Origin of the sequence: Alkalitalea saponilacus, from assembly GCF_900168165.1 — a bacterium.
Taxonomy (GTDB): Bacteria; Bacteroidota; Bacteroidia; order Bacteroidales; family Marinilabiliaceae; genus Natronoflexus; species Natronoflexus saponilacus.
In genome coordinates this window covers 1-57,671 of the sequence record NZ_FUYV01000009.1, presented here as the reverse complement: position 1 = coordinate 57,671, position 57,671 = coordinate 1, and the positions used below count along the sequence as shown (strand labels likewise).

General features: G+C 39.6%; 51 protein-coding genes (1 of these 51 running past the window's edge). 15 read left to right on the top strand and 36 right to left on the bottom strand.

Features of this window, described 5'->3' with window-relative positions; all coding sequences use genetic code 11:
- From B5X70_RS08710 to B5X70_RS18575, 6 genes are all read right to left on the bottom strand, one after another.
- Positions 1 to 901 carry the 5' portion of an MlaD family protein gene (locus B5X70_RS08710; RefSeq protein ID WP_079557517.1) on the bottom strand. The gene continues 35 nt to the left of window position 1, outside the view, so only the first 901 of its 936 coding nucleotides appear in the window; it begins with the start codon at positions 899 to 901; its stop codon lies beyond the left edge, outside the window.
- A gap of 2 nt (positions 902 to 903) precedes the next feature.
- Positions 904 to 1,662 carry an ABC transporter ATP-binding protein gene (locus tag B5X70_RS08705; protein ID WP_079557516.1) on the bottom strand — a complete coding sequence of 253 codons (759 nt, stop codon included), beginning with the start codon at positions 1,660 to 1,662 and terminating at the stop codon, positions 904 to 906.
- A 36-nt stretch (positions 1,663 to 1,698) separates the two neighbouring features.
- Entirely contained in the window at positions 1,699 to 2,547 is an 849-nt protein-coding gene (locus B5X70_RS08700) for an MlaE family ABC transporter permease (RefSeq protein WP_232468368.1), read from the bottom strand.
- A gap of 208 nt (positions 2,548 to 2,755) precedes the next feature.
- Positions 2,756 to 2,908: a lmo0937 family membrane protein gene (locus tag B5X70_RS17900; RefSeq protein WP_143255050.1), complete on the bottom strand. Its 153-nt coding sequence runs from the start codon at positions 2,906 to 2,908 to the stop codon at positions 2,756 to 2,758.
- A 117-nt stretch (positions 2,909 to 3,025) separates the two neighbouring features.
- Positions 3,026 to 4,702 (bottom strand): PAS domain-containing hybrid sensor histidine kinase/response regulator, encoded by a 1,677-nt coding sequence (locus B5X70_RS08695; protein WP_079557515.1) that lies wholly within the window; start codon positions 4,700 to 4,702, stop codon positions 3,026 to 3,028.
- Between the two features lie 132 nt (positions 4,703 to 4,834).
- The gene (locus tag B5X70_RS18575; protein ID WP_079557514.1) at positions 4,835 to 5,020 is read right to left on the bottom strand and encodes a Thivi_2564 family membrane protein; all 186 of its coding nucleotides are present in this window, start codon (positions 5,018 to 5,020) and stop codon (positions 4,835 to 4,837) included.
- Between the two features lie 578 nt (positions 5,021 to 5,598).
- Here B5X70_RS18575 and B5X70_RS08685 point away from each other — a divergent pair.
- Genes B5X70_RS08685 through B5X70_RS08680 form a run of 3 tightly spaced genes read left to right on the top strand, consistent with a single transcriptional unit; the run spans position 5,599 to position 9,599 of the window.
- A complete protein-coding gene (locus B5X70_RS08685; protein ID WP_079557513.1) occupies positions 5,599 to 7,095 on the top strand; it encodes a B12-binding domain-containing radical SAM protein in 1,497 nt (498 codons plus the stop codon).
- Positions 7,096 to 7,127: 32 nt separating this feature from the next.
- Positions 7,128 to 7,253 carry a hypothetical protein gene (locus B5X70_RS18505; RefSeq protein WP_262481302.1) on the top strand — a complete coding sequence of 42 codons (126 nt, stop codon included), beginning with the start codon at positions 7,128 to 7,130 and terminating at the stop codon, positions 7,251 to 7,253.
- A 54-nt stretch (positions 7,254 to 7,307) separates the two neighbouring features.
- Positions 7,308 to 9,599, top strand: coding sequence for a glycosyltransferase family 4 protein (locus B5X70_RS08680; RefSeq protein ID WP_079557512.1), 2,292 nt, complete (start codon positions 7,308 to 7,310; stop codon positions 9,597 to 9,599).
- Here the strand turns inward: B5X70_RS08680 and B5X70_RS08675 are convergent.
- The 19 genes from B5X70_RS08675 to uxaC form a co-directional block, all read right to left on the bottom strand.
- On the bottom strand, positions 9,586 to 10,749 hold the full coding sequence (locus B5X70_RS08675; RefSeq protein WP_079557511.1) for a glycoside hydrolase 100 family protein: 1,164 nt from the start codon (positions 10,747 to 10,749) through the stop codon (positions 9,586 to 9,588). The two genes, B5X70_RS08680 and B5X70_RS08675, sit on opposite strands and share 14 nt — an antisense overlap.
- Positions 10,750 to 10,855: 106 nt before the next feature.
- Complete coding sequence (locus tag B5X70_RS08670) at positions 10,856 to 11,998, bottom strand: glycosyltransferase family 4 protein (protein ID WP_079557510.1); 1,143 nt, start codon at positions 11,996 to 11,998, stop codon at positions 10,856 to 10,858.
- A gap of 262 nt (positions 11,999 to 12,260) precedes the next feature.
- On the bottom strand, positions 12,261 to 12,896 hold the full coding sequence (locus B5X70_RS08665) for a PIG-L family deacetylase (protein WP_079557596.1): 636 nt from the start codon (positions 12,894 to 12,896) through the stop codon (positions 12,261 to 12,263).
- Positions 12,897 to 13,170: 274 nt separating this feature from the next.
- Complete coding sequence (locus B5X70_RS08660; RefSeq protein WP_079557509.1) at positions 13,171 to 13,620, bottom strand: sll1863 family stress response protein; 450 nt, start codon at positions 13,618 to 13,620, stop codon at positions 13,171 to 13,173.
- Positions 13,621 to 14,016: 396 nt separating this feature from the next.
- The gene (locus B5X70_RS08655) at positions 14,017 to 15,486 is read right to left on the bottom strand and encodes a glycoside hydrolase family 130 protein (RefSeq protein ID WP_079557508.1); all 1,470 of its coding nucleotides are present in this window, start codon (positions 15,484 to 15,486) and stop codon (positions 14,017 to 14,019) included.
- A 355-nt stretch (positions 15,487 to 15,841) separates the two neighbouring features.
- Entirely contained in the window at positions 15,842 to 16,213 is a 372-nt protein-coding gene (locus B5X70_RS08650; protein WP_079557507.1) for a hypothetical protein, read from the bottom strand.
- Positions 16,214 to 16,322: 109 nt separating this feature from the next.
- Positions 16,323 to 17,273: an SLAC1 anion channel family protein gene (locus B5X70_RS08645; protein ID WP_157666444.1), complete on the bottom strand. Its 951-nt coding sequence runs from the start codon at positions 17,271 to 17,273 to the stop codon at positions 16,323 to 16,325.
- Between the two features lie 474 nt (positions 17,274 to 17,747).
- Entirely contained in the window at positions 17,748 to 18,998 is a 1,251-nt protein-coding gene (locus B5X70_RS08640) for a tagaturonate epimerase family protein (protein ID WP_079557505.1), read from the bottom strand.
- Positions 18,999 to 19,039: 41 nt separating this feature from the next.
- Entirely contained in the window at positions 19,040 to 20,089 is a 1,050-nt protein-coding gene (locus B5X70_RS08635; RefSeq protein ID WP_079557504.1) for a LacI family DNA-binding transcriptional regulator, read from the bottom strand.
- A 252-nt stretch (positions 20,090 to 20,341) separates the two neighbouring features.
- Positions 20,342 to 21,649 carry a TRAP transporter large permease gene (locus tag B5X70_RS08630; RefSeq protein WP_079557503.1) on the bottom strand — a complete coding sequence of 436 codons (1,308 nt, stop codon included), beginning with the start codon at positions 21,647 to 21,649 and terminating at the stop codon, positions 20,342 to 20,344.
- 7 nt (positions 21,650 to 21,656) lie between these two features.
- The gene (locus B5X70_RS08625) at positions 21,657 to 22,139 is read right to left on the bottom strand and encodes a TRAP transporter small permease (RefSeq protein WP_079557502.1); all 483 of its coding nucleotides are present in this window, start codon (positions 22,137 to 22,139) and stop codon (positions 21,657 to 21,659) included.
- A gap of 41 nt (positions 22,140 to 22,180) precedes the next feature.
- Positions 22,181 to 23,212: a TRAP transporter substrate-binding protein gene (locus B5X70_RS08620; protein WP_079557501.1), complete on the bottom strand. Its 1,032-nt coding sequence runs from the start codon at positions 23,210 to 23,212 to the stop codon at positions 22,181 to 22,183.
- A 203-nt stretch (positions 23,213 to 23,415) separates the two neighbouring features.
- On the bottom strand, positions 23,416 to 24,870 hold the full coding sequence (gnd, locus tag B5X70_RS08615; protein ID WP_079557500.1) for a decarboxylating NADP(+)-dependent phosphogluconate dehydrogenase: 1,455 nt from the start codon (positions 24,868 to 24,870) through the stop codon (positions 23,416 to 23,418).
- A 249-nt stretch (positions 24,871 to 25,119) separates the two neighbouring features.
- Positions 25,120 to 26,394, bottom strand: coding sequence for a nickel-dependent putative hexonate epimerase (locus B5X70_RS08610; protein ID WP_079557499.1), 1,275 nt, complete (start codon positions 26,392 to 26,394; stop codon positions 25,120 to 25,122).
- 55 nt (positions 26,395 to 26,449) lie between these two features.
- A complete protein-coding gene (locus B5X70_RS08605) occupies positions 26,450 to 27,529 on the bottom strand; it encodes a PfkB family carbohydrate kinase (protein ID WP_079557498.1) in 1,080 nt (359 codons plus the stop codon).
- Positions 27,530 to 27,614: 85 nt separating this feature from the next.
- Positions 27,615 to 28,463: an SDR family oxidoreductase gene (locus tag B5X70_RS08600; protein WP_079557497.1), complete on the bottom strand. Its 849-nt coding sequence runs from the start codon at positions 28,461 to 28,463 to the stop codon at positions 27,615 to 27,617.
- 6 nt (positions 28,464 to 28,469) lie between these two features.
- On the bottom strand, positions 28,470 to 29,141 hold the full coding sequence (locus B5X70_RS08595) for a bifunctional 4-hydroxy-2-oxoglutarate aldolase/2-dehydro-3-deoxy-phosphogluconate aldolase (protein ID WP_079557496.1): 672 nt from the start codon (positions 29,139 to 29,141) through the stop codon (positions 28,470 to 28,472).
- 136 nt (positions 29,142 to 29,277) lie between these two features.
- Positions 29,278 to 30,315, bottom strand: a complete 1,038-nt coding sequence (locus B5X70_RS08590) for a sugar kinase (protein ID WP_079557495.1) — start codon at positions 30,313 to 30,315, stop codon at positions 29,278 to 29,280.
- A 57-nt stretch (positions 30,316 to 30,372) separates the two neighbouring features.
- Positions 30,373 to 31,767: a glucuronate isomerase gene (uxaC, locus tag B5X70_RS08585; protein WP_079557494.1), complete on the bottom strand. Its 1,395-nt coding sequence runs from the start codon at positions 31,765 to 31,767 to the stop codon at positions 30,373 to 30,375.
- A gap of 289 nt (positions 31,768 to 32,056) precedes the next feature.
- On the opposite strand from uxaC, the gene B5X70_RS08580 reads away from it, so the two are divergent.
- The 8 genes from B5X70_RS08580 (at position 32,057) to B5X70_RS08545 (ending at position 39,346) form a co-directional block, all read left to right on the top strand.
- Positions 32,057 to 33,064, top strand: coding sequence for a LacI family DNA-binding transcriptional regulator (locus B5X70_RS08580; RefSeq protein ID WP_079557493.1), 1,008 nt, complete (start codon positions 32,057 to 32,059; stop codon positions 33,062 to 33,064).
- Positions 33,065 to 33,128: 64 nt separating this feature from the next.
- Positions 33,129 to 34,454, top strand: a complete 1,326-nt coding sequence (locus tag B5X70_RS08575) for a BNR repeat-containing protein (RefSeq protein ID WP_079557492.1) — start codon at positions 33,129 to 33,131, stop codon at positions 34,452 to 34,454.
- A gap of 30 nt (positions 34,455 to 34,484) precedes the next feature.
- Positions 34,485 to 35,321 carry a 5-dehydro-4-deoxy-D-glucuronate isomerase gene (gene kduI, locus B5X70_RS08570; protein ID WP_079557491.1) on the top strand — a complete coding sequence of 279 codons (837 nt, stop codon included), beginning with the start codon at positions 34,485 to 34,487 and terminating at the stop codon, positions 35,319 to 35,321.
- Between the two features lie 2 nt (positions 35,322 to 35,323).
- Complete coding sequence (locus B5X70_RS08565) at positions 35,324 to 35,674, top strand: cupin domain-containing protein (protein WP_079557490.1); 351 nt, start codon at positions 35,324 to 35,326, stop codon at positions 35,672 to 35,674.
- Between the two features lie 10 nt (positions 35,675 to 35,684).
- On the top strand, positions 35,685 to 36,482 hold the full coding sequence (locus B5X70_RS08560; RefSeq protein ID WP_079557489.1) for a gluconate 5-dehydrogenase: 798 nt from the start codon (positions 35,685 to 35,687) through the stop codon (positions 36,480 to 36,482).
- 31 nt (positions 36,483 to 36,513) lie between these two features.
- A complete protein-coding gene (locus B5X70_RS08555; RefSeq protein WP_088328512.1) occupies positions 36,514 to 37,749 on the top strand; it encodes a DUF4861 domain-containing protein in 1,236 nt (411 codons plus the stop codon).
- 242 nt (positions 37,750 to 37,991) lie between these two features.
- Positions 37,992 to 38,438, top strand: a complete 447-nt coding sequence (locus tag B5X70_RS08550) for a copper resistance protein NlpE (protein WP_088328510.1) — start codon at positions 37,992 to 37,994, stop codon at positions 38,436 to 38,438.
- A gap of 11 nt (positions 38,439 to 38,449) precedes the next feature.
- Complete coding sequence (locus B5X70_RS08545) at positions 38,450 to 39,346, top strand: cation diffusion facilitator family transporter (RefSeq protein ID WP_079557488.1); 897 nt, start codon at positions 38,450 to 38,452, stop codon at positions 39,344 to 39,346.
- Between the two features lie 72 nt (positions 39,347 to 39,418).
- Here the strand turns inward: B5X70_RS08545 and B5X70_RS08540 are convergent, their stop codons facing one another.
- Both B5X70_RS08540 and B5X70_RS08535 read right to left on the bottom strand, forming a co-directional pair.
- A complete protein-coding gene (locus tag B5X70_RS08540) occupies positions 39,419 to 39,775 on the bottom strand; it encodes an RNA recognition motif domain-containing protein (RefSeq protein ID WP_079557487.1) in 357 nt (118 codons plus the stop codon).
- 74 nt (positions 39,776 to 39,849) lie between these two features.
- Positions 39,850 to 41,403, bottom strand: coding sequence for a PepSY domain-containing protein (locus B5X70_RS08535; RefSeq protein WP_079557486.1), 1,554 nt, complete (start codon positions 41,401 to 41,403; stop codon positions 39,850 to 39,852).
- Positions 41,404 to 41,627: 224 nt separating this feature from the next.
- On the opposite strand from B5X70_RS08535, the gene B5X70_RS08530 reads away from it, so the two are divergent.
- Positions 41,628 to 42,218: a plasmid pRiA4b ORF-3 family protein gene (locus B5X70_RS08530; protein ID WP_079557485.1), complete on the top strand. Its 591-nt coding sequence runs from the start codon at positions 41,628 to 41,630 to the stop codon at positions 42,216 to 42,218.
- 73 nt (positions 42,219 to 42,291) lie between these two features.
- On the opposite strand, the gene B5X70_RS18500 is transcribed toward B5X70_RS08530, so the two are convergent.
- The 5 genes from B5X70_RS18500 to B5X70_RS08505 form a co-directional block, all read right to left on the bottom strand.
- The gene (locus B5X70_RS18500) at positions 42,292 to 43,116 is read right to left on the bottom strand and encodes an FKBP-type peptidyl-prolyl cis-trans isomerase (protein ID WP_159450001.1); all 825 of its coding nucleotides are present in this window, start codon (positions 43,114 to 43,116) and stop codon (positions 42,292 to 42,294) included.
- Between the two features lie 28 nt (positions 43,117 to 43,144).
- The gene (locus B5X70_RS08520) at positions 43,145 to 43,732 is read right to left on the bottom strand and encodes a BamJ family beta-barrel-assembly machinery protein (protein WP_079557484.1); all 588 of its coding nucleotides are present in this window, start codon (positions 43,730 to 43,732) and stop codon (positions 43,145 to 43,147) included.
- 64 nt (positions 43,733 to 43,796) lie between these two features.
- A complete protein-coding gene (gene mnmD / locus B5X70_RS08515; protein ID WP_079557483.1) occupies positions 43,797 to 44,453 on the bottom strand; it encodes a tRNA (5-methylaminomethyl-2-thiouridine)(34)-methyltransferase MnmC2 in 657 nt (218 codons plus the stop codon).
- Between the two features lie 25 nt (positions 44,454 to 44,478).
- Complete coding sequence (locus tag B5X70_RS08510; protein WP_079557482.1) at positions 44,479 to 45,924, bottom strand: MATE family efflux transporter; 1,446 nt, start codon at positions 45,922 to 45,924, stop codon at positions 44,479 to 44,481.
- 63 nt (positions 45,925 to 45,987) lie between these two features.
- On the bottom strand, positions 45,988 to 46,653 hold the full coding sequence (locus tag B5X70_RS08505; RefSeq protein ID WP_079557481.1) for a transaldolase family protein: 666 nt from the start codon (positions 46,651 to 46,653) through the stop codon (positions 45,988 to 45,990).
- A gap of 309 nt (positions 46,654 to 46,962) precedes the next feature.
- Here B5X70_RS08505 and B5X70_RS08500 point away from each other — a divergent pair, with 309 nt between their 5' ends.
- Complete coding sequence (locus tag B5X70_RS08500; RefSeq protein ID WP_079557480.1) at positions 46,963 to 47,679, top strand: GntR family transcriptional regulator; 717 nt, start codon at positions 46,963 to 46,965, stop codon at positions 47,677 to 47,679.
- On the opposite strand, the gene B5X70_RS08495 is transcribed toward B5X70_RS08500, so the two are convergent.
- Positions 47,676 to 48,236 carry a hypothetical protein gene (locus B5X70_RS08495; RefSeq protein WP_079557479.1) on the bottom strand — a complete coding sequence of 187 codons (561 nt, stop codon included), beginning with the start codon at positions 48,234 to 48,236 and terminating at the stop codon, positions 47,676 to 47,678. The genes B5X70_RS08500 and B5X70_RS08495 overlap by 4 nt on opposite strands.
- Before the next feature lie 1,087 nt (positions 48,237 to 49,323).
- On the opposite strand from B5X70_RS08495, the gene B5X70_RS08490 reads away from it, so the two are divergent.
- A complete protein-coding gene (locus tag B5X70_RS08490) occupies positions 49,324 to 49,782 on the top strand; it encodes a peptidylprolyl isomerase (RefSeq protein WP_079557478.1) in 459 nt (152 codons plus the stop codon).
- 11 nt (positions 49,783 to 49,793) lie between these two features.
- Positions 49,794 to 50,171, top strand: coding sequence for a DUF3127 domain-containing protein (locus B5X70_RS08485; protein WP_079557477.1), 378 nt, complete (start codon positions 49,794 to 49,796; stop codon positions 50,169 to 50,171).
- 37 nt (positions 50,172 to 50,208) lie between these two features.
- Here the strand turns inward: B5X70_RS08485 and B5X70_RS08480 are convergent, their stop codons facing one another.
- The 3 genes from B5X70_RS08480 to B5X70_RS08470 form a co-directional block, all read right to left on the bottom strand.
- Positions 50,209 to 51,732 carry a PD40 domain-containing protein gene (locus B5X70_RS08480; RefSeq protein WP_079557476.1) on the bottom strand — a complete coding sequence of 508 codons (1,524 nt, stop codon included), beginning with the start codon at positions 51,730 to 51,732 and terminating at the stop codon, positions 50,209 to 50,211.
- Position 51,733: 1 nt separating this feature from the next.
- Positions 51,734 to 52,666 carry a PorP/SprF family type IX secretion system membrane protein gene (locus B5X70_RS08475; protein ID WP_079557475.1) on the bottom strand — a complete coding sequence of 311 codons (933 nt, stop codon included), beginning with the start codon at positions 52,664 to 52,666 and terminating at the stop codon, positions 51,734 to 51,736.
- Between the two features lie 6 nt (positions 52,667 to 52,672).
- Positions 52,673 to 57,671: Ig-like domain-containing protein (locus B5X70_RS08470; protein WP_143255049.1), on the bottom strand; the 4,999-nt coding region annotated here is incomplete at its 5' end.

The window sequence follows — 57,671 nt, the reverse complement described above, 5'->3', positions numbered from 1 at the left end:
ATCGTTCTTCTTCCCTTGCTTGTCGCCTGAAATATCTTCGAAAAAGAAAATTGTGTTTTAGAGCTTCCATGTTTTCGTTCAGGCCAATGCTGCTTTCTTTGATGTTTTCCATGGTTTCATGGATATTATTTACAATGGTTGTATCACGAATCAACATTCCAATGGCTCCTTCGCCGCTGTTAATTTTCGTCATAATTTCGCCTAGCTCATTGGAGGCAACTTCAGTTTTTGCAGCAGTATTAAGTAAGCTTTCCATAAAGGCAAACACATTCTCCTGTGTAAGTTCTATGGTTTGATCCAATCCTTCGGAGCTCTTTCTTAAGTTTTCGATGGTCATATTAACATTTTCTGCAATGACTGGATCCGATATTAATCTCCCCAACATTCCCTGCCCGTCATTAATATTTGTCATAATTTCGGCAAGCTGATGAGTAATAACCTCAGCATTTTCCGCTGTGGTTTTTAGGCTCTTCATAATGTCATCGGTTTCAATTGGTTCTTTGGATAAAATATGTTGTCCGTCAATTGCCATGGGAGAGGTATTACTTCCCTGAGAAATGATAATAATGCGGTCGCCAATAATTCCTTCGGAACCAATATTTGCCTGACTGTCAGCTTTTATAAATTCCTGAACGTTTTTTCTGATAAGCATTTCAACCTGTACGGTTGAATCGTTAATGATTTTAATATTATCCACAATACCAACATTTATGCCTGAGAAACGGATGTTATTTCCAACCTGCAACCCGCTTACATTATAGAAGTCAGTCGTAATTTTAAATACAGGATTAAATAGATTCTGTTGTTTGCCAATTATGAAAATGGCAATTACAAATATGGCTATTCCAACTGTTATAAATATGCCCAATAGCGCCTTGAAACGTGTTGTGTGATTTTCCATACTTATGTTTTTTCTTTGAAAAAAGATTGGATTAACTCATCTGTCGAATTCTCAAAATCATCAATGCTCCCTTCCATGTATACATCGCCGTCTTTTAACATGATTATTCTGTCGGCAGTTGCACGGGCACATTCAATATCGTGAGTTATGATGATGGATGATGTTTTGTATTTCTTTTGAACATCGTTAATAAGTGTGCTGATGCCATTTGAGGTTACCGGGTCGAGACCTGTGGTCGGCTCGTCGTAGAGCATAATCATTGGGTCAACAATAATGGTGCGTGCCAAACTGGCACGTTTTCGCATTCCGCCTGAAAGTTCAGATGGCATCTGATCCAACGTTTCGCCTAAACCTACATTCACTAAGACTTCTTCAATTTTTTCATCCCTTTCCTTTTTTGTTAGTTTCTTCTTTATTCTGATCAGAGGAAATTCAAGGTTTTGTTTAATGGTCATGGAATCATATAATGCGCCACTTTGGAAAAGAAATCCAATTTTTTCTCTAAGTTTTGCCAATTCTTTACTTCTTAATTCATTCACATTTTTGCCCAGAACGTGAATGCTTCCCTGGTCGGCGTTTAGCAAACGAACGATGCACTTAATGAGAACAGATTTTCCTGAGCCTGATTTTCCAAGCACTACCAGATTTTCACCATCCATCAGGTTTAGTGATAAATTTTTTAAAACCAGTTGGTTGTCAAATCCTTTGCTTAGGTTACAGATTTCTATAACCAGATTGTTTTTTTTTGTGCTCTCCTGCATAAAGCTTTTACTATTAGGTGTTTTTTGTTATCCAGACTATAAAAGCATATCGGTTATCTGAACTGCAATCAAATCAATAATTATCACAAGAAGTGAGGCAAGTACAACGGCTGAATTGGCTGCTTTACCTACGCTTTCAGTTCCACGACCCGCGGTGTAGCCCTTGTAGCATCCCACAAATCCGATGGCTGCTCCAAAAAAGAACGTTTTTATAACAGCAGGGAGGAAATCCATAAAATCAATTACCCTAAAAGCCTGATGGAAAAACAGAACAAAGGAGACACTGCCTTTGATGTTGATGGCTGCCCAGCTTCCCAGAATTCCGAGAGCATCGGCATACATAACCAAAATCGGAATCATCAATGTGGCAGCAAGAACTCTTGTAACCACCAAAAAGCGAATGGGATGAGTGGAAGATACTTCCATGGCATCAATTTGTTCTGAGACCTTCATAGAGCCTAATTCCGCTCCGATACCTGAACCAATTTTTCCTGCGCAAATTAGAGCGGTTATTACCGGGCCCATTTCCCGGATGATTGAAGCCGCCACCATTCCCGGAAGGAGGGACACAGCGCCAAAGTCGGCCAATACCGGTCGCGACTGGATGGTTAACACCATCCCCATAATAAGACCAGTTACCGAAATAAGGGGTAATGTTTTGTACCCAATTAGGTAACATTGCCTCAGGAATTCTTTAAATTCAAAACCCAGAGAAAATGTTTCTTTTACCGTTTCCCAAAAAAACAGAACGAAATCGCCTATTCCCAGAAAGAAAACATTAGCATCCTGCGTTTTTTTATACGTTTTCTCACCAAGCCGGATTACATGCTTTTTAACAATATGTGTGTTTATTGTTACTTTTTTAAATGAGGCAAATTTTTTCACTTTATATATGTCGAAGATTTCAAATCATAATCTCTTTTCTCTTACGGATTAGCTTATTCATGTATTTTGTAAAATGCTGTTTACCAAGACACTAAGGGTGAAAATGTGGGCATTCTGCCTGCCCACATTTTATCCCTAATCAAACCACTTATACCCATGAGCATAATCCAATGCTATAAGTTTCTGTCATCTTTGCTACACTTTTTTATTAAATCTTTTTCCCCTGTATTAGTCTTAAAACTATAGCTATAAGAGCTATTGCGAGCAGAACATGAATAATTCCGCCTGCGCTGTAACCAATAAATCCGATTGCCCATAAAACGATCAGGATGACAGCAATGATGTAAAGTAAATTTCCCATAATAATTGTTTTTGATGTTTGTTTATTACATTGTTAAACTTCCTGAATGTTACTTTTCAACCTCAAAATAGATTTATGTTTGAAGTTTTCAGTCACAAAAAGTACCTATTTGTTTTTTTAATTAGAAAATGAATTGATGATCATAGTCTTTAATTTTTCTTTGTCTATGGGTTTTGAGATATAGTTATTGCATCCCGCGTTAAGTGACTTTTCCTCGTCACCGGCTAATGCATAGGCCGTTTGTGCAATTATTATGACATCTTTATCAAACTCGCGGATTTTTCGAGTGGCTTCATAGCCATCCATTTCCGGCATGTTTATGTCCATTAAAACCAAGTCTATTTCCGAGTTTTTCTGGTAAAGGTCTATTGCTTCAACTCCATTTGTTGCTGTTAAAACCTTGTTGATTAATTCTTCCAGCATGGCGATAATAAGCATTCTGGATATCTCATCGTTTTCAACAACCAGAATATTTAGTTTTTTTGCTTCATTTTTTTTTGCTTCTTTGAGCTTCTTATTGTTTATGGCAGACTGGGCTTTTTTAACAGGAATAGCCGGGATGGTAAAAAAGAATGTTGCCCCCGATGATTCATTATTTTCGCCTGCATTATTCTCAACCCAAATTTTCCCTCCCAACATTTCAACATAAGCTTTTGTTATTGACAATCCCAAACCTGCACCTTCCAAATTGCGGATATATGCTTTGCTGCCTTGAATAAACCGACCAAAAATGGTGCTTTTCTCTTCTTCATGAATTCCGGGGCCACTATCTCTTACATAAAACTCTAAGAAATTATCTTTTTTTGTATACCCCAATTCAATGAAGCCGGTTTGGGTAAATTTTACTGCATTTTTAACAAGGTTTGTGAGTATGGCATATAGTTTTTCCCTGTCTGTACTGATAAATGCCTCACCTAAATTCAGCCCATTTTTAAATGAAATCTTCAACTTCTTTTGTTCTGCTTCCAGCTTAAAAAAGTGATAGATGTACTCTACCTGATCGTTAATATTTGTATCTGAGATTAAAACATCAATTTGCTTCGATTCTATTTTTGAGATGCTGATAATATCATTCAGGATGTTGAGCATTCGAGTACCGCTTTTTTCAATTATATTAATGCACTCTTTTTGATCTTTCCCATTTAGCTTCATGTCTTTAAGCAATTCTGTAAATCCAAGTATCCCATTCATTGGAGTCCTTATTTCGTGGCTCATGTTGGCCAAAAAAGACGACTTCAATCTTTCGCTTTCTTCAGCTTTCTCTTTGGCCATAATCAGTTCTTGTTCAGCTTGTATGCGCTTGGTGATGTCAATCATGTTCATCAGACATTTTTCGTCAATATTGCTAATAATACCGGTAATGAGAACATGTTTTGCTGATCCATCATGAGTTTCAAGTTTAGCTTCGCAGGTTGCTTTAACTTTTTCGGTAAATATACGTTGCAAAAAACGATTAAAGCTGTCTCTTGTTTCAAGTGATATATAAAAACCAAAACTACTCTCTACTAAATGCATACGATCTTTTCCCAACATATTTTCTGCGCTAAAATTCAGGTCTTTAATTTTGCCTTTCTTTGTCAGAGTCAAGTAGGCAGTTGGAGCAAAATCATATAACTCTCTATATTTTTTTTCTGCACGTTCTGCTTTTTCTTTGGTTTTTTTCAGCTCATCATTTTGCATTTCCAGTTCAATCTGATGCACTTCCAGTTCATGAATCAGGTTTAATTTGTCGGTTTTGTTCTCTGCTTGTTTTATTTTATTCACCTGTTTGTCTGTAGTTGCTGACTTTTTCATGGTGTTTTTGTGTTAATACCGGGTTAGTTTGTTGGGAGTTAGATTATTACTGTATAGTTTTAACGCTCGGATCTCAGTCCGATTTGATATTTAGAATTTTGAATTGTATTACAATTGGATAGCGATATACGATTATATTTTTATGGTTTGCAGACTATCCAGAACTCCAAAAACACTCAGTAACCATATTACCAGGATGATAACGACAACTGCGTTTAATATACCTTTAATTGTTCGTTGCATAGGTATATAACTGTTTACAAGCCAGAGCAACACTCCGACAACTAAAATGACAATAAGGATTGTTAGAATCGGCATAGCTAAATATTTAGTTTATTAATAATTTATAAGATACAAGGTAATGTACTGGATGCCATAAAGTTTTACATAATCTTTAAATAGAGTTACATAATTCCCACATTTGGCAGTTTGCAATACTTCGCATTCTTTTGTGTTCAGGCCGTATGTACCATGTAGCCAAATGATTGCGGTTGTTGGTTTCAGGTGCAACAAATGCCAAATAAAACCATAACTATAATCGGTAGATTTTCAGAAGTATATTGGGAAATTTGTGTCGGTTAGTCGCCTCAGTTCAGTGATATTGAAAACTGAAACAATTTACCGGTTATCTCGGCACCCGGGGTACGCGATGATGGCCATACACAGAAGAGGCTTGAAATTTCAATGTGTGAATGATGTAACCTTTTAATGGAATTATGTAATAATTCCATACCTCATGTTCACGAAATTTACATCAATAATTAAATGCCTGATTCTATTCGGACAACAACAAAATCTGGTCTTTTGTAACTGCTCTTTTTTACTCAAGAGCCTTTTGTTTAAACAGCCAATCGGTGTATTCATTAATTTACAAGAACTACAAATCAAAGGCAATTATGAAAATTTTACTAATATATCCGTTGTACCCCGATTCGTTTTGGAGTTTTAAGCATGCACTCAGGTTTATTTCAAAAAAAGCGGCTGTTCCGCCTCTTGGTCTGATTACCGTATCTACAATGCTTCCCATACATTGGCAAAAAAAACTGGTTGACTTAAATGTTTCCGATCTCGATTCTAAAGATATTATATGGGCCGATTATGTTTTTATCAGTGCCATGTATATTCAGAAGGAGTCGGTGAACAAGATTATATCAGAATGTTTGAAACTGGGAACAAAAATAGTGGCCGGAGGGCCACTATTTACACAGGAGTACAAAAACTACCCGCAAATTGATCATTTTGTTTTAAATGAAGCAGAAATCACCCTTCCAATGTTTCTATGTGATTTGGCAAGAAAGAAACCTGAAAGAGTATATAAAACAGACAAATTTGCAAATCTTTCACATACACCGATCCCAGACTACGGTTTACTGCAAATGAAGAAATATGTGTTCATGAGCATCCAGGTTTCGAGAGGTTGTCCGTTTTCCTGCGACTTTTGTGAAATCACCTCTCTTTTAGGACATAAGGTGAGGATGAAGGATACCAGTCAGATAATTCATGAACTGGATGAGTTATACCGGCTGAATTGGAGAGGGCCGGTTTCAATTGTTGATGATAATTTTATTGGCAACAAAAACCAAATTAAAACGAGCCTGCTTCCTTCTATGAATGAGTGGATGAAAAACCATAAGCACCCGTTTGTTTTTAATATTCAGAGTTCCATAAATCTGGCCGACGATAAAGAGTTAATGTCTCAAATGGTTGATACAGGTTTTACATCAACCTTTATTGGCATCGAGACACCTGATGAAACAACTCTCCGAACCTGCAATAAAGTACAAAACAAAAACAGAAACCTGTTGAAGAGCGTCAAGGAAATACAAAACACAGGTTTACAGGTTTCTGGTGGTTTTATTGTTGGATTTGACAGTGATACCCCAGGCGTGTTTCAGCGACAAATTGATTTCATACAAAAAAGCGGCATCGTGTCGGCAATGGTCGGGCTTTTGAATGCACCCAAAAACACCTTGTTATATAAAAGGTTAGAGCAGGAGAAGAGAATAACCGTTGAATGTACCGGAAATAATACCGATTCTTCAATCAATTTTATTCCTAAAATGGATTATAACGAGTTGCTGGAAGGCTACCGAAAAATTATTAACAACATTTATGCAACCAAGCCATACTACAGAAGAGTGCGTCAGATGTTTTTAAACTATAACCGAATCTACAAGAAGCAAAAAAGAATTAACCTTTCACTCATCGCCGCATTTTTAAAATCCATGTATGTGATCGGAATTATTGACAGGGGTAGAATTGAGTTCTGGAAATTACTCCTCTGGACACTTTTTAAAAGACCCGGTTTGTTTTCGGATGCCATAACTTTTGCCGTTTATGGATATCATTTCAGAACAATTTACGGACTTAGACAGAATCGCATAAATGTGTGAACCATAATACAAATTTTAAAAAAACAACTGTCATGACAAAAGAGAAAGTAACAAAAAAGGGTAGTAAGAAAGAACCTCAAAAATCCCTGAAGGAAAAACGTGCAGACAAGGCTACAAAAAAGGCTGAAAAGAACTCATCCGGCAGCTTATTGCCATAAATAAACGGATTCATCAACAATATTCATCACTATTTTTAACAGAGGGAGAAAGAAATGAAGATTGCATTTATAGGAACATACCCGCCAAGAGAATGTGGTATTGGTACATTCACGAAAAATCTTTTCAATTCAGTAATATCAGAAAATGCTGCGTCGGAGGGTAAACACGAGGGATTTGTGGTGGCCTTAAACGACAATAACGCACACTACGATTATCCTGTGGAGGTAAAAACCAGCATCAACCAGGAACAACTGGAAGATTATATTGAAGCTGCCAGGTTTATAAATTTAAGTGGTGCCGATGTATGTGTTTTGGAACATGAATTTGGCATTTTTGGGGGACAGGATGGAGTGAATATCCTGCCTTTGTTGCACCGGCTGGATATTCCATACATTGTAACGCTTCACACAATACTAAAAAAGCCATCTTATAATCAAAAAGCGGTATTACAGCAAATTTGCAGCATGGCACAAAAAATAGTCGTGATGAGCCACAAAGCCATCGATTTTTTGACAACTATTTACGATGTTCCGGCACAAAAAATAGCTTTTATAGAACATGGAGTACCCGATTTACAATACAACTCAGAAAAATCGAAAAAAGAGTTTAAACTTGATCATAAAAAGGTGCTTCTCACTTTTGGTTTTATTGGCCGGAATAAAGGGATTGAAACCGTAATCAACGCCTTGCCTGCGGTTGTTAAGTCGAATCCCGATGTCATTTATATCATTCTGGGTAAAACCCACCCGAATGTCCTCAGACATTCGGGTGAGGAGTACCGGATATATCTCATGCGTCTGGTTAAAAACCTGGGACTGGAAAAACATGTAGTTTTTCTAAACGAATTCATCAATGTTCAAGACCTTTTTAAATATTTGTCGGCTACTGATATTTACATTACACCTTATTTAAATGAGGCGCAAATTACCAGTGGAACTTTATCGTATGCGGTGGGTGTTGGTGCTGCAGCAATTTCAACACCCTATTGGCATGCTGAAGAGTTATTGGCCGATGGACGTGGCCGGTTTTTTGATTTCAAGGATGAGAAAGCCCTTGCAAAACTTCTAACTGAACTTCTTGATAACCCGAAAACCCTGGCAGAAATAAAAGAGAAAGCATATACCTATGGTCGTAATATCACCTGGCCAAAAACCGGGGAGAAATACTTCCAATTGGCTAAAACCATTTCAGAACAGGATGTTTTTGAAATCCCGAAAAAGGACTCTGTTTTCGATTTGTTGATTATGCCACCATTTTCGCTTACTCACATTAACCGGTTAACCGATGATACCGGAATAATTCAACATGCAAAATTTGGAATTCCCGATTTAAAACAAGGCTATTGCCTTGATGACAATGCGCGGGCTTTGCTGATGGTTCTTATGGCTTATAATCAGATGAAAGACACCCGTGCTCTTGAGCTATCGCCTATTTATTTAAGCTATATACACTACCTTCAAAACAGCGATGGTACATTCAGAAATTTTTTAAGTTTTAGCCGCCAGTTTTTAGATGAAGTGGGTTCTGAAGATTCGTTTGGCCGCACCATTTGGGCTTTAGGATATTTATTGGGTTTTGCACCTAATGATGCCTATTATCAAACAGGAAAGGAGATTTTTTATAAGGCTGCACCTAATTTCGAAAAACTCAAATCCATTAGGAGTATAGCCAATACCATGATTGGCGTTTGCCACTATCTTAAAAGTCATCCCGATGATGACTCCATGATGGAACGTTTGCGGAATATGGCAAAACAACTGTCAAGGCATTATAGAGAAAATGAATCGCCCGACTGGAAGTGGTTTGAACCGCTTCTGGCCTATGATAACGGAATACTGCCATTGGCGATGCTCCATTCAGCAGAGATTCTTAACGATAACGAAATTACAGGAATCGCCATCTCTTCAATGGATTTTCTTACAAATCACACTCTAAAAAACAATTATCTTAGTGTGATTGGGAATGAAAAGTGGTTTAAAAAAGGGAGTGAACGTTCGCTGTTTGCTCAACAACCCATAGATGCTATGGCATCAGTTTTAATGTACAATCAGGCATTTCACCTTACCAAAAACAAAGAGCACTTAAATAAACTTTACGCCTCCTTTTTGTGGTTTTTGGGTGAAAACGACTTACGTTTGAGTTTGTATGATTTTGAAACCCATGGCTGTTGTGATGGCTTTGAGCAGAATGGCGTGAACCGGAACCAGGGAGCAGAGAGTTCACTGGCCTATTTAATATCCTATTTAACGGTTCTTCAGGCCTATTCATCGTTCATAAAATCAGAAACTGTAATTTCTGAAAAGAAAGATTCGAAATCATCCACATTAAAAGTCAGGACGAACTAAAAAAAGGAGTTTCTCTGGTTTCAACACATTTAGCAGCATAAATATACATAGCGGCACTCCATGTTTGCCAGTCTTGTCCCATCGGCATTCCATCCTGAGCTTTTATCCATTCATTAAAGCCATATTTTAGGGATGTCTTTCTGGCAAGTTTAACGATCATGGTGAATTCAATCAGCTTTTTTTCTGCGAGTCTGTATCGCTTTGCGGCTACTAAAGCTGCAACATACAGTCCGCAGATAAATGGCCAAATACCACCATTATGATACTCCCCGGGATTGTTGTATTTTTTATATCGTTCATGCCAATCAGGATTTGTGGGTTTTATGTATGGAAAAAAATTTGGAGGAAGGTCGCTCTTCAGTTCTCCATTCTTACGCATATTGATGCACTCATTTTCTATCCAGGTAATTATTTCATTTGCTCTTGATGATGAGGCCAGACCTGAAAGAATTGCCAGGCTGTTTCCAAGCAAATCAAACCTTTCACTGCTAAATATTTTGTATGACCAGAATGCGTAATATGGTTTGTACATAACAACAAGTCCCTCGTGAACATGCTTATGCATTACGCCGCTTGTTATCGTAAATCTACCCATAGCATGCCTTAATTTATCTGCTCTTTCATATAAACCCAACAGTTTAAGATAGCTGTATGTGAGAGTATTCACAAAAAGCCCATAACCTGTCACCCACTGTTCATCGCGCCAGTCACTGGTTGGTTGTTGAGCCACAAGACTCCTGTCCGAAGGACTCTGATATTCCATCCATAACAGAGCTTTTTCCAGTGCACTTTTTAAAAAGTGCTTGTCTAATGTAACCCTCCTGTAAATACCAACTGCCAAAATAAACAGAGGGGTGGTGTCGCTGGCGCCACGATCTTCGGAATCATGAACTAAAGAAGGAATATGTCCAAGTTTGGTTTGGTTCAATGCCAGTGTTTCCAATACTTTGCGTATACTGTCCATTAATTGTTGATTCCCTGAAACAGCAATACCCAAAATTGACAGCATTAAGTCGCGCGTATATGGTTCCGGGTATCCCCAGCCTGCAGTGCGCGGCAAACCGTGGAATGGCCCATGCATATTGTGAACCAATACTTCAATTGCCGCTCTTTTGGCTTCTTCAATTTCAAGTAGGAGGGAAGAATGCATAGTTTTTTTGATTTTATAGTTATAGAACTTCCATCGGCCAGATCGATATTAAATTGCTTGAAAAACAATGCAATATGTTTTTGTGTAATCCTTCAATATTTGCCTCTCATTTAATATCCAATCTTTCACTAACGATTTGTACAAATCGTTTAGCAACTTCACGATAATCAAATTTTTCCACAACTCTTATTCTGCCGGCTTTTCCCATGCTATTCCGTAATGCACCATCATTCATTAGTCGCAGTAAATATTTTGCGATATCATGAACATTTGCCCGGTAGTCCACAATCCGTGGTGTTGAAAACTGCATTTTATGTTTACTCTCGAATCCTGATTCTTCACCAATAATGACTCCATTCACAACAATTTTACGGGCAATTTTAGCTAAAAGAGCAGTTTGATTGTGAACAAGCGTATCAAGCATGCCCATAGCTTTTAAACTAACAACTGGTTTTTCGCAAGCCCCGGCTTCTACTTGTGGCATTCCAAAGCCTTCCAACCTTGATGGTGCGGCATAAATATCGCATGCACCCATCAGGTATGGCATGAATGTACGGGAAATGGTGTTAGTTGCGTAGGTAACGTTTTTTTCTATACCTAAACGATTTGCCAGCTCTAAATCGTTAAGATTTTGAGCCTTAGTGCGAGGTTGTGGCCACACTTTGCAGACATATTTCCAATCGGGCGCATTAGTGTCAATTATGGCGAGAGCCTGCATTACTTCCTGAGCACCTTTTGAAGCTGCATCACCCCCAACTGTAAGTATCATTATCTGATCCGGTGAAATGCCCAAAGCTTCTCTAACTGCTATTATTTTCGGATCGTTCTTGTTGAATGGTATAAATGAATCGGTATCGCAGCCAACCGGCAAAACTTCAATGATATTTGAATCGATTCCATCTCGTACATACATTTCTTTCACCCATTTAGAGGTTACTAAAATCAGTGGTAAGGCGTTTAATACTTCCTGATAATTTGCTATATACCCGTCGGCCACTAGCCAGGGAACCGCTTTTACCCCGTATCTTTGCGGGTGAAGAATCAATTGAGGAGTATGCCCCCAATAGCCTATTCCAACGACAACATCTGGCTTGAACCAGCGATAATACCATTCTTTTTCCTGCGCTGATTCAAAATGAGCTGCATGGACATCCACCCCAAGCTTAAGGAGCCCTTTGTAAAGCAAGTCTCCCTGGGTTGCCAGTCCACCGGGAGATGGAGGGTAATCATAAAGAACAAGGACTTTCATGATAATTGGGTATTTATTTGAATCAGGTTAATTACAGTAGATTATTAGACTAATCCCGATATAACCGTGATTTGATTTTAGGCAGATAGAATTGTATAGAAAGACTCTGATCGTATTGTCCATCTAGTCATCTGTCTAAAAATCTAAGAACTAAATTTCTTTGATATTAATTAAAACAGTCTTAAAGTTTTATCATGGGATCATTTTCATTTGTAAATGCCATATGCGTAGAATATTTGAACCCAGAAAGTTGTAAAAGATGTCACTTCATACGCTCAAGCCACCTTAAAGCTGATAATGGATTATCAAATTGCCAAAACGACTCTGTTTTGGGTGTTGTTTTGGCTTCCCAACTGTCAGATTTAAAACCGTATATTTCAATAATGATTTTAAATTTTTCAATCCATATCAACTTGGGGAGTTTCATATAAACAGTTGCACCTTCAATTGGTCTGGGCAAAAATGATTTATTACCATCTTCATACGCATAAGCCCATAAACAATTTGCAGCTATTTTATTCCCATTCCACAGATTAACCACTGCCTTACCTATTTCTTCATGCCGAAAATGTCGTGTATATTCGCCGAATGGACTATGGGTAATAATCATATCGAAATGCGTTACAGGTAATAATTCAAGTATTGCATTCTCAACGACATCTGTTGCCAATGGAGTTTGCTCGGGTCCATCATCAAGATCTCCAATTGCTCCTTTTGCCTTTAAGGCCTTTAAAGCTTTTATAAACTTTGGAGCACGATCTGTATCTTTGCCCCGGCATAACGAAATAATGAACCATTTATATGTTGGATGACTTAAAATAACACCTCCGCTCCAAAGGGTTTCATCATCGGGATGAGCCACAATTACTACCGCAGTTTTTTCTTCTTTTGCCAACATAAGCATGCAATTAGGGCTCGTTTTGATATTATTTAAAGACTAGCCCTTCCTTTATCAAACTGCTTGTTAAAAACAAGCCTGATAAGAATCACAAATACCCCTAATGCTAGAAGTAGGTGTACTGGACCTGTAGCATTTAGTCCCCAAAAGAGTATTCCCCAGATGATGAATAGTAGTCCGGAGATGATATAAAGTAAATTTTTCATGGCTAAAAAGTTCTGATTATTGATTGAATCCTCTATTCACTCATGAAAAGGGTAATTGTAGGTTAATCTTAATCAAAAAAACCGGCAATTGCACTTCCCAATTCATTCATATCTTTTCTGAATTTAACTTGTTTCTCCTCCCAATTATCAACCTGATTGTCTTTGAAATCAATAATTTTGGTTTTTAGTTCTTTGTTTTTTTCTTCCAGTTGCGAAAGTTTTTTCTCATAATTGGCTTTTCCCATATCTTTCTCCATTGCGACTTTTGCTTTTAACTCCTTAATGTTCTTTTCATAAACAGCGATCTGATCTTCTGCCTCTTTTATGAATTTCTGATAGGATGCGATAGTGTCTTGTTGAATCTTTTTTAAATCGCTTTGAGCTCGCGTTAAATCATCTTTTGCCTCAGACACCCTCTCTTTCGCTCTATCTTCTTTTTCAGATTTTGACTGGCAATTAGATAATAATCCTCCAACAATCAGGATGGAAATGGATAGTACTAAAATTGACTTTTTCATATTTCTTTAATTTTTGTATTAAAGAAATATAAGCATCATGAGCACGGAGGTTGTTACATAATATAATGAATTTGTTACATCATTCTCACTATGATAAAAAGAGAGTTTTAGCCCTGGCCGGGATTGTTCCATTATTTGATTTAAATGGGTATCCGTAATCTATTAACGGTTAATTGCCTCTGGCGCAATAAGTTCAATGGTCTTTTGGTAGTAAATTATTGTGTGTTATAAATTTAAGTGGCAGTATTTGTGGTTGTTAGTAGTATGGATAGCCTGATGTATTTATCTGCCACTTATTGCTTTTTGCGATAATAAGGAAAAACACAAATATAATTTGCCATCAGAATTAAAATTGATTCAAATGTATTGTAGATTTAAAACTTAATCAGGTGAATCCTAAATACTCTTTAGCTCATCCAGTAGCTCCTTTAACGGAACCGAAGCATAGGTTGAAGAATAGTCGGACATGGCATACGGTATTATCAGGTCATTATTATGCACCATCGATCCGCATGAATAGACCACATTGGGAACATACCCCTCTCTTTCCTCAACATTAGGAATCAGTAATGGGGTTTTTGATCTGCCGATTTCAATTTCAGGATTTTCCAGATCAAACAGGGCAGCACCCAGAACATACTCCCGCATGGGGCCAACCCCATGCATTATAATAAGCCATCCTTCTTCCGTTTCTATGGGCGATCCGCAATTGCCAATTTGTATTAGTTCCCATGAGTGTTTAGGTTGCTGCAAAATTTTGGCTTCCCGCCATACAGTTATGTTATCCGAAAAAGCAATGTAATTATTAAACCCATCAATCCGGCAGAGCATGGCATATTTCCCGTTAATTTTACGAGGGAATAATGCCATTCCTTTGTTACTGGCAATTTCGCCATGTAACGGCGAGATTTTAAAATGATAGAAATCATTTGTTTCAAGCAATTTTGGCATAATAGTAATGCCATCATAGGCCGTGTAAGTGGCGTAGAACTTAGTATTATTGTTCTCATCTGTGAATTTTACAAACCTAGCATCTTCAATACCATTCTTTTCGTTTACGGAAACTGGAAAAATGACCCTTTCAGAAATATTTGTGTCCAATGAAAACTGCAATTCATAATGTGAAGATGCCAGCCACTTAATTTGGTTAAAAAGGTATTCCTTGTCGGAAGCCAGATGAATCGCTTTTCTTGATTCTTCAATGCATTTACGAAGTTCTCCATAGGTGAAGTTTTCGTTCAATTTATCCAACACTAATTCGTAAGGAATTATGCTGTGAAGCTCCTGCATTTCCTCTAATTTATCGGCAAATAGTTTCTTGTTGTATGTATGCCTCCAAATATGCTCTGCTTCTTCAAGAAGATTCCCAATAGGCTCAATTGTAAGATCGTTGTTTTTATCCAAAACACCAGTTCTGAATACGATGGACGAGATATGCCCCTCACCGGTTGCTCTAAAACTTATAATGACTCTTTTGGAACCCGGCCCAATCTCAGTCTGATCAGGGTGTTCAACCATTGATGGGTTAAAAAATGCAGCAGCCTCTATGGAATATTCCATCGTAAAATATGAACCTATCAAAATTTTCTTCTGGTAATCCACTTCATCAATATTTATATCCAATCGAGACAGTAAGTGCGCCACATTGTTAAAGTGCTTTTCAAAAATCCTCGAAATATTTCGATGACGCATAGAAAAGTCTCTTAAGGTTTGCTTTAGCGAAAATGAAGCTTCTTCTTCGGACATGTTTAGTACAAACCGTATTGTATTTACAGCCCTTTCCTCTCCTGTAAATAAGAATCGGGCAATCACTCTGCCAGCATCCGGTACAAACGTTATATTTTTCCTATTTACAGAAACTTGCATATTCTTGTTTTTTATAAAGGTAGTTGCATTTTTTGGATTATTTCTTATTAACTGATTGAATTTCAAAAGAGAAATTTGAAATGTGCATTCTGACAGCAATCAGAACGTAAAATTAAGTGTAGGAGGTTATTGGAGAGAGTGCAGCCGAACATGCCATACTTAGCCCTATTATGTTACAATTGGACTAAGTATGGCTTGTTTGTGGATAAAGTGTCCAATTAAATGATATCGGAAAGCATATTAGTTATGTAATTCTGAGGAATTCCAATGTATCGAAAATTGATTGTATTGACATTGACCTGTGATATTCCTTGAAAAAATGATGCTAAAACCCTGTACTCAATTTGCCGTATCATCAAATTCCCAGCGCATCAATTAAATCATTCACTTTTTCAGTGTGAATAGAACATAAATATGACATTTTTTCCCGGATTTTGCTGTGATCCGCAACGTGTTCATGATCGGCGGTTATGGGAAAATCCTTGTTGTAAAATTGCATGGATTGCTCCTGAACCTTGATACGGTTGAGCAATTGCGTTAAATCGGTTTCATGCTGTTCCAAAACCATAATCTCAACAGTGTTCAATTCTTTTCCCGGACAGCAATCCGCTACTTCTTTGTTTCTGTTTTTTATGATTTCAACCTCCTTAATATAGCTGCTCAACCTGTTTTTCCAGATTTTGTATTCAAAATCCAGGTCTATTAACTTAATCTCTCCTTTTTTCATACTCCGGTTCTTTTAGGTTTAGAAACTATCAGAAATAATTGGGTTTGGTACTGTTTCCAAAATATGAAAAAAAACTGATGCAAACAATCAACTTGAATACTTTTTATATCTATTCTTCCATAACACAAATTTCCCCTTTTCGCATGTGCGCAATGGTTTTATATGCTACGATGCTGATAATGACGGCTGCCATTGCTCCCAACGCCCACGAAATATACTTGAACTCATGAATTCCGGTCATTTCCCAGGCCAAAGCTGTAGCTACAGTTATGGCTGTCATGGGGAATGTAAACGCCCACCACGACATGAAAAATCTGAGTTTTGTGAAACTTTTTCCCATTTTGGCCAATAGCAATACAAAAAAGAGAGCCATCATCAGCATAAACATTGAAAATCCGTCCCATGATGGGAAAAACTTCATGTATGAGATAAATCCAACTGCCGGTGGCGCTATTAGAATAAAAAAGGTGGGAATGAATTTCTCTGCCAGCTGCCCATGAAATACTACTCTGTAGAGGAAAATCACAAACAGTACAATCCAGAAAAACATACCCGATGAGAAATAGAAATAGCTGATGATCATAGGTGCGTGTTCTATCCCGCTAACAGGAACCAGAACATTTCCTACTGCTGGTATAAACCAGGCCGGATTAAAATGCTGAATCTGATAATTATGCTGAATCCAGTAGCTTATGGCGTTAAGTGCAAACCAGGTTTGTAGTGCGACGCCCGGCCACCAAAGCCACGCTGAAACGGTTTTGTTGTAACCTTCAAACGCTATGGACAGTAGTAAAAGTGATATGGAAATTGTTGGAAAGAAGTTGATTCTGATGGGATGTCGGTATTCGGCCATTACCTCTTCCGGAAACATCACTCGTTTTAACAGATACATGATGCTTATGGCCACAAAAAGTGATGAAACCGCCCATAAAGCCACATTGTAAAATGTGTCGGGCAGCCATCCAAGTTGTCCGTATTTTGAGAAAATAAGGGTTAAACCGCTTAAACCCATAATCACTGTATAAGCTGTGATGGGAAAATATTTGATTTTATCTTTCATTTCACAAGTATTTAAAAATATATACATGCAAATATATAAAATAAAACATATAACATCATAAAGGATTATTGAAAATTGTCAGGGAGTACAAAATACATTGTCTCAAACAGAGAGTTTATAGGGTTTTCTAAAACAGAGAATTTTGATTTTCCATCGTTTCAGATGGAGGCGTGGTTATAAAAAAGGTACATAAGAACCATAGATTGTTAGGCTCAATGTATCGGGATAAGCTTATTAGAATCAAGCAAGTTTCTTATTATCCGTTAATTGTATAATATGTAAGCGAGCTTTTATGCGGTAAATAATCTATTGTAAGAAAAAAACCACAAAGTTCACAGGGTTTTCACAATGCCCACAAAGATATATTGAAACATTATAAATCTTTGTGCACCTTGTGTTGCCTTTGTGCTCATTGTGGTTTAATCTTCTAATCAGACAACTTTAATCTGAAGAAGCTATGGTTCGCGCCTGATTTTAAAGATTCAGCAAACGCTTTAAATGCCTCTCATAAATGTTCTCATACACGCATTTTCCTACAATCTCGGCATTTTGTTTCAACAGCTCGTTATATTTATCTATTTCATCGGCGGCCAATTTATATCCTACATGAACCAACTGACGCATATTTGCATTATACAGCGGATGATCAGGAATATGTCGAAGGGCATTGGCAAAATCTTCGTTACTCCATTTGTTTACAGTATCAGCCGATGGAAGTTGATTTTTGTCGATGTCGATAACATCGGCATAGGGTGCACACAGCTTTTCCACATTATCCAGGGCTTTGGCGTAAAGTTTTTTTACAAAGTCAAGAGCTTCACCTCCGGCCAGTGCGAGGCCAATCACCTCTTCAAGCCAGGTGGTTCCGGCAGTTTTGAGGTGAAAACCTTTGTTGTGCTTTTGTGTCAGATCTCTGATTGGGTCGTAAATTGAGAATTTATCCGACCCTGAGTGTACACTGAGTTTAAGCTCAGCCGGTAAGCCAAATTTTGCTATTGCAAAATCTATTACCATTAAGTTGGCCTCAAACTCTTCGGCAAAAGCTTTGGTGTCGCCAACGTAATCAACCCCTTTGTTAAATCTGCCGGTGAACTTTGGAGCAATGGTTTGCGCCGGTACGTTGTAATGCGCCAGCATAGCTAAAATGAAAAAGAGTTCCACCGGGGTCTGTGGATTGGGAACTTCGTCCATGGAAACTTCCGTAATGAAATTTCCTTCTCCTTTGGCAGCGACAATTTTCTTATAAGTTTCGCCAGCCATGCAAGCAGCGTAAAGATATTGCGAGGTGATGTTTTCCAGTTGCTCCCGGCTGACCGTAATTTGTTTCGCGATTCCCGGTATAGAGAATGATCCAACATAGCTCTCCATTTTTTTCAGGAAGGCGTCTTTCTCCGCGCAATCTCCCTGTTTTCCAATGTAAGAAGCAACATCAATGGTGAAAAAGTCGGAGCTGTCCATGAATTTTTCAACATTGTCAAGATTGATGTGATCGGCGTCAATAAAGTAAGGCTTATTCCAACCCATCTCCTTTAAATCCACGTCAACTGCATTGCGTGTATCAGCAGGTTGACTTCCAATGGTTGTGTGCTCACGATTGGATTTATTCCATACCGGAGTGATGCTGAATCCCTTCTTTTCGGCTTCAATCACAGCACTTAACTGTGCTTTTGCCTGATGGGCAAAACGATCGCCCATGCCGATTGAATATTTTGATAGTTTTTTCATTTTTATTGATTTTAAGGATATTAACTGCTTGTGATTTTTTTCTATTGAAACAGGTCAACGTTTTCAACGTTGACAATTTCAACGGGTTGAAACTCTCTTATCCCAACTGTTTGATTGGTTGTAAGGTACTCAAACATTCGCTTTACAGCCTTTTCAGTCTGTTCGGTTGGTTTCTGTCCAATTAAGAATCTGATTAAACCTCGTTTTAAATAGTCGATGTTTTTTCTGGTAAGTTCATATCCCACCAGAATAAGGTTGTTTAGTTTTTGATCTTCCAGATATCTGGCAATGACATGGGTTTTGGCACTCGAAACCAATATTGCACCAATATTGGGATTGGATTTTAGGATATAATCCATTCTGGATTTAACCGTTTCTTTATCCGAGGATGGAATCTCCACTGTGATCTTCATTCCAAGGTTTCTTCCTGTATCCAGAAAATAACTCATAAACCCCTGGTTGCGTCGGTTCAGATGCTGGGTGTTTTCCAAATCCTTGGCAATGTTTACAATAAGGATGTCTTTTGACGGCTCCAGACCATAATCAATCAGGCTGGCGGCAACTCTTCCTCCCTGATAGGCATCTTCGCCTATAAAGGAAATGCAATTGGCGTTTTCAATGTAGGTGTCGATAAATATGTAGGGCGTGTTTCTGCTATCCAGTTCGCTGCAAAACTGAATGGATTCTTTTTTCAGAATTGGAGCAAAAATGACTCCTTCCGGATTATACTCATGTATTTCCTTTGTTTTGGCTAAAAAGTCAGCCTCATTGTGCAGCTCAAAAAAGAAAAAGCGCACATCCACGTAAAATGGACGCAGGTCTTTTACGGCTTTTTCAATTCCTTGCGGATGCGCCATCCAGAATACGTTTTCGTTGCCACCACGTGGCAACAAAGCTGCCAGATGGTATTGTTTTTTGGTGGTTAATGCCTGTGCTACGATGTTTGGCTGGTAATGCATTTCCCGCGCAATGGTTAAAACCCGTTCACGTGTATCGGGTGCTACCTCACCGCGGTTGTGCAGTACCCTGTCAACCGTGCCTATCGAAACACCGGCCTTTTGTGCAATATCTTTTATTCTTACCTGTTTCATCCGTATTTAATTAGTTTATTACGGTCGGATGAGACTTGCATGAGACGTTTTTGATGAATTTTTCCCATGCGCGTTTCATTTTTGCTTTAAGATGAGATGTATGATAAAGTTGTAGTTTAACCACAATGAGCATAAAACTTTAACTAGCTTTTTATACCGTTTGAAAGATAATTCTAAAACGTCATAGTGCTTTTTGTGGTTAAACTACCTTTTAATCGTATTTTTCTTAATTTATTAAGAAAACATAAATCATCAGAATCCAAACATCCTCGGAACAACAAGACTGATGGATGGGATAAATGTGATCAATAACAGTGCTACCATCATGGCGATAAAGAATGGAATCATGGGTTTGATAACATCCTGAATTTTAAGGTTGGCAACACTACATCCGATAAATAGAACAGAACCTACCGGTGGAGTACATAATCCAACGCACAGGTTCGTGATCATGATGATACCAAAATGAATTGGGTCAATTCCCATTTCCGGTCCGGTAACAATGGGCAGGAAAATAGGAGTAAAGATTAATACTGCAGGCGTCATATCCATAAAGATTCCAACAAACAGCAAGATGAAGTTGATCATCAAAAGAATAACCAGCGGGTTTGAAGAAATGCTCAGCAAACCGTCACTAACGGTTTGTGGTATGTTCTCGTACGACATAACCCATGATAACCCGATGGAGGTGGCAATCAACAACATTACGATGCCTGTGGTTCTTACTGTATTGATGATGATACGGGGAAGATTTTCCACACGAATCTCTTTATAAAAGAAGGCCAAAAACAGACAGTAGACAACAGCAATGGCCGAGGCTTCTGTCGCCGTAAAAAAACCAGCAACAATACCACCAATAACAATCACCAGCATCATTAAACTGGGAATGGCATCGAGGAACTTTTTGATGCCTAATTTGAAAGGAACTTTAACGCCAACAGGGTATTTTTTTCTGTAGGCATAAACACCACCAACAGCCATTAACAGCAATCCTGTGAGAATCCCGGGGATGTAACCGGCCAAAAACAGAGCTGCGATTGAGACTCCACCACTAGCCAAAGAGTAAACAATGAGGATGTTACTCGGTGGGATAACCAATCCGGTGGTGGCTGATGTAATGTTGATGGCTGCAGAGAAATTCTCCTCATACCCTTCTTTTTTCATCTGTGGCCCCATAATTGAGCCGATGGCTGAAGCCGATGCAGCAGCTGAACCAGAAATGGCTCCAAACAGCATATTGGCAGTTACGTTTACCATGGCAAGACCTCCAGGTAACCTTCCAACAACCACTTTGGCAAAATCAATTAGACGTATGGCTATACCCCCGGAGTTCATGAGCTGACCGGCTAATATGAAAAATGGGATAGCCAGAAGAGAAAAGCTATCGAGACTGGTTGCCATTCGCTGCGCAAGCGTTGATATGGCCGGTAAAACGTCCATATTCACCAACATGGTGATGATGGCCGATAAACCGATACTATATGCCACCGGCACGCCAATGACCAGAAAAAACAGAAATGAAGCAATAAGTACAACTATTCCTAAAATATCCAATTCCATGGTGGTTTTATTTTAAAGATTTTAATTCTTTGATTAAGTGTCTGATGTCGTCACTGGCGTAGTAAGTCATCAGTAATCCGCTAAATGGAACAATCATGTATACATATCCCATGGGAAGTTGAAGTGCAGCTGAAATCTGCCCATTTACAAATTGAACGTACATAAGCCATGTACCTCCAATCACCATGACGCTGATGCAAAAGAGTATGATTAGAAAGTTTATGAAAATCATTGTACGTTTGTGCGTCTTTGGCCCCATCTTGGTGTGGAGAATGTCAATGGCGAGGTGTTCGTTGCGTCCTTTTACGTAGGCAGCACCGGCCAATCCAACCCAGATCAGCAGAAATCCTGCCAATTCGTCGGTGAAGGAGCTGGGGCTGGAAAAAATGTATCGACTGGCAACCTGCCAAACCACGTTCACCACCAGGGTGCTCATGACGACTACCAGAAACAATTCAAGCATTTTGTCTATTTTCGCTCTAAGATTCATAGCTATATCTGATTTTGAAACGTTTGTGGAATTCTGTTTCGTTAGTTTTCTTTGTATTCGCTGGTTAATTCATCAAGATCAGCCACATGGTAATCCTCGGGTTGGATGGCCCTGATTTGCTGAATCAGGTCATATATGGCGGGGTTGTTCCTGTAGAGTTCAAAAACGCTTTCGGTGGCTGCCATAAATGGTTCTTTATTTGGAATTATAACCTCAACTCCTGCAGCTTTAACTGCTGCGAGTGCTTCATTTTCTGAACGCTCCCATTCCTTACGCTGCACAACTACTGATTCATCGGCTGCTTGTTGAAGCCATTCTCGCTCTTCTTCAGTCAGCCTGTTCCAGGCATGTGTACTTACAATCATCACATCCGGAATCATGGTGTGTTCGTTAAGCAGATAGTACTTACAAACTTCGTAATGTCTTGACAAGAAAAAACTTGGAGGATTGTTTTCTGCTCCATCAACGACTCCTCCCTGCAGTGCGGTGTATAGTTCACCCCATGAAACAGGTGTTGGGGCGCCTCCCATGGCACGAATCATTTCTACGGCAGTGATACTTTGCATGACTCTGATTTTTAAGCCTCTTAAATCATCCGGTGTTTCAATCCGATCTTTTGTATAAAAGCTTCTAGCGCCTGCGTCGTAAAAGCATAAACCACGAAGCCAAAATTCAGTTCCTTTAGCCAGCATGGCATCTCCTATTGGACCATCAAGAACTGTGAAAGCATGCTCCTTATCCCGAAAAATATAGGGAAGCCCTAATACTTTGTACTCTTCTACAAATCCTTCCATCGCAGCAGCTGAAACCTTCGTAAGATCCATGCTTCCAAGTTGAATTAGTTCCAGACTTTCTCTTTCTGAACCCAGAACTCCTCCTGCATAGATTTGAATTTGAACCTGTCCGTCAGATAATTCGGCAACCCTGTCGGCCATATATTGCATGGCAATATGCACAGAGTGCTGGGTATCGAGAGTGTGTCCCAACCGAAGTATCTTTACATCACTTTGGAGGCCACATCCTGCAATAAACAGAGCAATGGCAAGCAACGATGTTACTTTTAATTTCTTCATTTTATTATAGATTGTATTTCACGTTTATACGAAATCAACAAGCATACCTTATAATGAATGTCTTTAATGCTTGTTGCGATTTCGATGCTTTACAAACTTGTCTTTTCCTTATGAAACAAAAGGTGATTGGGGATAAAGGTCTTTAAGGTATAGTATATGATAAGCCAGTTTCCCTTTCGGGAAGCTGGCTTTTAGGTTTGTGATTATACATTATATGTTGACGAGGCTGTGGTTCCACCACGCCCTGTCCAGTTGGTGTGGAAATACTCACCACGTGGCTTGTCAAGCCTCTCATAAGTATGTGCACCAAAATAGTCGCGCTGAGCCTGAAGCAGATTCGCCGGTAACCTTTCGCTTCTGTATCCGTCAAAATAGTTGAGTGCGGTTGCAAAAGCAGGTGTAGGAATTCCGTTCTCAATGGCTGCAGATATGACGCGACGCCATCCTTGCTGCGCTTTTTCTATAACATCCTTAAAGAATGGATCAAGCAGCAGGTTGGTCAAATCTGGTTTGGCATCATATGCGTCCTTAATTTTTCCAAGGAAAACTGAACGGATGATACATCCTCCACGCCACATCAATGCAATTCCACCATAATTCAGATTCCATCCAGATTCTTTTGCTGCCGCTGCCATTAATGCATAACCCTGAGCGTAAGAAACGACCTTTGATGCATAAAGTGCATCCTGAAGATCATTCAGGAACTGTTTTTTATCTCCTTTGAACTCCGGTTTTGGTCCGGATAGAACTTTAGAAGCGGCTACACGCTCATCTTTAATAGCAGATAAACAACGGGAGAATACAGCTTCTCCGATTAATGTTAATGGAATGCCCAGGTCGAGAGCTGAGACAGCTGTCCATTTTCCTGTTCCTTTTTGTCCGGCAGTATCCAGAATTTTTTCAACCAATGGTTCGCCATCCTCATCTTTGTATCCCAAAATGTCACGTGTAATTTCAATCAAGTATGAGTCAAGTGGTCCTTCGTTCCACTCTTTAAAAACATCGTGCATTTCGTCGGCACTCATTCCCAACAGGTCTTTCATCAGGTGATAAGCTTCATTGATCAGCTGCATGTCACCGTATTCAATTCCGTTGTGTACCATTTTTACAAAATGGCCTGCACCATTCTCTCCAACCCAATCGCAACAAGGTGTTCCATCTTCAACTTTAGCTGAGATGCTTTGGAAAATTGGTTTTACAAGTGGCCATGCTTTTGGGGATCCTCCTGGCATAATGGAGGGTCCTAACAATGCACCTTCTTCACCTCCTGAAACCCCTGTTCCGATGTATAGCAATCCTTTGCTTTCCACATATTCAGTTCTGCGATCCGTATCAGGAAAATGGGTGTTACCACCATCAATGATGATGTCACCGGGCTCCAAAAGTGGAATTAAGCTTTCGATGCTTGCGTCAACAGCGCTTCCGGCTTTAATCATCAGCATAACTTTGCGGGGACGTTCCAGCGATTGCACCAACTCTTCAAGTGTGCGGGTTCCTTTTATGTTTTTGCCTTTGGCGCGTCCGTTAATGAAGTTATCAACTTTCTCAGTTGAGCGGTTGTAAACCGACACCTGGAAGCCTTTACTCTCCATGTTGAGAACCAGGTTTTCTCCCATTACGGCCAGTCCAATTAGGCCAATGTCTGATAATGCTTTCATGTTGTTGTTTAATTTTAAGGGTTATCAAAATCTGATTTTCAGAACTCAGATGTTACGCTTTGTAGCGAATTCAATACTCTGTATATCTTACGATCTGTTATTTTGAAAATAGTAATTGTTTAAATTTAACTTTTATGATATTCTATTGATGTATGCTTCTGAAATATTCGGGATGTGACAGGTTGTCTTATAAGTCTTATCTATCTGTCTAACATCTAAACATCTAAATTCTCCTATCTAAATATTACCTTAGTCTTTAAATCTGTCTTCATGAGCCCATAAACCAACTGCCGGATTTGAAATATAGAAAATTTCTTCTCCATCAGGCATGGTATTGAAGCCATCTTTAAGTTTTTCCGGGTCATAGAGTTTCATCATCTCTTTGAGATCCGCGTAATTAAAGAACACAGATTCAATTTCCTCTTTGGTTAGGTGTCCCGGACAATAAGTAACCGAAAAACGTCCTTCCGAACTGCCATGAATCAGGTGTGCTGCGGCTCCCAGATTGTTTTTCATATCGTCGTTTTTCTCCACGTATTCCAGGGTTTTGGGAGTGCCGCAGTAACCATATTTTCTAATCAGTTTATCAATGGTGGAGTCTTCTCCAAACTCCTTTAAAGCCGGTGCAAGTACAATCAGTTCAGCTCCATCTGCCAACGCCATACGGGTACGATAAATACTTTTATTACCCAGCCATGTGCTTCTGAATTCTGATGGATCCAGATATACCACCACTTTTTTCAATGGTTTTTCAACCATTTCAAAATTGACTTTAATGGAGAGGTCAGCTGCCATTTCAAACACCTCTTCATCATCACCAATAAAAATACCGCGTGTAACCAATTTGCCTTTATCATTTCGACCTATTACTGTCTGAACATAAATGATGGGCATTTCACTGGCAAAGTGTTCCGATGCATAATTCAGAACCCTGCGCACAGGGTTGCTTGCCCGGCCCATGATGCGTTCCATGCCATAGGCAGCTCCTATAAAATGGCTTTTATTGATGCCTTCAGCACCACCTGTTCCCACAAATATGTTCTTATTGTAATTGGCCATGCCAATTACTTCATGCGGAACCACCTGTCCGATAGAAAGAATCAGGTCGTATCCTCCTTCAACCAGCATTTTATTTACTTGTGCAGGCCAGTCATAATTAATCCGGCCTTCGGTAATTTCGTTGATGTATTCGCCGGGAACTGTTCCAAGGGTTACAACATCGTTGCGCCAGTCGTGCACCCTGAACAAATCATGCGGAACACCGGGAAACATATGGTTGATTTCTTCCCCTGTCATCGCTACGTGAGTGCCCAGTGCCGGTAAAATGTCGGTCAGGTTTTCCTTATAGTATTGCCAGGCAAAAGCTGTTAATTCACCTGCTTTGGAATGGAAACGCGTGAAATCGGGAGGTATTGCCAATACTTTTTTACGGGTTCCCAGTTTTTCGAGAGCCGTAAAAAGAGCCGACTTTAAATCGTTGGATGAGAGTTCGTCGGTTGCTGAACCTCTTTGAAAATATACCATGATTATATGAATTTAAATTCATTGAATGAATATCACCGGAAATCAAGTGTGAGACCTAACGTCTCACTCTTGCATTACCACTCCAGATGCTCCATACCATCTCTTCATCGGCAGGTTGCCCGTAATCTGTGAGGAATGTGGTGGCCAATGCACCTGTGGCCCAGCCAAACTGAATCCATTTTTCAGGTTCCCATTCTTTTAAAATGCCGTAAAGCATTCCACCAACAAAACCGTCGCCACCACCAATTCTATCCAGTACTTTTATTTCGCGAGGTTCAACAACATGCCAGTTGTTGCCTTCAAGCATAATACCTCCCCAAAGGTGGTCGTTGGCACTGTGTACTTCCCTAAGGGTTGTGGCAAATACCGAGGCATTGGGGTAGTTTTTTTTCACACGCATAATCATCTCCTTGAAACTGTCAATTTTAGCGGTGATATCTTTGCCTCCTGCCTCAGGACCTTCAATGTTCAGACACAGCTGAAAATCTTCCTCGTTTCCAATAAGAATGTCAGATACCGAGGCAATTTCTGAGAATATTTCATGAAGTTCCTTTTCGCGGCCTTTCCAGAACGAAGCTCTGTGGTTCAGGTCGAAGGATATTTTGGTTCCATATTTTTTAGCGGCACGAGCCAGTTCAAGACAGAAGTTGCCTGTATCCGGTGAAAGTGCAGCAATAAGTCCTGATAGGTGTACAATTTGTACGCCCTCTTCCCCGAAAATTCTGTCCAGATCGAAATTCTTTACGTTTAAGGTACGCCCAATTTCACCGGCACGGTCGTTGTGAACGCGAGGCCCGCGTGAGCCAAATCCGCTGTCGGCAATGTTGAATTGATGTCTGAAACCCCATGGGTCGCCCTGATCAACGTCCGGACCTTCGTAATCCATGTGGCGGGTTTTCAGATTGCTTTTTATAAATTGAGCGATGGGACTGTCTTTTACGAAAGTGGTTAAAACTTTAACCGGTAAACCAAGGTAGGATGAAACACTGGCTACGTTGGTTTCGGCACTGGTAGCTTGCATCATGAACGTGTCACTGCTGTGAACGGGTTGTCCGTTTACAGGAGTAATTCTTACTCCCATGCTGGTTGGAACAACCATTGCCCATTTGAAATCTTTTTTTAATTCGAGACTCATGATTATTTGATTTTAAGGGATGATTTTGATTGATAACCTTGGTAAAAGATTTCGGATTTGAAAAATCCGAAATCAAAAATCTCATCTAAACACCGCTGTATGCACTAAATCCACCATCTACCGGAACAACTATTCCGGTAATGAATTCTGACCAGTCAGATAAAAGGTAAAGCAAAGTTCCTGAAAGTTCCTCAGGGGTTCCGTATCGCTCCATTGGTGTTCCGTTGATAATTTTTTTACCGCGAGGGGTTGACTCTCCGGTTTTCTCATCAACTAGAAGAAAACGGTTTTGATTGGTTAAAAGAAATCCAGGCGCGATGGCGTTTACTCTGATGCCGGTTTTGGCAAAATGTACTGCCAGCCACTGTGTAAAGTTGTTGATGGCCGCTTTGGATGCCGAATAAGCCGGAATTCTGGTTAATGGACGGTATGAATTCATGGATGAAATATTTACAATTCCACCATTTTTCTTTTCAAGCATATCTGTGGCAAATACCAGAGAGGGCAGGAGTGTGCCTTTAAAATTAAGGTCGAAGGTTTTGTCGAAACCTTCAAGTTGAAGACCGAAGAAAGTATCTTCAAGGTTATCGCCCTCTTCCATCTTTTCAACTTTTGAAGTGGCAGTTGCTGCATTACCTCCTGCACCATTAATCAGATAATCAATTTTTCCCAGTTGGTCGTTAATGGCTTTTTTTGCCTGTTCAAGAGAGGTTTTATCCAGTACATTGGCTGCGAAACCTGCAGAGTCGGTTCCCGTTTCGCTCTTGATCTCTTCTGCTACTCTTTGTGCAGCTTCCAGGTTTAAGTCCAGAATGGCTGTTTTTACTCCATGCATGGCCAATGCTTTAGCCATGGTAGAGCAAATTACACCACCTCCGCCTGTCACAACGGCTACTTTACCTTTGAGGTTTAAATCTTTTACCGGTGCTGTCATAAATTTTTAGTTTTTTACTTTATTAATGGTTGCCATCAGGTCTTTTACTTTTTGGGTGAGAGCAGCGAAATCACGCTTTTCTATCATATCTTTTGGAAAAAGATTGGAACCCATTCCTACGCAGGTTACGCCTGCGCTGAACCATCCTTTAAGGTTGGCTTCAGTGGTATCTACCCCGCCTGTAGGCATAATATTGGTTTTTGGCATAGGCCCTTTAACGGCCTTAACAAAAGAGGGACCGCCAACTTCTGATGCCGGAAACATCTTTACAATTTCGGCACCAAGTTCCTCGGCACGCCCTATCTCGGAGATGGTTCCGCAGCCTGGTGCCCACATTACTTTTCGGCGATTACAAAGTTTTGCCATGTTTTCATTCAACAGAGGCGATACTATAAAGTTTGCACCCGCCTGAATATAGATGGCTGCGGTACCTTCTTCCACCACACTTCCGGCTCCCAGAATCATTCCGGGTAATTCGGCCAAAGCATATTTGTTGAGTTCACTGAACAGTTCGCTTGCGAAATCTCCCCGGTTTACCCATTCAAATACCCGAATACCTCCGTCGTAGCAGGCTTTTACAACACCTTTACAAACTTCTAAGTCTGAATGATAGAAAACAGGAACAACACCTGTTTCTTTCATTTTTAAAAATACCTCTATGCGTGTATATTTAGCCATGGTTCTTTAATGTATTAAAGAAAGGAAAAAGAGCTGAAAGTGTTTAAACATTAATTGTGTTAATGCGGTTTTTCTGACTCTTAGTTTTTTAATAAACCCAAATACTCCAGCACTTTTTCCGTTTCAAATTGTTTATTTATCGGGAAACTCTTCCTGAGGCATCACCCCCCATTAATTTTTCAACCTCGTCAACTGTTACCTGGTTAAAATCACCATGAATGGTGTGTTTCAGGCATGATGCAGCTGTGGCAAAGCAGAGGGCTTTCTCATCATCATTTTTATAGGTTAGCAATCCGTAAATAAGTCCACCCATAAAAGAGTCGCCACCGCCAACACGATCAACAATGTGGGTGATTTGGTATGTTGGTGCTGTAAACAGGTTTTTCCCATCGTAAAGCACTCCCGACCATGAGTTATGGTTAGCACTAACACTACCACGAAGGGTTGTGATGACCTTTTTCACTCTGGGATATTCCTTCATAATTTGTTGAGAAACGCTGCGATAGGCTTCAGCTTCCACATGTCCACCGGTTACATCAACACCTTCCGGCTTGATGCCCAGAACCATTTCTGCGTCTTCTTCGTTTCCTAAAACCACATCACAACCGGCAACAAGTTCAGGCATTACCTCACTTGCACTTTTACCATACTTCCATAGGTTTTTGCGATAGTTCAGGTCACATGAAACCGTTATCCCTTTTTTATTTGCTGTTTGAATGGCTTCCAGACAAACATCGGCTGCTCCTTGTGAAACGGCGGGGGTGATTCCTGTCCAGTGAAACCAGGTGGCACCTTCGAGAATCTCGTCCCAATTGAATTGACCTTTCTTTATCTGTGCGAAAGATGAATAAGCACGGTCGTAAACGACCTTGCTGGCGCGCGCCACAGCTCCTGTTTCCAGGAAGTAGATTCCCAATCGCTCTCCACCAAAATGAATGTCATTGGTGTCAATGCCATATTTTTTTAATTCCATATGGCAAGCTCTTCCTATATCATTTTTGGGAAGTGCTGTCACAAAAGAGGACTCAATGCCGTAATTGGCAAGAGATGCAGCCACATTGGCCTCGCCACCACCATAACAGGCTTCAAACGAGGTCGCCTGTGCAAATCTTTGGTATGCGGGTGTGGATAACCTTAACATAATCTCTCCGAAAGAAACAACTCTTGGTGTCATTTTTTTATCTATTACAATATGAATATGATTGTTCGTTATTCGTTATAATTTTGGCTTTTAAAAGCCAAAATATCTCATTGGGTTGTGATAGCAAATGTCCTCAATCACCGTTTTTAACAGTTTTTGATCGTTGGGTATCAATCCTTTATCTATTTCCTGTCCCAAGTGATTACATAAAATGCGTCTGAAATACTCATGGCGAGGGTAGGAGAGGAAGCTTCTTGAATCGGTTACCATTCCCACGAATCGAGCCAAAAGTCCAAGAACGGATAGGTCTCTTAAATGTTTCTCCATACCCACTTTTTGATCCAGAAACCACCATCCGGCACCATATTGAATTTTTCCGGGGGTTTTTCCGTCCTGGAAGTTACCAAGCATGGTTACAAACATCTCATTATCTGATGGGTTCAGATTGTACAAAATGGTTTTAGCCAACTTGTCTTCAGTATCGAGAAGATCCATAAATCTTGAGATTTTGTTGGCATCTTGTGGGTTTCCTATGGAGTCGAAGCCAACATCAGGTCCAAGTTTTTTAAACATACGGGTGTTGTTGTTTCGCATGGCTCCCAAATGAAACTGCTGAACCCAACCACGTTTGTGGTTCATTTTGCACAATTCGTACATCACATAGGTACGGTATCCTTCTGTCTCTGCGTCAGATAGCTTCTCCCCATTGCGAACCTTTTCGAAAGACTTGTCTGCACCATCAAGGAAATTTGGTGTATAATATAGTCTGTCGAGACCATGATCAGAGGCTTTACATCCAACCTCATTGAAAAAGGCATGTCTTTCATCAAGAACTGAGATCAAATCTCTAAGCGTTTTAATCTTTTTGCCAGATACACTCTCTAGTTTTGAGATGTATGCATTGAAAAACTCAGGATCTTCAGTTTTTAAGACATTGTCGGGTCTGAAGGTCGGACGAACTTTGATGCTAAAGTTCTTCAAAGCCTGATGATATTGCAGCGAATCCGCAGGGTCGTCGGTAGTTCCAACTACTTCCACGTTCATTTTTTTCAAAAGGTTTTGAGTTCTGAACTCATCCTGTTGAAGCATTTCGGTGGCTTTGTCGTAAATTTTCCCCGCATTTTCCGGAGCCAGCAAGTCGAAGATGTCGAAATGCCTTGCCAGTTCCAGATGTGTCCAATGGTGTAAAGGATTACCAATGGTTGAGGGCACGGTTTCGGCCCACTTTTGAAATTTATCCCGGAATGAGGTATTGCCGGTACAATACTCTTCGTCCACTCCGTTTGTGCGCATTGCTCTCCATTTATAATGGTCGCCCTCCAGCCAAATCTGTCCCAAACTTTCAAATTTATGATTGTCTGCGATTAATTTAGGTGAAAGGTGGCAATGGAAATCTACTATTGGCAGCTTCTCAGCATAGTCGTGATAAAGCTTTTGAGCTGTTTTGCTTTCAAGGACAAAGTCCGGATGAATAAATTTTCCCATAATCTATAATTGTCGTTAACGAACACGAAGGTATGACACGAAACTAATTTTTCCAAATATTTTAACTCTTTTTGAATCTATAATAATCAGTTCTTGTTTTAGGTGCATAGTTTAAAATATAGTATATAAGGTTGTTAAGGACGGTGTCTGAGTCCTGATTTTAGCAAGTTGCTATTGGTATAATCTAAATTTCAGAAAACTAATTTATGGAAAATAAATAAAAAGAACCAGATAAAATTGTGTTTTTTGTGCAAACGTTTGTATTTTTGTATTGTTGATTAAGATTTTTATGAAGCGAGCCACGATAATTGATATTGCAAAAGCATTGGGAGTGACTCCATCTACTGTTTCTCGAGCCTTATCCGGGAGCGTAAGGGTGAGTGTTGCCACACGCAAAAAAGTTGAGGAGAAAGCTGAGGAATTGGGGTACCAACCAAATGTCATGGCTTCCTCGCTTCGAAGAGGGAGAAGCGATACAATAGGTATGCTGGTTCCAAGAGTCAACAGGCATTTTTTTTCGCATGTGATCAGCGCCGTTGAACAGATTCTTAACCCTGCAGGTTATAATTTGCTTATATGTCAAAGCTATGAAAGATTGTATAACGAGAAATTAGCTTTACAGGCGCTTTTAAAAAACAGGGTTGCAGGTATCATAATGTCGCACTCAATGGAGACAGACAATTTTGATCATATTAAAAGTATTACCAACGAAAATATACCATTAATACAGTTTGACCGTGCTTCAGCCACCGTTGCCGGGCCACGAATAATAAATGATAATTTCTCCGGCGCCTATATGGCAGTGAAACATTTAATAAAAAGTGGATACAAAAGGATTGCACATTTAACCGGGGCGCTTTCGGTAAATGTATATAGTGAGAGATACAGAGGTTATAGATATGCTTTGGAGGAGGCCTCCTTGCCATTACTGGAAGAATACGTTTTGGAAGAAGCCATTACCAAGGAGACCGGTTTTGAAAGAACAAGACAATTACTTGAAACAACCGAAACAGACGCTATTTTTTGCGCAGGAGATTTCTCTGCTATTGGGGCTATTCAGGCAATTCAGTCATTGGGAATGAAAGTCCCTGATGATATCGGAGTTGTAGGATTTGCAAATGAGCCTTTTGCAGAACTTTTAACGCCAAAACTCACGACTGTTGAGCAAAATGCGTATGATGTTGGAAATAAAGCTGCACGGGCATTAATTGAAATAATTGAAAAAGGATCTCTGATTACGGACGAGGAAATTATTCCGGTTAGATTATTAGTAAGAGAGTCTTCGATTAAGTTTTAATATTTAAGGATCTATCCTATTATAAAAGTGGTTGAATATTAATAGTTATTAGATATTGAATTTTATGAAACAGTTTTTAATAGTAATTGCTCTATCTTCAATAATTGTCGGTTGTCATTCAACCTCCATTATCTCCGAAGTTGATTATGGATGGTCTAAAACATCGGTTAATGCAGCAATATTTAGAAAGAATTCATTGGTATCCAACGATAAATTTCAGTATATTTCATTCTATGATAGTATTGGTAATGTAGTACTTGGAAGGCGAAAACATGGTAAAGATGCCTGGCGCCTCCATACAACCCAGTACCAGGGGAATGTTTGGGATGCTCATAATGTGATTAGCATAATGGTTGATGGTGATGGATATCTTCATGTTTCCTGGGATCATCATGACGGGCCATTGAATTATGCCAGGTCCATAGAACCAGGGGGAATTGAGCTTGGCCCCAGATTATCAATGACAAATATTCAGGAAGACCGGGGGGTTACATACCCTGAGTTTTATGCTCTCCCGGATGGTGGGATGTACTTCGTCTACAGATATGGAGCATCCGGTGCAGGCAACATGGTGCTTAACAGATATCACCTTGATGAGAAACGATGGGAGCGTATTCATAATAACCTGATAAGTGGAGAGGGCAAGCGTAATGCATATTGGCAAATGGCTGTTGACAATGAGGGTGATATTCATTTATCTTATGTGTGGAGAGATACTTGGGATGTTTCAACAAATCACAATCTATGTTATGCCAAATCATCAGATGGAGGCAGAACCTGGAAAACATCAACCGGCAAAAAGTTGCCGGTTCCTATTACCTACGACACCTCCGAGATAGCAATGAAGATTCCTCAAAATAGTAACTTAATCAATCAAACGTCCATGACTACTGATGCCAACGGGAATCCTGCCATAGCTAGTTACTGGACAGCGGAAGGAGAGTCGGTTACTCAGTTTTTTATTGTCTATCATGATGGAACGGAATGGCATTCATCTCAAGCCACCAATAGAAAAACACCATTTTCTCTTGCTGGCGGTGGAACACGAAGAATTCCCATCAGCCGTCCGCAGTTATTGTCAAGTGTGGAAGGAGATGAAACTTTTTTTTATCTCATATACAGAGATGCCGAAGTAGATGATCGCGTGGTTATTTCTTCAGCATCAACAGGAGAAGGAATGCAATGGAAAAGTAAGGTTATTGATGAACTCGATGTGGCTCAATGGGAGCCATCCTATGATACAGAATTGTGGCGCAATAAAGGGATTCTTAGTTTGTATGTGCAAAAAGTTGGGCAGGGAGAGGGAGGAGAAAGAGCCGTCGAAATGGCTCCGCAAATGGTCAAAGTATTTCAATTGAGTTCATCTCAATTAAAAACATTTTTTAGATAACTGATTTACAAATTATAAAAGGAGAAAATTATGGATTGGGAATTAAGGTATGCGGCACATCCTGCCGATGCAAAGAATTATGATACTGAAAGAATCCGAAAGGATTTTTTGGTAGAGGAGTTGTTCAAATCCGGAAAAGTTAAAATGGTTTATACCATGTACGATCGTTTGATCGTTGGTGGATCAATGCCAACTGTAGCAGGAAGCAAACTTGAGCCTTTTGAAGAGTTGAAGGCAGAATATTTTCTGCAAAGACGCGAACTTGGTATTATTAACGTAGGTGGCCCTGCAATTATTAAAGCCGATGGAGAAGAATATAAGCTTGGGTATAAGGAAGCTTTATACTTGGGTAGCGGGAATAAAGAAGTAATTCTTGCTTCCGAAAGTGATGCAAAACCGGCTAAGCTTTATATGAATTCGGCTCCGGCACATAAGCAATTTCCAAATAAGAAAGTGACTCTTGCCGATGCTGAAGTTGTTGTGTTGGGAAGTTTGGAAACTTCAAATCACCGGCAAATTAACAAGCTCCTGGTTAACAGTGTTGTGGAAACCTGTCAGCTTCAAATGGGTATGACCGAATTAAAAACTGGTAGTGTATGGAATACCATGCCACCACATACTCATAACCGTAGGATGGAAGCTTATTTCTATTTTGAGGTGCCTGATGAGCAGGTAGTTTGTCATTTTATGGGACAACCAACTGAAACACGCCACATTTGGATGAAGAATGAACAAGCCGTGATATCTCCATCCTGGAGTATTCATAGTGCTGCGGGAACTGCAAATTATACATTCATATGGGGTATGGGTGGTGAGAATCTTGATTATGGAGACATGGATACGCGCAAACCTCAAGAATTAAGATAGTGATGGTAACAGATTACTGGCAAAGGTATGATGATGCTGAAGTAACCGAGATAGCACCCGGCATTGAAAGACGCATTATTAAAACAGAAAAACTGATGCTTGTGGTGGTCGATTTCTATGATGGGCCAACAAAAGCAGCTGATCCGTTCCACAGTCATTATCACGAACAAGTATCCTTTGTCGCCGAAGGAGAATTGTATCTTTTTGCGGGAAAAAATGAACCTGTTCATTTGAAAAAAGGAGATATGTTTGCCATGCAACCTGATGTACCTCACACAATTCAGAGGCTGACAGAGCATGTAAGAATAGTGGATTGTTTTACGCCTTTACGGGAAGATTTTATAACTGAATAAATTGAGAAAAATGATAAACGAATTATTTGACTTGTCAGGCAAAGTTGCTCTGATAACCGGTGGTACTCACGGAATTGGAATGGCCATTGGAAAGGTACTTGGAAAAGCAGGTGCTAAAGTATGTGTAAATGACTTGTCTGCTGAAAAGCTTCAGGAATGCAAAGCAGAATATGCAAAGGATGGGATTGATGTTTACACTTTGGTGTTTGATGTTACCAATGAAGCTGATGTGGATAAAGGAATTTCTCAAATTGAGAAAGATCTTGGCAATGTCGATATACTTGTAAATAATGCCGGAATCATCAAACGCATTCCTATTCTTGAAATGCCATTGAATGATTTCAAGCAGGTGATTGATGTGGATCTTGTTGCTCCTTTGATCGTTGCCAAGCGAGTGGCTCCTAAGATGATTGAAAAGCGTTCTGGAAAAATCATCAATATGTGTTCCATGATGAGTATTTATGGACGCAACAGTGTGTCAGCCTATGCTTCGGCAAAGGGCGGATTGAAATTGCTTACTGCCAATATGACTTGTGAGTGGGCCAAGTATAACCTGCAAATCAACGGCATTGGCCCGGGTTATATTGCTACTGCTCAAACAGCGCCAATTCGTGAAGGCGGACATCCATTTAACGATCTGGTAATGACGAGAACCCCTGCTGCACGTTGGGGAGAGCCGGAGGATGTTGCTAATGCAGCTCTGTTTCTAGCGTCAAAAGCCAGTGATTTTGTAAATGGTCATGTGCTTTATGTTGATGGTGGTATTCTTGCTAATTTTGGATATGTGAAGGGTGAAAATGATATTTAATCAGTAACGAACCTTAAAACATATATTGATTATGAAGTTTAGAAATTTGATTTCCGTTGTTTTGATTGCCGTTTTGATGGCGTCATGTGGTGCCCCCGGAGTTCCAGCTTTCGAGGTCACTAATCCATTTAATGAACCTGTACCAGGTAAAGCAGTTGTTTTACCCCGTGCGGTTGTTCAACAATTTGTTTTAGATGAAATGATTGGACCCATTGATGTGGTTGTAGTCAATCAAAATGGGGATGTTATGGCATCACAAACTGATGACATCAACGGTGATGGAAACTGGGATGAATTGGTGTTTCTTGCTGATTTTGGGCCGAACGAAACTCAAAAATTCCGTTTTGAGGCTGTAAATCCCACAGATATGCCCGAATTCACAAAACGTACCAACATACGTTTTGCAAGGAAAGATCCCCCCCATGAGCCTGCTTATGATGCTCTGAGATTGAAATCTACTGATAGTCCAACAATCTCAGCAATTTTTCAAATGGAAGGGCCCGGCTGGGAAAACGATTTAGTGGGTTTCCGTAATTATTTCGATGCGCGAAATGGCATAGATATCTTCGGAAAAACTACTACAGAGATGATCCTCGACATTGCCGGAATAGATGGACAGAATTATCACGTAATGGACGACTGGGGAATGGATAACCTGATTGTAGGTAATTCATTGGGAGCCGGAGCCATTGCGATTGGCATTGATGGCGAAGTTTATCGCGTGGGCCCTGCTGAAAAAGCTGGTTTTCGACTTGTTACAGAAGGTCCTGTACGTTCTATTATTGATCTTACTTTTGAAGGGGTGCCAGTGGGTGACCGGAAATATGACCTGGTTCACAGAATTTCAATTTATGCCGGCGACCATTTTTACAGAGCAAAGGTTTGGGTAGATAATTTACAAGGTGATGAAATTCTGTATACAGGGATTGTAGACATGCATGAGTTGGAACTTTTCCAATCCGAATCTGCCGGTTTTACTGTTTTTGGAAGCCATGGCAACCAGGGATATGATGGCGAGATCCTTGGCCTTGGAATCTTAATTCCAACGGAGCAGTTTAAGCATCAGCGTTCGGCACCGGAAAGTGGTGACGGGGTTATTCGTACATTCCTGACAGCCATTGAGCTTGAGCCCGGCATTGCAGCAGAATATGCCTTTTTCTCTGGATGGGAATATCAGGATACCGGTTTTGCCCGTGAAATTTACTTTCGGGAAATGCTGAATAAAGCAGCTTATAAGCTAGATGACTCTGCCTGGTTACTGCCATAGACGAGTACGTTGTTTATTGTTTAAGTGGTTAATTACCCTTTGGTTTGCATTTGCAAACCAAAGGGTTTTTTTCTGTTGTTGATTTCTTCACTATGTGGCATATGATATAGCTTTTTAGAACTATCTTTGTTCAAAAGACCATTTAATGTTTGTTTATTTAGGAAAACCCTTAAATAATTGGACTAGGAGATGAAACGAGTACCGAGACTTCGGGAGTAAATTAAAAACCAAATTATAATCAGATGAAATTCTATTGTTTTATTTTAGTTGCTGCTTTCGTTTTTAGCGGATGTTTTTATTCCGGTGGAAAAGATGAACAGCATTCAACGGGAACAATGGCCGAAGCTCCCGATATGCATACTTCACAAATTGCATTAGACTGGGATGGTGTATATTTTGGTGTTTTGCCCTGTGCCAGTTGTGAAGGGACTGAAACGACCCTGGAAATTCATGCTGATCACACTTTTGGCTTAAGCAGAACTTATCTTGGAAAAGATGTCGAACCTTTTTTAAGTCACGGAACCTTTGAGTGGGACTCTTCAGGGTCTAAAATTATAATCGACGAAGGCAATGATTTCACAACTATCTATTTTGTCGGTGAAGGTTTTCTTTTGCAGCTGGATATGGACGGTCAACGCATAGATGGTTCATTGGCCGATAAATATAGACTGATTAAACAAGCCGAGTAAAATTCATCGAGATGGGGCACTATCACCATACTAAAGAGAAGAAAGATCCCGGAGTACGTAAGCGGTTAAAGGTTGCCTTCGTATTAAATTTCTCATTTACCATCATCGAGTTTATTGGGGGTGTTTACACCAATTCAATGGCCATTATTTCCGACGCCATTCATGATTTGGGCGATACCGTGGCCATAGGCAGCGCCTTATGGCTCGAAAAGGTGGCCACAAAAAAGCGCGACAGCAAATATACCTATGGTTATAAACGCTTTTCTACTTTAGGAGCACTTCTTACCAGTCTTATTTTATTGGTGGGGAGTGTGATTATAATTTATGAAGCCATTCCCCGGCTTATTGCTCCACAACCCGTTTTGGCTATGGGCATGATGTGGTTGGCAGTTTTAGGTATAGTTTTTAATGGAATCGCAGTTTTGCGGCTTCGCGGAGGAAATGCTTCATTAAACAATCGTGCAGTTATGCTGCACCTCATGGAAGATGTGTTTGGTTGGTTTGCCATATTGATCGGAAGTATCATCATTAAATTAACCGGGTGGTATTGGATTGATCCGATTTTATCTTTGGTGGTTGCTGCTTATATTCTGTTTAATGTATTTAAAAACCTCAGAAGCATTCTGCGCGTCTTTTTACAATCGGTTCCCGATAATTTTGATGCTTCAAAACTTGAGTCGGAACTGTTGGCCATAAACGGTGTGACAGAGGTGCATGACATTCACACATGGACAATGGATGGCAATTATCATGTATTGAGTCTACATTTGGTGGTGGAGCATCACTCCACCATTGAGCAACTGATTCAGATACGAAGTATAGCAAATGCAAAGGTTAAAGATTTTGGAATCCATCATCCAACCATTGCATTAGAGTTTGAGAATGAAAAATGCGATATTTGCGAATAACAATATTCCGAAATTGATAGATGCAAAAAAAGCTGTCTCATCGAGACAGCTTTTAAATTTCTTCAGATCTTGTTAGTAGTTGCTTCTGCCACCGGATTCCCGGTTATATCCACCACCTCCACGACGGTCGTTACGGTTGTTTCCGTGTCCTCCACGATTCCCAAAGGAACGTTTTCTATCAGAATCTTTTCTCTCTTCTGATTTGTTCACAACGATGGCGCGACCTTCAACTTCGGAACCATTTAATTCGTCAATTGCTTTTTGTGCAGCTGCATCATCTGGCATTTCTACAAAGCCAAACCCTCTGCTTCTGCCTGAAAACTTGTCGGTAATGATTCTTGCTGAAGCCACCTCACCATAAGCTTCAAACAGCTCTTTTAATGCAGCCTCCTCCAAACGGAATGGCAAGCTGCCAACGAAAATGTTCATTATAAGATATTTAATTAATTAATACGTGATCTAAAGATATGGTTTTTTTATGAAAATGAACATACTACGAAAAACTATTTTCTTTTTTTTCGGTGAGCCAACCACCAAATAACGAATCCGCTAATGATTACTATTAACAATGTTATTCCTGCCAACGGTATGTAGAGTATATACCATGAACCTATCAGATGGTTAAAAATTCGGCCTGTATGTACTTCAAGTGCCAGATTCCAAAGTGAAAACGGCGTTGCATCTTTGATTCCAGCCGGCATAGAGGGAACTGAAACGGCATGTCCCGAAAGAACTTCCATTCCGCGACTGTATTCAACCAGGTATTCTGCCCTGTTGGTACGTATGTAGCCTGAAATAAGATTAGACGATATGGGAGGGCCCATTCGTGCTGTGGACATTACCGGACGCCTCGTAATCACGTTCTGTATCGTGTTGCTTTGCATGTCCCACTGAAAAAGTCCGGAAAACGAACCTACCAGCCATACCCCCGGGATTGCAGTGTATGGTTCTAAAACTGTACAGCCCATAATGCTCACGGGTGGTTGAGGGTGAATATAATTGGCAGATTCTGAGAAGTTCGCGTCGAAATGAAAAAATCCTTCCGAGGTAGACACAAGATATTTGTTGTTTAAATCGTCCCACGCAATTCGTCGCAATTTATCGTACCAGGGATTTGGATTATCGAGTTTTGAGAATGGTATTTTTGCTACCCGCGACTGTGCAATAGGAATGAGCAAAGGCGGACGTAAAAACATTCCCGTAATAGTTGTAAAGATCAGGAAAAATGCCAATATGTAGCCAATTTTATTGTGCCATTTAAGATTGGTTTTCATACCGGATTTTAGTGACTGTATGGAGCCGTTTTTTCTTTTTCTGCGCTTTACCCATTTTGGGAAGAGCCAGTGCAAAATCCCAGAAACTCCTAAAAATATCAAACCCAGTCCAAGTATATCCACCACTATTTTTCCCCATTCTCCAAACATCTCTCCGCTGTGAAGGGTCCAGAGGGTTCGGAAAAGTGACACCTTATTGTCATCGTCTGCATATTCGGGGAGAGTGATAATTTCAAAACTCTTCAGGTCATCAGTGATCAGCAGGTGCGATCGGGTGAGGATATGTATTTGATTTTGGCGTTCAATTAAGTCGGTAATTCTTTTCTCGCTTGTAGGGATTTCAATTTTGTCCCAGAATTCGCCGTTAAACAGGTACAGTCCGAACAGGGTGCCCGCTAACAAAATTCCATCATCGGTGTAGAGCATGGCTTCAACTTTTCTACTGTCTATCCCTTTTGGAAAACCATCATTTAAATCAATAAAATATTCCATTTTATTGTTGGTTAACCAAGCTCCAATGTTGCCATACACTACCATATCACTGGTTGTTAAATGGACTGCTCCCTTTATTGAAGCGAGGTTCCAGTTGGTCAGTCTGTAATCTGGAGGTAAATAGCTCCTGTTTATATCAACCGATGAAAACCAGTCTCTGTGATTCAGAATAATTCCCGATGTTGCAAAAAATAGAATGAAAATGGTGATGACGATACCGGGCCATTTGTGATATTTTCTCATGGTCTTTAACCATCTTGATTTTGTTGTTTTCGATTTTGTAGGTTCCATCGGGGTGTTTTTACAGTTCACTACAAAAATAGTAATCCATCATTAAAAGACAAGAATGTCTTTTAATAAATTCAAAAACTTTGTCGTCAAGAGGAAATCTTGTTCGAAATCGCTATGAAGATATTCCTTTTCATCCTCTCTCTCTTCAAAATTAAAACTATGCATCACAATTATTAATAAGTGGATTAAATGGTTAACTTTGCATCACTTTAGGATTTACGAGAATGATGTTACAAGCACCAAAAATTTACCAGGTAAAAATCACCCTGAATGGCATAGAGCCAACCGTTTGGCGGGAATTGAGAATTCCTTCAGATCTGTTTCTTCACGATTTTCATAAGGTTATTCAGACTACTATGGGATGGGAGAACGGCCACTTGCACCAGTTTATGAAAAATGGCCGTATTTTTGGTTTCGCAGATGATGAACCGGAAAGCAGGTCTGATAAGTTCATGGATTATACCAGCATACGTGTCATGGATATCCTGAAAAAAGATGGTGAAACTATTCGTTATCTGTACGATTTTGGTGATTACTGGATGCATGAAATTATTTTGGAGGCGATTTTGGAACCCGATGCCGATGTTTATTACCCAATCTGTATTGACGGAGCCAGAAATTGTCCGCCCGAAGATTGCGGAGGTCCTCCCGGATATCAGGAGATGATGAAGATTTTTAACCATCCTGGTCATCCCGACAGGGAGATGTTGTTGGAGTGGCTTGATGAAGAGTGGGAACCGGAAGAATTCGATCGGGAATTGGTCAATGATTTATTAATGGATGATGATTTTGGCTGTTTGCCGGGAATGGAATAATCCTCAGTCAATACAATATAAAAAAAGCTGTAAGCATATCGCATACAGCTTTTTTATTGATATTCTGTTGATGCTATTTCACTATTTCAAGAAGCTCTACTTCAAAAATAAGAGTTTCGTTTGGACCGATTCTGTCACCCGCACCATTTTCACCATAGGCAAGATATGATGGAACATACAGCCTCCATTTTGATCCCACAGGCATCATTTGTAAAGCTTCAGTCCAGCCTGCAATTACTTGTCTTACTCCGAAAACAATAGGTTCTCCACGCTCTACAGAACTGTCAAATACTTTCCCATTGACAAGAGTCCCGTGGTAATGGCATTTAATTCGGTCGGATGCCTGCGGAATGGGGCCATCGCCATCACGAATAATCTCAAACTGCAAGCCGCTGTTGGTGACGGAAACCTCAGGTCTTTTGGCATTTTCTTCAAGGAATGCTTTACCGGATTCACTATCCGGATACATTCCTTTTTCGGCCATTTCTCGTCTCTTATTTTCTCTGTCGCTGTTTAGTCTATTAATTAAACTCTGTAAATATACCTCTGCTGTGATGTCATCAAAATATGAAAATTCGTAAGCTAGTTCATTTATAAACGCTGTACGAAAAATTTCTTCGTTAAAACCATCAAAAATTGATGATAATCTTTCATTGAAGGCTTTTTTCACAGCTAAATCGCTAAATAGTCTAGCCATTTCTTTATAATCAATCCCTTCAAAAGCTAAAGGGGCGATTTGATCTTTAAAGTGGTTTGCTTCTCTAAAGCCCAAAGCATAACTTGCACTGTCTATCGAATTTTTCATTTCAACTCTGCCTGATCCGGGTACTCTCCGGTTGCAGCCGGAGGAAAGTATAATCATGGCTGATACAAAAGTAAAAAAGGCTAATCGTTTCATGGTAAAACTTATAAGGTTAGACATATTGTTATTTTTCGATTCCAATTAACTCTACTTCAAAAATCAGAGTTGTATCAGGCCCTATTGCTCCGCCTGCACCCCGACTCCCGTATGCAAGTGAAGATGGTACATACAATCGCCATTTTGAACCCTCTTTCATCATTTGAAGTGCTTCAACCCATCCCTGGATTACTCCATTAACCGGGAACACAGCAGGTTCACCACGTTGAATACTGCTATCAAACACGGTTCCGTCAATCAATGTTCCATGGTAATGACATTTTACCTGATCGGTAGCTGAAGGGGTTTTTCCATCTCCATCCTGCACCACTTCATATTGCAATCCGCTTTTTAGAGTGATTACCCCTTCTCGTTTGGCATTCTCAACAAGAAAGGCTTCACCTGCTTGTTTGTTGGCTTTCTGTTTTTCAGCTTCCAAAGCTGAAAAATGAGCATTTAGTACCTGGTTAGCTTCGTTTCCGTCCATTGCTGCATTCTTCTTTTCCATAACGGCTCTAAATCCGCTCAGAAAATCATCATAATTAACAGTTTCCATCCCATTTGACGAGAGATTGTGGGCAATGTTCATACCCAAAGCATAACTTACTTTATCCATTTTAATTTGTTTTGTGTGAATTTCAAAATCAGCGAAAGATACAATATTTTTTTGATTCTGATTTTTATGGCTTTGTAGCCCTCAGCATTTCACGTTTGCCCGGAGGTCCGGCCAAACGTTCAACTTCAAAACCTGCCGACTGCATATTTCTCCGCACAACTCCTTTTGCACAATAGGTAGTTAAAATCCCTTTTGTGTCCATCATCTTCCAAATTTTCGAGAACAGATCTTTTGTCCACAGCTCAGGCTGTATATCTGGGGCAAAGGCGTCAAAATATACGAGGTTGTATAAAACATCAGACTCAAATGAATGAATATCCTCCTCTGTTTTCTTTATAATAAATGCATCAGAAATGGACGTGCAAATGTTCCATGGTGCTGAATGAAGTTGACGAAAAAGAGGTTTTGCCATTGATGAATTCAACAGATCAGGGTAGTTTACCGATTCTGTAATTTTGTCATCAACAGGATGTTTTTCCACGGCATGATAAACGATGGTTTGGCTCGTTTGGTTCACAATGGTTAACAGAGCATTTAGACCGGTTCCAAATCCCATTTCCAGAATATGAACGGGATTTGAGTGACAATTATTTAGCCCGGCACCGATATAGACATGCATGGATTCGGTTATGGCTCCATTTATAGAATGATAGTGTTCGTTCAGATCAGGTCTGTATAATGTAGAACTGCCGTCCGATGTAGTTTTTATTTCAATGTTCATGATTTATTGAAGCTGAATATATTGATCAGGATTTATTTCTGAATATTCTTCGTATTATTATTTGCTGTCGCAACCGTGAAGGTATTAAAAATACCTGTTTATGATCTGCTGGTTTCGGAATTTTATATGGTTTGTTTCTCATAGCATTTATAAACCATAATGGAAGTACAATCCCTTTTAACACCGATGTCAGAGATATAGTCCACCAAATTCCATACAACTCAAGTGACGTGTATGTAATTACCAGCCATGCGGCTGGTAATCTTAGTCCCGTAAATAGAATCCCAATCAATGATGGAGGCAGGGTGCGTCCCAAGCCGTTAAAAGCCCCCCTGGTAGTGATTTCTGTAATCATAAACAATTGCGAAACGGCAAGAATGAAGAGGTATGTTGCCCCTAGTTTTTGTGCACGTGGGTCATCCAGAAAAACTGAGAATATTGATTTCCCCATGAAGAGAAACAGAGCTGTAACCATAAGACCAAGAACGGTTCCAATGATCATGGTGAGGATGTATCCTTTTTTTATGCGATCCCATTTATTGGCACCAAAATTTTGTCCTGTAAAACTGCCAAGAGCAGTTGCAAATCCGGATGAGGTCATCCATGAGATGGCCTCAATTTGACCTCCAATGCTTTGAACAGCTATGGCTACTGATCCGTAACCGGCAACCATTCTTGCAATGATCATCGCAAAAAATGCAAAAAGGGCGCTTTCGGAGGCTACAGGAATTCCGAGTTTGAAAATGCGTTTGGAAATTTGGCGGTTTAATCTGAAATGGGAGAGGTTCAGTTTTATCATCTCCTGTACAATAACAAAGCGGTATACGAAAATAACAAAAACCAACCCCTGAGAAATGAATGTTGCCCATGCTGCTCCTTTCACACCCATTTCCGGGAAGAACCATAAGCCGAAGATTAAAACCGGATCAAGAATGAGGTTTAGTATCACCCCTGATGTCATGTACCAAAAAGGTGCTTTACTGTTCCCCATTCCGTTATAAATTCCAGCGAATGTGGGATTTACAAAGGTGAAGATAAACCCGAGGGAGACAATCCTTAAATAAGTTGCTCCCTGCTCGTTAACCGATAGCGATGGAATTCCAAAAAAATGGATCAATTCTGAAGCAAACAACCAGGTACCAAAGGCATAGACAAGCGTGATGATAATTGCCCAGAATAATGAATGTCGGATGAACTGTAATGCTGTGCCGGTCTCTTTTCTTCCCAGGGATTGTGAAACGCCTATTTCAGCACCAATTCGGGTAATAAGGAGCACGGAAAAGCCAAACCAGATGTAAAATCCTGCTGCTCCAACGGCAGCAACGGCATCTTCACCAACTCGTCCTAACCATAGTAGATCAGTAAGATTGTAAGTCATCTGCATAAATGATGACCCAATGGTTGGAACTGCCAACCTGAAAAGGTGCGGCAAAATAGCTCCTTTTGTTAAATCTGCTATGCGATTGTTCATTTGAGTGCAAAGTTAACAAAAAGAGAGTGTGAAAAACCTGATGTTTTTAATCAGTAAGTCAGGTTAAAAACTAATATCATAAAAATTTTTTCCCTCAAGTATTGCTTCCTTTGTAATCATATCTGTGAGGGGGTGGCTGATAAGTTTCTCCAGTATCTCGTAGCTCACCGTAGCCGCGTAGCAACCTGTAAGCGTTACCCTGTGTACCTGATCGACGGTTTTAAAGCTGGTTCCCAGTACTTTGGTGGGCATTTTATAGTCGGTGATACTTTTTACAATATTTTGTATTACTTCGATTCCATGTGATGAGATATTATCGAACCTGCTGATTAATGGTGCTACAAAATTGACACCAGCACGAGCTGCTGCTATTGCTTGCAAATGGGTGTAGACTGCAGTTGCTGTTACCTTTATCCCTTTTCTTTTAAGCAGAGGGATGGCTCTGTATCCTTCTTTGGTTACCGGAATGGTGGCGTAAAAATTCACGCTCTCACCCATGTATTCACGATACTTTACAGCTTCATCCAACATGCGTTCGGCATTGTTGCTTATGAGATGTACATGCAACATTTTATCTCCGATCAGCGATGCTATATCAGGAAGTAATTTCGAGATAGGACGTTTTTCGTTAGCGATGGACGCAGGGGAGGTGGTGACACCTTCCAAAGGAAAGTAGTCAAAAAGTTTTTCCAATTCCTCAATGTTGGCACTGTCGGCTAAAAAGATCATAGATTGGATATTTGATTCATTTTAATAAATGCTTTTTCGTAGAACTAAAATACAATGTTTTTTCTTTTTGTAAACAGTTTAAGAAGAATCTTGTTTTAGTTTTATATCTCGATATGATGCCGAATTTTCTACAGAAATTAGGATAAATCATTGATGATTCAATAGTTATTGATGTTTTATAGGGTTAAACTATATGACGTTAACCTGTTAATTCTTAAAATTAAGATTATATTTGTTCATTAATATTTGAATCTAAAAGTTTAATAATAGGAGCTATTTTTAAATCTAATCATTAGTTAATCTTTAAGCATGGGATTAAAAGACCAACCGCAATATCGAAAGTTATATGAGAGTTTAAGGAAGCAAATAGTAGATGGTTTCTATAAGGAAGGAGATCTGTTACCATCTGAAAATGACCTTTGTATTTTGCATAATCTTACCCGCCCTACTGTTCGAAAATCTCTTGATATGCTCTTACATGAGGGGTTTATTAAGAAGCATCAGGGGTTGGGAAGTGTAGTTCATAAGCTACCTAAAGGTATTGGAATTTTATCTGTTACAGGTACAACTACAGCAATTGGTGGTCATCGTCTTATTACTAAAGCCATTGTAAAGCCTAGGGTTCAGCATTGGCCAGATAAGTTTCCATTTGTGCTAAGTGAACATGAGCAACATGTTGGGTGCATCTACTTTGAGAGATTGCGCTTATTAAATGATACCCCAGTTTTTTATGAGTTTACATATCTTCCTAATATAAATCTGCCAAGATTTACATCCCGAAATCTTGATAATAAATCACTGTTTGATCTACTAAGGCAAAGCTATAATATTGAAATAAAGGGAGGTGAGCAATTTATAAAGGCCATCAGCGTTGAAGATGAGAATGTGTGTCAATATCTTCATGTCGAAAAAGGTCATCCGGTATTACATATGAAAAGAAAGTTGGATACCAACCGAATCGGTTTTGCCTTTTATTCAATGTTATATTGCAATACAGATGAGTATAATATTTACGGGATATTCTAAGTAAGTAATTTGTTTATTCTGGGTTGTAAATACCAAATTCCTACGGGGAAAACAATAATCAGAATGAATTCAGTAATGAATTCATCAAATTCGACATTTTTGTTGAGTTCACTACTCTTGATGACTTTAGCTGCAAAAAAGAAGCAATAGAATTTACTGATGATTAGGGTAAACTGAATAGGCATAATAATCCAAAGTGCAGAAAAAAGTACGTTTGCCATCGAGAACTTTCCCATACTCAGTATTGAAGCTCCCCATATCCAATATCCCAGAATGATTATAATAACTAATACCGGGATTATTATTAGAGATTTAAACAGACGATTGTTAAAAAAGTCGTTTAAGTTATGTCTCTTGTGAAGTTTTGAGCCTACAGCCCAGAGCCATAAATAAAAGAATAGTTGGGAAACAACGATTGAGCCAGGTATAGAGAAAAAGTGATAAGACGTACTTATATAATAGGATGGAACAACAAATCCTGAAATCAAAATAAAAAAAGGAATAATAAATGTGGCAATGAATATATGCCACGCCTTTGCTTTCAAAATGAAACTCATACTTGTTTTAATGTAATAATGTAACTAATTATTGGATTTCTGATGACAACCGTTGGTTTAGACAACATAAAATGAGTCAGTTTATGGTTGCAATGGGAATGGTTATATCTGCTTCTAACGCAGAAACAGAGCTTCTGGTTACATTTTGCAATCAAAAAAAACGATAGTTTTGGCTTTTTGTTAATAACATTATCTCGTTTTATGATAACGAACGTTTTAACCGTAATCCATAAGCGACTACTATTATAAAACAAACCATTGGTTGATAAAAAGCCATGTGTATACAGCACATATACTTAGGGATTACTGAAAAACTCTTATATGATTAATAATGTGTGATATATCCTTGTTTTCAGTCAATAAAGTGTAAGCTTTTTTAATATAACTATAGAATTTACGTGCATTGAAAAAGCTAGAAATAATGGAAACTTCCGCCTTTGAAAAATGCCGTTAAGAATAACAATGTGACAGGCGTAAAAATATGCGTTGTTTGAGCGTAGCGAGTTCGCAGATTTTAGCCTGGCACATTGTTATTTAGGCAATTTTTCAGCAGCGGCGGCATTTTTTGCTTACTTTTTTTTGCTGTTGTGGAGCGAAGCGGATCACGCAATACCTTTAAAAGATTAACACAAAATGAGTAAAAAAAGTAAGAGCCCGTCCGGCTTGAGGACAAAAGAATTATTATTTTGGTCTGTTGACTTTTTCAGCAGACCCTACTTATAAGATGTAATGACAATTAAGTTAACAGATCGTTAGGCTTATATATTTTTAGATTATAGATGCAGAGCCCTATGAAGTCCCGCCCAGTGAAATTAGATAAACGAATGTTGAAGATATAGAGTGACTTATGTGTTTAGTTGATAGATTTGTATCCATGTGTAAATCAGCAAAACAAAAAAGTTTTACGAACCATTATTATGCGATTCAAAAAAATAATAAAATCATTTGATGATTAATTCAGGAATGGAGAGACCTTTTATGGATTTTTGGGTTAAGAAATTTTTGTTGTATTTTGGTAATGTTTTTGTGCTGCCACATCTATTGTTTACTTTTACCAATAATTATAAATTTAGCTATATTGACAGATATGAAAAAAGCAGAAATACACACCTCCAAAGGTGTAATGAAAGTTGAGTTTTACCATACAGATGCCCCGGAAACCGTAGCAAACTTTATTAAACTTGCTGAAGAAGGATTCTATAATGGATTAACGTTTCATAGAGTGATTCCTGATTTTGTTATCCAAGGTGGATGTCCGCTCAGTAAAGAGCCCGGTAATCCCCGTGTTGGTACCGGTGGTCCGGGATACCAAATTCCATGCGAATTGGATGGTGAGAATCAGTACCATGATCGTGGAGTTTTAAGCATGGCTCATGCGGGAAGGGATACAGGCGGATCTCAATTCTTTATTTGTCACAGCCGTAATAACACAGCACATTTAGACCGAAATCATACCTGCTTTGGTAAAGTGTACGAAGGTTTGGAAATTATTGACCAGGTTAGGGCTGGCGATCGCATTGAAAAAATCGAGATTGTTGAATCTTAAAAGTTTAAATAATGAATTTTGAAATCAGTGGTAGTCTTATAGTAAAAGAAGATACAGTAGATATAACTTCTAGTTTTAAGAAGAGGGAGTTTGTAATTGAGGTAATAAATGAAAGAAATCAGGATTGGAATGATTTTATCAAATTCCAATTAACTCAGGATAAATGCGGCTTGTTGGACTCTTATAATTTGGGAGATAACATTAAAGTTGGATTCAATTTACGAGGTAGGAAGTGGGAAAAAGACGGGAAGGTAAATTATTTTACCAATCTTGAGGCGTGGCGTATTGATATCGTTTCTGATGGGCAGCTTGCAGAACCTCAGGCACCACCTCCGTTTGCTGAAACTGATATTCCACCGGCTGAACCAAAAGATGACCTGCCTTTTTAATACTTAAAATATTTACATATTTTAAGCACTTGTCATTTTATCTGGTATTCATTCGGATATTCATATTGATGGTTGAGTAACCCTGCATTTCAGATGGGGTTACTCTTCTTTCTTTTGGCTCCATCAGTCTTTTGCGGAACGTGAATCGATAGGTCTGATCTGACAGAAGGTGTATGGAAAAGTTTCCATCATCATCACTTTCCAGAGATGCTACTGGAGCCCCATCTTGTCTTGTAATGTTGATCATTACTCCGCCTTCATAAGAACCGGTCGATTCATTAATGATGGATCCTTTAATCATAGAGAATTCCAGAGGTTTTACTAGCCGAAACGCATAAAGATTGTCATTTTGATTGTTCTCATTTCGGTTGGATGCAAAATAGCCACTGTCACCTTCATTTGTGAAGACTATAGTGAAGTCATCGTAGGGACTATTAATGCCCGGTCCGACATTATATGGTTCAGAAAAACCTGTTCCTTCAGGTAATGCTACGAAAATATCCAGACCGCCCAGTCCCGGCAATCCGTCTGATGAGAAGAATAATCGTCCATTCTTGTCTACATATGGAAATACCTCATTGCCAGGAGTGTTGATGTGAGGTCCCAAATTGACTGGCTGTGAAAGAAATCCGCCTCTTCGTTCGCTGTAATAAATGTCCATTCCACCATAGCCTCCGGGCATATCGGAGGCAAAATAGAGCCGTTGGTCGTCAGGCGAGATGGCAGGATGGGCAATAGAGTATCCTTTCATTTTAAGCGGCAATGTTTGAAGAGCTTTACCCCATTCATCATCACGATGTCTGGCAATAAGGATATCCAGTTCGTTTCGCCCCTCGGGTGTAGATTCAGAATTTCTTGTGATGTACATGGTTCGGCCATCAGCCGAAAAGCTTACAGGCCCGTCGTTAAGATTGGATTTGATTGAAGGAAGAAAAAGCTCAGATCTTCCAAAGGATGTTAAATCTTTTATTGGTGCTGCATACAAGTCAAAAAACGGAAGGTTATTTCTTGTATCCCTTCTGCGTATAAATGATCGTCCGGGACGGTTTGATGAAAAAACGAGCAAGTCGTTCCAGATTGCCGGGCCAAAATCTGAATACTGGCTGTTGATGCCATTTAAAGTTATTATTTCAAATCTGCCAGAATCGGCATGGATGGCCTGAAGATATTGCTCTGGATGTAAGCCTCTCATTGGCAGCCTGGTGCGGTTTAGTTCATGAAATCTCGCTAAATACTTATCCGATTCCTCGTATCTTTTTAGGATACGAAGTGTTTGGCCTAAATGGTAATAGGTTTCGGCTTCAACATCCGGGAAATCTATGGCTTTTAAATACCATTCTGCAGCGTAAACCGGCATGTTTAAATGGCGGTAACAATCGGCAATTCTTCTGGTTACATAAAACAAAGCTTCACCTCTTTCTTCAAGTCTTAAATAACGGTCGAGCGCCCTGTTAAAATCAAAATTATTGTACAACTGATCAGCTCTTTGCAGTTGCCTGCTTTGAGAGGTTGCATAACCTGAAATGCCAAGGAACAATATGATTAATAAATATTTAAACATTCTAGAAATATCTTGGGTTTTGCACTTGTTCTTTTCTGAAATCAAACTCAAAGATAATCATTGCTTCATGGGTATTGCCAAAGTGGGATGAAACTCCGCCAAAATTTGTGTCAAATGCGTATCCCAAGCCTAATTGCTGTGTTACTTGATATCTAACCATACCTCCAATTACATTGTCGGTACGGTAAAGCAGTCCAACCCAAAAAAGGTCTCTGATTAATAAATTTACATTTAAATCAAGGTTAAAAGGTGCTGATTCTGTTGCACGTAACATGAAAGATGGCCGTAAAACCAGTTCATTGTTAAGGGGATAGGCATAACCAGCCATGAGCAAATATAACCTGTTTTCTCTGGAGATGAAAGTTGACTCATTGGAATCGGTTTCACTCATACTGTTTTCAATTAACCGGGGTGCAGCCAGCCCAACGTAATATCTGTGATTATAAACGTGCACTCCAAAACCAAAATTGGGCAGGAACTTACTATCGGTATAACCATCTGTAATATCTATGTCATTGGCATACCTGCTTAAGTCTTTTTGATAAAAACTAAATCCTCCTTTAAGCCCCAAAGACATCCGGGTTTGGTCCGTAAGATATATCTGATAAGAATAATCCAGCCACGCATTGGTGTTTTTGATTGGTCCTATCTGGTCGTGTATGATTGAGAATCCGGTTCCAAAATTCCTTGAAACCACCGGTGTGTGCATTGAAAAAGTATGGGTTGAAGGTGCATCTTCAAAACCTACCCATTGGTACCTTGACATGGCCATGGCTGTTAATACGCCATTGGTTCCTGCATACGCAGGATTTAATATCAGCGGATTAAACATGTATTGTGTCAGCATAGGATCATGCTGGCTTTTGATGTTGCTCGTAAGAAGCAACATCAGAAAAAGTAATCCGGAAAATATTTGGCTGAACTTTAATTCCATTATATTTTATCTTTTTATATAAATGCTTCCTTTAAACACTTTTCCGTTTAAATCCAGAATATAGTAATAAACGCCTTCCGGAAGTTCCCGATTTCCGATTACATTGCCGGAGGCTCGACCATCCCATCTGTTTTTAAATGGGTTCTCGTGGAAAACTAAGCCGCCCCAGCGATTATAAATAAAGATTTCTCCGGGCTTTCCTGCCTCTTCGAGTTCCTCAAGACCATGGATGCTCCAATACTTGTTTCTTTCGTCATTAGGAGAGAAGGCCGCTGGGACTCTTAGGTTGTCAGGAATACCGTCTCCTGATTGATCAGTTGGCAAAATGGTAATGGCAACGTATGAATCTGCGCATGCATTATGCGGATCGCAATTGCGATAGTAAATGGTATCATTCCGGAAGAATGATCCAGCAAATGCAGTATAGGTAAAGGTTCCATCGGCAGACAATGTTGCTTCTCCGTATGGCGTTACAGAATCAGAAATGAGAAAAACGGTCATCTCTTCTCCTTCAGGTTCAAAATCGTTCTCCAACACATTGATGGTGGCCGTTGCGCCGTCAAAAATGCTAATTGAATTGGGTTGTGGACGTGGTGCATCGTTAACCGGATGTATGGTAAAGAAAACGGTAGCTTCATCGCATAATACCGGCATGCCATCGTCACAGATTCTATAGGTGAACTGATCTGTTCCAAAGTAATCCGGATCAGGTGTATAAATAACGGTTCCGTTTCCATCTATTATGTCAACAACTCCGTTTTGGGGTTGGGTTATGATAATCAGTGATGCCGGATCAATATTATCATTTGGGTCTGTGTCGTTGTCCAGAGGGTTAAAGGTTACCTGGGTATCTTCATCCAGTTCGATATAGACGTCAGATGCCACCGGGGGTTCATTTCCGGCAATGATATCCAGGGTTACGGTGGCTTCTCCGCATGCACCCTCAGTATCACAAACTGAATAAACAAAAGAGTCGCTCCCAATATATCCTGCTTCCGGCAGGAAAAATATGGTTCCATCACTGTTGATGGTTATGTTTCCATGTTGCGGCTGAACAACAATGGTTACTGTGGAAGGGTCAATGTTGTCATCAGGATCGATGTCGTTTTCCAGAACATTTAGTATCATTCCTCCTTCGCGAACCGGACCAAAATGGTTATCCTGAGGCTCTGGTGGTGAATTTACCCAGGTAATGGTAAGGTAAACAGTTGCTTCGTCCCAGAGTCCTTCAGGATCAGTAAGACGGTAAATAAACTGATCGGTTCCGAAATAGCCCGGGTTTGGTGTGTATATAATCCCACGTGGACTTGAATTTACTTCTGCTGTTCCATATTGAGGAGCGACAGAGATGGATAGAGTCAGTTCATCTATGGTATTGTCTACATCATAATCGTTGCTCAGCACATCCACTAAGGTGGATGTGTTTTGATCCAGCGTCGCTTCATTATCATTGGCCACAGGCGGATCATTTACCGGATTGATGGTAATGGTTACTTTAGCTTCATCACAATAATTGGTCTCATCACAAACACGGTAATAAAAACTATCCAGCCCAAAATAATTCTCATCAGGTATGTATGTAACAGTACCGTCAGGGTTTGGAGTCGCTTGCCCATGCAATGGCTCAATGGTAATGGTTACTGTGGTAGGGTCAATGTTATCCTGAGGATCTGTATCATTAAAGAGAACATCAATTACTACCGTTTCATCTTCATCAATTGTTATTTCAACATCGTTGGCCGTTGGAGCCTGATCGGAAACCTGAATTGTAACGGTTGCAATGTTGCTTTGCAGATCAGTAAGATCAGATATTCTGAACTGGAATGAATCATCACCGGCGAATCCGTTGTCAGGAGTGTAAATCAGGGTTCCTTCCTCAGTACCCGGTGTCAGATTTCCATGATTGGGAGCTGTAGTAATTTCAATTGTTTCAAAATCAATGTCGTCATCGGGGTCAGACACCAATTCAAAAATTGGAATCGTAACGGCAACGTTCTCTTTGGTAGTATACCATCCATTAACAGCAACAGGCGGATCGGGAACCGGATGAATTGTTATATCCACTCGTGCCTCATTGCTTATCAGGTTAGCCAGATTTCTAACCGTGTAAGTAAAAAAGTCAGTTCCGTTATAGTTAGGATTTGGAGTGTAACGCACAATTCCATTTCCGAGATAAGTTGCCGTTCCATGCTGTGGTTGTATGACTATAACTACTGTTTGCGGGTTGATAAACGGATCAATGTCATTGGCCAGGATGTTTATTTCCACACTGGTATCTTCATCCAGCTCGGCATAATCATCTACAGCAAGAGGAGAAAGACGGGCTACCTCGATAAAAATTTTTGCCGTACTGCATTCAGGTGGCAACGGATATCCTAAATCGCAGATTTCGTAAATGGCTGTATCCCTTCCAAAAAAACCAAATCTGGGCGTAAAGTTTATGGTGTTATTATCCAGAATCGTTATCATACCGTTTTCGGGTTGCTGGATAATGCGGAGAGAGCTCGGGTCAATTCCTCCGTATGGATAATCGGCATCGTCATTGTCGTTTGCCAGCACATCAATATTAACAGGAGTGTTTTCTGCTGTATAGAGATAATTGTTATTGGCTACGGGCGGGTCATTTACCGGTGTAACTTCAATGTTCAGGGTGCTTTCTGCTGTGTCTTTTCCATCAGAAATGGTGTAATAAATTGTAGGGAGCGTTCCCCAATAGTTTAGTTTTGGCATGTAAACAAAACTACCATCTTGGTTGATTCTAATTGTTCCTTCGTTAAAAGTAATGGTGGTATTTACATTATAAGTTGTTCCGCTTATTCTGAAACTAACAACATTTATAGGATCACCATCGGCATCAGTAGCATCTGAAAGCAGGCCACTTTCTTGAGATACAGATAACTCTGTGTCCTCGGCAATGGTTTTGCTATGGGGCATTGCTACCGGAGGACTGTTTTGTATATCGGGTGTAAATTGGACAGTGTTATCGCTCAGATCAGTATCAAACTGATCCAGAGATGTAATGGTTGCAATATTTGTGTATTCATCTAAGATTCCGGATGGAGGAAGAATGGTGGCAGAGTAAAAGAGTTCTATATGATTGCCATAGGCAATATCTAAGTTACTCCAGATGATTTGGTTTTCGTTTAAGACTCCCCCATGGGAGATATTAGAGATGTTGTTATAGCCTGCAGGAACAACATCACGCACATCAACGCCTGTGGCGTTGTGTGGACCCTGATTTGTAATAGTTATTGAAAAAATTACTTCATCATATACAAACGGCATGCTTTTATCAATATCTTTGCTAATAGCCAGTTCACTTTGTCGGGCAGGAGCCGCAATAGAAACCTCGTTGTCTTCTGGGTTTGGATCGAACTGATTAGATTCAGCTTTCGCAATGTTTGTATACTGTATCCCAGTGCCTGGTTCTTTTACGAGGACAGTTATAGTGAGTGAAATTGTTTCACCAACCAGCACTTCGTTTGTTAACCATTTTCCTGTAGCCGGATTATATGCACCTTTGGTAGATTCGTTGGTGATGTGGTCAAAGCCATTTGGCAGAATGTCGGTTACTTCAACTTCAGTGGCTTTGTCCGGGCCATTATTGGTAACAGTCAGGGTGAAAATAATTTCATCACCAACAAAAGGTTCAGTATTGTCAACCGTTTTTGTTAAGGTTAAATCAGCAATGTTAGCTGAAACTGTTTCATAATCTGAAAACTCATAGGAATTTCCATTAAACTCAAAAGTAGCTTTGGCTGTATTGGTAAAATAGCTTCTATCCAGATCATCAGACGTAATGGTGTATGAAGTCTGGAATTGATTATTCGTTCCGGGATTTATAGAGGCAATGTTGCTGCTCAGTCCGGTATCTTCATCTTCTACTGTAATGTTTTCAAGTGTTACATTTCCTGAATTTGTAACAGTTATAATATACTCTATTACATCACCAATTTCACTGAATATTTTTGGAGTTGCTGTTTTTACAACCGTTAATTGGGGAGTTTGAGTTGCATTAACGGTTATATTATCACTAATAACTGTAGATCCATATTCGGCATTAACTTCATTATGAACCGAACCAGCATTAATATGAGTTTGATTTACAGTAAAGGTTCTCGTAAATTCAGTGCTTGTGCCCGGATTAATGGTTACGGTTTCATTTAACCCTGTTAATTGATCGGTTATATTGACATTTTCAACAATTAGGTTCCCTGTGTTCGAAACAATTGTTTTAAAAATAATATCTTCACCTACTGCTGAATATGTTGAAGAGGGACTTATGTTTTCAATTGAAATTTGTAACTCAGTTATCTGATCGATATTTTTTTCATGTGAATCATTAGCAGTCACTTCAACTTCATTCCATTTCTCTGCTGTTACTGTTGCAGTATTGGATATGGAACCGTTCTCAATGTCATTTTGAGTGATGGTATATGTTTTGTTTCCAACATTAATATGGTTTCCGGGAGCTATGGATGAAGCCAGAGTTTCTTCAAGGTTGAGCATTTCATCCTTTAAAACAATGTTTGAAAGTGTAACATTGCCGGTGTTTGTGATTACAAAGCTATAGGTTATAATATCACCGGCGTAATGCATGTTGTTTTCTGTAACATCGCTATATGTGCCTGTTTTTTCAAGGGTTATTGATGCGTTGTAATGAGGGGTGATGCCTACTTGGGAATTGTTATTATTTTCATTCGAATCGAATTCATTACCATTTATCGATGCTGAGTTTAAATATTCATCAGTAGTTCCTGTTGGTTCGTTCACTGTTGCAGTAATGTTCAGAACCTGAGATGCACCATTTGCCATAGTTCCAATGTTCCAGATCACATTATTACCAGTAACAGTAGTTGTTCCTCCGCTATTGTCACTTACATAGGTGTATCCCGAAGGCAAATTGTCGGTAACGACTACGTTTGTGGCATCACTTGGCCCCCCATTTGTTACAGTGATTGTGAACACCACGTTTGATCCCACGTTTGGAGTTCCTTCATTTACG

Coding starts and splice junctions, on each gene's coding strand:
- B5X70_RS08705 (WP_079557516.1), bottom strand. CDS start 1,662: ATGCAGGAGAGCACAAAAAAAAACAATCTGGTTATAGAAATCTGTAAC.
- B5X70_RS17900 (WP_143255050.1), bottom strand. CDS start 2,908: ATGGGAAATTTACTTTACATCATTGCTGTCATCCTGATCGTTTTATGG.
- B5X70_RS08695 (WP_079557515.1), bottom strand. CDS start 4,702: ATGAAAAAGTCAGCAACTACAGACAAACAGGTGAATAAAATAAAACAA.
- B5X70_RS18575 (WP_079557514.1), bottom strand. CDS start 5,020: ATGCCGATTCTAACAATCCTTATTGTCATTTTAGTTGTCGGAGTGTTG.
- B5X70_RS08685 (WP_079557513.1), top strand. CDS start 5,599: ATGAAAATTTTACTAATATATCCGTTGTACCCCGATTCGTTTTGGAGT.
- B5X70_RS18505 (WP_262481302.1), top strand. CDS start 7,128: ATGACAAAAGAGAAAGTAACAAAAAAGGGTAGTAAGAAAGAACCTCAA.
- B5X70_RS08680 (WP_079557512.1), top strand. CDS start 7,308: ATGAAGATTGCATTTATAGGAACATACCCGCCAAGAGAATGTGGTATT.
- B5X70_RS08675 (WP_079557511.1), bottom strand. CDS start 10,749: ATGCATTCTTCCCTCCTACTTGAAATTGAAGAAGCCAAAAGAGCGGCA.
- B5X70_RS08670 (WP_079557510.1), bottom strand. CDS start 11,998: ATGAAAGTCCTTGTTCTTTATGATTACCCTCCATCTCCCGGTGGACTG.
- B5X70_RS08665 (WP_079557596.1), bottom strand. CDS start 12,896: ATGTTGGCAAAAGAAGAAAAAACTGCGGTAGTAATTGTGGCTCATCCC.
- B5X70_RS08660 (WP_079557509.1), bottom strand. CDS start 13,620: ATGAAAAAGTCAATTTTAGTACTATCCATTTCCATCCTGATTGTTGGA.
- B5X70_RS08655 (WP_079557508.1), bottom strand. CDS start 15,486: ATGCAAGTTTCTGTAAATAGGAAAAATATAACGTTTGTACCGGATGCT.
- B5X70_RS08650 (WP_079557507.1), bottom strand. CDS start 16,213: ATGAAAAAAGGAGAGATTAAGTTAATAGACCTGGATTTTGAATACAAA.
- B5X70_RS08645 (WP_157666444.1), bottom strand. CDS start 17,273: ATGAAAGATAAAATCAAATATTTTCCCATCACAGCTTATACAGTGATT.
- B5X70_RS08640 (WP_079557505.1), bottom strand. CDS start 18,998: ATGAAAAAACTATCAAAATATTCAATCGGCATGGGCGATCGTTTTGCC.
- B5X70_RS08635 (WP_079557504.1), bottom strand. CDS start 20,089: ATGAAACAGGTAAGAATAAAAGATATTGCACAAAAGGCCGGTGTTTCG.
- B5X70_RS08630 (WP_079557503.1), bottom strand. CDS start 21,649: ATGGAATTGGATATTTTAGGAATAGTTGTACTTATTGCTTCATTTCTG.
- B5X70_RS08625 (WP_079557502.1), bottom strand. CDS start 22,139: ATGAATCTTAGAGCGAAAATAGACAAAATGCTTGAATTGTTTCTGGTA.
- B5X70_RS08620 (WP_079557501.1), bottom strand. CDS start 23,212: ATGAAGAAATTAAAAGTAACATCGTTGCTTGCCATTGCTCTGTTTATT.
- gnd (WP_079557500.1), bottom strand. CDS start 24,870: ATGAAAGCATTATCAGACATTGGCCTAATTGGACTGGCCGTAATGGGA.
- B5X70_RS08610 (WP_079557499.1), bottom strand. CDS start 26,394: ATGGTATATTTTCAAAGAGGTTCAGCAACCGACGAACTCTCATCCAAC.
- B5X70_RS08605 (WP_079557498.1), bottom strand. CDS start 27,529: ATGAGTCTCGAATTAAAAAAAGATTTCAAATGGGCAATGGTTGTTCCA.
- B5X70_RS08600 (WP_079557497.1), bottom strand. CDS start 28,463: ATGACAGCACCGGTAAAAGATTTAAACCTCAAAGGTAAAGTAGCCGTT.
- B5X70_RS08595 (WP_079557496.1), bottom strand. CDS start 29,141: ATGGCTAAATATACACGCATAGAGGTATTTTTAAAAATGAAAGAAACA.
- B5X70_RS08590 (WP_079557495.1), bottom strand. CDS start 30,315: ATGACACCAAGAGTTGTTTCTTTCGGAGAGATTATGTTAAGGTTATCC.
- uxaC (WP_079557494.1), bottom strand. CDS start 31,767: ATGGGAAAATTTATTCATCCGGACTTTGTCCTTGAAAGCAAAACAGCT.
- B5X70_RS08580 (WP_079557493.1), top strand. CDS start 32,057: ATGAAGCGAGCCACGATAATTGATATTGCAAAAGCATTGGGAGTGACT.
- B5X70_RS08575 (WP_079557492.1), top strand. CDS start 33,129: ATGAAACAGTTTTTAATAGTAATTGCTCTATCTTCAATAATTGTCGGT.
- kduI (WP_079557491.1), top strand. CDS start 34,485: ATGGATTGGGAATTAAGGTATGCGGCACATCCTGCCGATGCAAAGAAT.
- B5X70_RS08565 (WP_079557490.1), top strand. CDS start 35,324: ATGGTAACAGATTACTGGCAAAGGTATGATGATGCTGAAGTAACCGAG.
- B5X70_RS08560 (WP_079557489.1), top strand. CDS start 35,685: ATGATAAACGAATTATTTGACTTGTCAGGCAAAGTTGCTCTGATAACC.
- B5X70_RS08555 (WP_088328512.1), top strand. CDS start 36,514: ATGAAGTTTAGAAATTTGATTTCCGTTGTTTTGATTGCCGTTTTGATG.
- B5X70_RS08550 (WP_088328510.1), top strand. CDS start 37,992: ATGAAATTCTATTGTTTTATTTTAGTTGCTGCTTTCGTTTTTAGCGGA.
- B5X70_RS08545 (WP_079557488.1), top strand. CDS start 38,450: ATGGGGCACTATCACCATACTAAAGAGAAGAAAGATCCCGGAGTACGT.
- B5X70_RS08540 (WP_079557487.1), bottom strand. CDS start 39,775: ATGAACATTTTCGTTGGCAGCTTGCCATTCCGTTTGGAGGAGGCTGCA.
- B5X70_RS08535 (WP_079557486.1), bottom strand. CDS start 41,403: ATGGAACCTACAAAATCGAAAACAACAAAATCAAGATGGTTAAAGACC.
- B5X70_RS08530 (WP_079557485.1), top strand. CDS start 41,628: ATGATGTTACAAGCACCAAAAATTTACCAGGTAAAAATCACCCTGAAT.
- B5X70_RS18500 (WP_159450001.1), bottom strand. CDS start 43,116: ATGAAACGATTAGCCTTTTTTACTTTTGTATCAGCCATGATTATACTT.
- B5X70_RS08520 (WP_079557484.1), bottom strand. CDS start 43,732: ATGGATAAAGTAAGTTATGCTTTGGGTATGAACATTGCCCACAATCTC.
- mnmD (WP_079557483.1), bottom strand. CDS start 44,453: ATGAACATTGAAATAAAAACTACATCGGACGGCAGTTCTACATTATAC.
- B5X70_RS08510 (WP_079557482.1), bottom strand. CDS start 45,924: ATGAACAATCGCATAGCAGATTTAACAAAAGGAGCTATTTTGCCGCAC.
- B5X70_RS08505 (WP_079557481.1), bottom strand. CDS start 46,653: ATGATCTTTTTAGCCGACAGTGCCAACATTGAGGAATTGGAAAAACTT.
- B5X70_RS08500 (WP_079557480.1), top strand. CDS start 46,963: ATGGGATTAAAAGACCAACCGCAATATCGAAAGTTATATGAGAGTTTA.
- B5X70_RS08495 (WP_079557479.1), bottom strand. CDS start 48,236: ATGAGTTTCATTTTGAAAGCAAAGGCGTGGCATATATTCATTGCCACA.
- B5X70_RS08490 (WP_079557478.1), top strand. CDS start 49,324: ATGAAAAAAGCAGAAATACACACCTCCAAAGGTGTAATGAAAGTTGAG.
- B5X70_RS08485 (WP_079557477.1), top strand. CDS start 49,794: ATGAATTTTGAAATCAGTGGTAGTCTTATAGTAAAAGAAGATACAGTA.
- B5X70_RS08480 (WP_079557476.1), bottom strand. CDS start 51,732: ATGTTTAAATATTTATTAATCATATTGTTCCTTGGCATTTCAGGTTAT.
- B5X70_RS08475 (WP_079557475.1), bottom strand. CDS start 52,666: ATGGAATTAAAGTTCAGCCAAATATTTTCCGGATTACTTTTTCTGATG.